The organism is Pseudomonas sp. GL93 (assembly GCF_003408955.1).
GTDB lineage: Bacteria > Pseudomonadota > Gammaproteobacteria > Pseudomonadales > Pseudomonadaceae > Aquipseudomonas > Aquipseudomonas paracarnis.
Window position 1 is genome coordinate 56,258 of the sequence record NZ_NKRF01000081.1, and the last position, 48,645, is coordinate 104,902.

Annotated in this window: 40 protein-coding genes and 1 riboswitch (1 of these 41 running past the window's edge); of the genes, 17 read left to right on the forward strand and 23 right to left on the reverse strand. The window is 60.0% G+C overall.

Going from position 1 to position 48,645, the window contains the following annotated elements:
• Together CER19_RS17760 and CER19_RS17765 are read right to left on the reverse strand one after the other, a co-directional pair.
• Positions 1-384 carry the 5' portion of a hypothetical protein gene (locus CER19_RS17760; protein ID WP_116667355.1) on the reverse strand. 3 nt of this gene lie to the left of the window's left edge, so the window shows 384 of its 387 coding nt (coding positions 1-384); the start codon lies at positions 382-384; its stop codon lies off the left edge, out of view.
• Positions 381-5,126, reverse strand: a complete 4,746-nt coding sequence (locus CER19_RS17765) for an RHS repeat-associated core domain-containing protein (RefSeq protein ID WP_256660476.1) — start codon at positions 5,124-5,126, stop codon at positions 381-383. Before CER19_RS17765 ends, CER19_RS17760 begins: the two co-directional genes overlap by 4 nt.
• A gap of 273 nt (positions 5,127-5,399) precedes the next feature.
• Between CER19_RS17765 and CER19_RS17770 the strand changes: the two genes are divergently transcribed.
• Entirely contained in the window at positions 5,400-6,485 is a 1,086-nt protein-coding gene (locus tag CER19_RS17770; RefSeq protein WP_116667357.1) for a DUF1615 domain-containing protein, read from the forward strand.
• Here the strand turns inward: CER19_RS17770 and CER19_RS17775 are convergent, their stop codons facing one another.
• The gene (locus tag CER19_RS17775) at positions 6,486-7,280 is read right to left on the reverse strand and encodes a DUF4349 domain-containing protein (protein ID WP_116667358.1); all 795 of its coding nucleotides are present in this window, start codon (positions 7,278-7,280) and stop codon (positions 6,486-6,488) included.
• 156 nt (positions 7,281-7,436) lie between these two features.
• Here CER19_RS17775 and CER19_RS17780 point away from each other — a divergent pair, with 156 nt between their 5' ends.
• Complete coding sequence (locus CER19_RS17780) at positions 7,437-7,859, forward strand: PaaI family thioesterase (protein WP_116667359.1); 423 nt, start codon at positions 7,437-7,439, stop codon at positions 7,857-7,859.
• Positions 7,860-8,009: 150 nt separating this feature from the next.
• Here the strand turns inward: CER19_RS17780 and CER19_RS17785 are convergent, their stop codons facing one another.
• The 3 genes from CER19_RS17785 to CER19_RS17795 are packed head-to-tail and all read right to left on the reverse strand — an operon-like array spanning position 8,010 to position 10,592.
• Positions 8,010-9,191 carry an acetyl-CoA C-acetyltransferase gene (locus tag CER19_RS17785; protein ID WP_116667360.1) on the reverse strand — a complete coding sequence of 394 codons (1,182 nt, stop codon included), beginning with the start codon at positions 9,189-9,191 and terminating at the stop codon, positions 8,010-8,012.
• A gap of 11 nt (positions 9,192-9,202) precedes the next feature.
• A complete protein-coding gene (locus CER19_RS17790) occupies positions 9,203-9,862 on the reverse strand; it encodes a CoA transferase subunit B (RefSeq protein ID WP_005786928.1) in 660 nt (219 codons plus the stop codon).
• A 31-nt stretch (positions 9,863-9,893) separates the two neighbouring features.
• On the reverse strand, positions 9,894-10,592 hold the full coding sequence (locus CER19_RS17795; protein WP_003190329.1) for a CoA transferase subunit A: 699 nt from the start codon (positions 10,590-10,592) through the stop codon (positions 9,894-9,896).
• A gap of 133 nt (positions 10,593-10,725) precedes the next feature.
• On the opposite strand from CER19_RS17795, the gene CER19_RS17800 reads away from it, so the two are divergent.
• Positions 10,726-11,628, forward strand: a complete 903-nt coding sequence (locus CER19_RS17800; protein ID WP_116667361.1) for a LysR family transcriptional regulator — start codon at positions 10,726-10,728, stop codon at positions 11,626-11,628.
• Between the two features lie 58 nt (positions 11,629-11,686).
• Here CER19_RS17800 and CER19_RS17805 read toward each other — a convergent pair whose 3' ends face one another.
• The 6 genes from CER19_RS17805 to CER19_RS17835 form a co-directional block, all read right to left on the reverse strand.
• Entirely contained in the window at positions 11,687-12,016 is a 330-nt protein-coding gene (locus CER19_RS17805) for a hypothetical protein (RefSeq protein ID WP_003190335.1), read from the reverse strand.
• A gap of 543 nt (positions 12,017-12,559) precedes the next feature.
• A complete protein-coding gene (locus tag CER19_RS17810; protein ID WP_116667362.1) occupies positions 12,560-13,405 on the reverse strand; it encodes an NAD-dependent protein deacetylase in 846 nt (281 codons plus the stop codon).
• A 9-nt stretch (positions 13,406-13,414) separates the two neighbouring features.
• A complete protein-coding gene (locus tag CER19_RS17815; RefSeq protein WP_003190337.1) occupies positions 13,415-13,855 on the reverse strand; it encodes a CBS domain-containing protein in 441 nt (146 codons plus the stop codon).
• Between the two features lie 129 nt (positions 13,856-13,984).
• Positions 13,985-15,934 carry a DNA topoisomerase III gene (locus tag CER19_RS17820; protein ID WP_116667388.1) on the reverse strand — a complete coding sequence of 650 codons (1,950 nt, stop codon included), beginning with the start codon at positions 15,932-15,934 and terminating at the stop codon, positions 13,985-13,987.
• 221 nt (positions 15,935-16,155) lie between these two features.
• Positions 16,156-17,778 carry an MFS transporter gene (locus CER19_RS17830; protein ID WP_116667364.1) on the reverse strand — a complete coding sequence of 541 codons (1,623 nt, stop codon included), beginning with the start codon at positions 17,776-17,778 and terminating at the stop codon, positions 16,156-16,158.
• Positions 17,779-17,869: 91 nt separating this feature from the next.
• A complete protein-coding gene (locus CER19_RS17835; RefSeq protein ID WP_116667365.1) occupies positions 17,870-19,537 on the reverse strand; it encodes a GMC family oxidoreductase in 1,668 nt (555 codons plus the stop codon).
• A 128-nt stretch (positions 19,538-19,665) separates the two neighbouring features.
• On the opposite strand from CER19_RS17835, the gene CER19_RS17840 reads away from it, so the two are divergent.
• Complete coding sequence (locus tag CER19_RS17840) at positions 19,666-20,559, forward strand: LysR family transcriptional regulator (RefSeq protein WP_116667366.1); 894 nt, start codon at positions 19,666-19,668, stop codon at positions 20,557-20,559.
• 132 nt (positions 20,560-20,691) lie between these two features.
• Here the strand turns inward: CER19_RS17840 and CER19_RS17845 are convergent, their stop codons facing one another.
• The 3 genes from CER19_RS17845 to CER19_RS17855 all read right to left on the reverse strand — a co-directional run bounded on the left by CER19_RS17845 (position 20,692) and on the right by CER19_RS17855 (position 24,646).
• Entirely contained in the window at positions 20,692-22,551 is a 1,860-nt protein-coding gene (locus tag CER19_RS17845) for a DUF3857 domain-containing transglutaminase family protein (RefSeq protein WP_116667367.1), read from the reverse strand.
• 179 nt (positions 22,552-22,730) lie between these two features.
• Positions 22,731-24,077, reverse strand: coding sequence for a glutamine synthetase family protein (locus tag CER19_RS17850; RefSeq protein ID WP_116667368.1), 1,347 nt, complete (start codon positions 24,075-24,077; stop codon positions 22,731-22,733).
• A gap of 11 nt (positions 24,078-24,088) precedes the next feature.
• A complete protein-coding gene (locus tag CER19_RS17855; RefSeq protein WP_116667369.1) occupies positions 24,089-24,646 on the reverse strand; it encodes a helix-turn-helix domain-containing protein in 558 nt (185 codons plus the stop codon).
• 142 nt (positions 24,647-24,788) lie between these two features.
• On the opposite strand from CER19_RS17855, the gene CER19_RS17860 reads away from it, so the two are divergent.
• Together CER19_RS17860 and CER19_RS17865 are read left to right on the forward strand one after the other, a co-directional pair.
• A complete protein-coding gene (locus CER19_RS17860) occupies positions 24,789-25,097 on the forward strand; it encodes an RcnB family protein (RefSeq protein ID WP_116667370.1) in 309 nt (102 codons plus the stop codon).
• 88 nt (positions 25,098-25,185) lie between these two features.
• Complete coding sequence (locus CER19_RS17865) at positions 25,186-26,379, forward strand: MFS transporter (protein ID WP_116667371.1); 1,194 nt, start codon at positions 25,186-25,188, stop codon at positions 26,377-26,379.
• Here CER19_RS17865 and CER19_RS17870 read toward each other — a convergent pair.
• Together CER19_RS17870 and CER19_RS17875 are read right to left on the reverse strand one after the other, a co-directional pair.
• Positions 26,342-26,614 carry a DUF1652 domain-containing protein gene (locus CER19_RS17870; protein ID WP_116667372.1) on the reverse strand — a complete coding sequence of 91 codons (273 nt, stop codon included), beginning with the start codon at positions 26,612-26,614 and terminating at the stop codon, positions 26,342-26,344. The two genes, CER19_RS17865 and CER19_RS17870, sit on opposite strands and share 38 nt — an antisense overlap.
• A gap of 102 nt (positions 26,615-26,716) precedes the next feature.
• A complete protein-coding gene (locus tag CER19_RS17875; protein WP_116667373.1) occupies positions 26,717-28,213 on the reverse strand; it encodes a PAS domain S-box protein in 1,497 nt (498 codons plus the stop codon).
• 203 nt (positions 28,214-28,416) lie between these two features.
• On the opposite strand from CER19_RS17875, the gene CER19_RS17880 reads away from it, so the two are divergent.
• The 4 genes from CER19_RS17880 to CER19_RS17895 all read left to right on the forward strand — a co-directional run bounded on the left by CER19_RS17880 (position 28,417) and on the right by CER19_RS17895 (position 31,273).
• Complete coding sequence (locus CER19_RS17880) at positions 28,417-29,385, forward strand: hypothetical protein (RefSeq protein WP_116667374.1); 969 nt, start codon at positions 28,417-28,419, stop codon at positions 29,383-29,385.
• Between the two features lie 78 nt (positions 29,386-29,463).
• Positions 29,464-30,084, forward strand: coding sequence for a hypothetical protein (locus tag CER19_RS17885; RefSeq protein WP_116667375.1), 621 nt, complete (start codon positions 29,464-29,466; stop codon positions 30,082-30,084).
• 233 nt (positions 30,085-30,317) lie between these two features.
• Positions 30,318-30,662, forward strand: coding sequence for an FKBP-type peptidyl-prolyl cis-trans isomerase (locus CER19_RS17890; RefSeq protein WP_116667376.1), 345 nt, complete (start codon positions 30,318-30,320; stop codon positions 30,660-30,662).
• An 11-nt stretch (positions 30,663-30,673) separates the two neighbouring features.
• Positions 30,674-31,273 carry a GNAT family N-acetyltransferase gene (locus tag CER19_RS17895; protein ID WP_116667377.1) on the forward strand — a complete coding sequence of 200 codons (600 nt, stop codon included), beginning with the start codon at positions 30,674-30,676 and terminating at the stop codon, positions 31,271-31,273.
• 12 nt (positions 31,274-31,285) lie between these two features.
• Here the strand turns inward: CER19_RS17895 and CER19_RS17900 are convergent, their stop codons facing one another.
• Positions 31,286-32,023, reverse strand: coding sequence for a helix-turn-helix transcriptional regulator (locus tag CER19_RS17900; protein WP_116667378.1), 738 nt, complete (start codon positions 32,021-32,023; stop codon positions 31,286-31,288).
• A 74-nt stretch (positions 32,024-32,097) separates the two neighbouring features.
• On the opposite strand from CER19_RS17900, the gene CER19_RS17905 reads away from it, so the two are divergent.
• The 7 genes from CER19_RS17905 to CER19_RS17940 all read left to right on the forward strand — a co-directional run bounded on the left by CER19_RS17905 (position 32,098) and on the right by CER19_RS17940 (position 42,840).
• Positions 32,098-33,258: a cytochrome P450 gene (locus CER19_RS17905; protein ID WP_116667379.1), complete on the forward strand. Its 1,161-nt coding sequence runs from the start codon at positions 32,098-32,100 to the stop codon at positions 33,256-33,258.
• Positions 33,255-33,599, forward strand: coding sequence for an antibiotic biosynthesis monooxygenase (locus tag CER19_RS17910; RefSeq protein WP_116667380.1), 345 nt, complete (start codon positions 33,255-33,257; stop codon positions 33,597-33,599). The genes CER19_RS17905 and CER19_RS17910 overlap by 4 nt, the downstream gene beginning before the upstream one ends.
• A 560-nt stretch (positions 33,600-34,159) precedes the next feature.
• Positions 34,160-36,865, forward strand: a complete 2,706-nt coding sequence (mgtA, locus tag CER19_RS17920) for a magnesium-translocating P-type ATPase (RefSeq protein ID WP_116667382.1) — start codon at positions 34,160-34,162, stop codon at positions 36,863-36,865.
• 166 nt (positions 36,866-37,031) lie between these two features.
• Entirely contained in the window at positions 37,032-37,748 is a 717-nt protein-coding gene (locus CER19_RS17925; RefSeq protein WP_003190369.1) for an MgtC/SapB family protein, read from the forward strand.
• A 287-nt stretch (positions 37,749-38,035) separates the two neighbouring features.
• A complete protein-coding gene (locus CER19_RS17930; RefSeq protein ID WP_034127079.1) occupies positions 38,036-38,662 on the forward strand; it encodes a response regulator transcription factor in 627 nt (208 codons plus the stop codon).
• Positions 38,663-38,710: 48 nt separating this feature from the next.
• Positions 38,711-42,283: a transporter substrate-binding domain-containing protein gene (locus CER19_RS17935; RefSeq protein WP_165861643.1), complete on the forward strand. Its 3,573-nt coding sequence runs from the start codon at positions 38,711-38,713 to the stop codon at positions 42,281-42,283.
• A gap of 134 nt (positions 42,284-42,417) precedes the next feature.
• The gene (locus CER19_RS17940; RefSeq protein ID WP_116667389.1) at positions 42,418-42,840 is read left to right on the forward strand and encodes a chemotaxis protein CheY; all 423 of its coding nucleotides are present in this window, start codon (positions 42,418-42,420) and stop codon (positions 42,838-42,840) included.
• Between the two features lie 142 nt (positions 42,841-42,982).
• On the opposite strand, the gene CER19_RS17945 is transcribed toward CER19_RS17940, so the two are convergent.
• The 5 genes from CER19_RS17945 to CER19_RS17965 all read right to left on the reverse strand — a co-directional run.
• Entirely contained in the window at positions 42,983-43,900 is a 918-nt protein-coding gene (locus tag CER19_RS17945; protein ID WP_116667384.1) for an ABC transporter substrate-binding protein, read from the reverse strand.
• A complete protein-coding gene (locus tag CER19_RS17950; RefSeq protein WP_003190374.1) occupies positions 43,897-44,256 on the reverse strand; it encodes a ferredoxin in 360 nt (119 codons plus the stop codon). The genes CER19_RS17945 and CER19_RS17950 overlap by 4 nt, the downstream gene beginning before the upstream one ends.
• Positions 44,256-46,178: a TonB-dependent siderophore receptor gene (locus CER19_RS17955; protein ID WP_116667385.1), complete on the reverse strand. Its 1,923-nt coding sequence runs from the start codon at positions 46,176-46,178 to the stop codon at positions 44,256-44,258. The genes CER19_RS17950 and CER19_RS17955 overlap by 1 nt, the downstream gene beginning before the upstream one ends.
• Positions 46,179-46,268: 90 nt before the next feature.
• Positions 46,269-46,475: riboswitch (cobalamin riboswitch) on the reverse strand.
• Between the two features lie 61 nt (positions 46,476-46,536).
• Positions 46,537-47,616, reverse strand: coding sequence for a 3-deoxy-7-phosphoheptulonate synthase (locus CER19_RS17960; protein ID WP_116667386.1), 1,080 nt, complete (start codon positions 47,614-47,616; stop codon positions 46,537-46,539).
• 809 nt (positions 47,617-48,425) lie between these two features.
• On the reverse strand, positions 48,426-48,645 hold a 220-nt coding region (locus CER19_RS17965; protein ID WP_165861612.1), incomplete at its 5' end, for an IS3 family transposase.

A 48,645-nucleotide genomic window follows, 5' to 3' on the forward strand; every position in this document is an offset into this window, starting at 1 on the left:
GACCTGCGCCGATTCAGCCCATCGCTGGCAGAAATCATGCTGCTGTTGTATATCACTGGTGAGATCGTTTTCCTCGTGAGCGAATATATGTACAACTTCCCCATCTGGTCGCCCCAGTGTTAGCTCGTAAGCAATAAGACCATTCGACATATGTGAGGACATACCTGATGTATGAACGTTAATTTTTGCGCCTTTGCAAAGAAAAACGGTGTCTTTCATATCCGCTCTCAATACACCGAAGCAGTCGTATAAATCCATCGCTGTATAGGTTTTTTTTGTCCCATTGCTTAGCGAAAGATAAAGGGTGGGCTTGCCTCCTTCGTATTCGATCACTGCGCTGTCACGTATACCGTTTTTAATGATGGTGATTTCACGCGATTTCATGGGTATTTCCTATTAGGGTTCAATATCGTGTATCCCTTGAAGGTACCGTCTTCGTTGACTGGCGATGCACCTAAAATATCCTTGGTATCTATTCGTCCAGGGATTGCGATTTCTACCTCGTTTCTATGTTTGGAACGTGTGCCCAACGCTTTATTTACGTCTATTCCAGGGATTTTTCTTAGGGTGTAAAGAAAGCCTTCCTCGAAGCCAAAATTTGAAGCGAATACCAAGGCTTGTTTCCTTGAGGTCGAAGTAGGGACGAAATTGCTGGGAGGGCTGGCATTATTCAACGTGTGCAGGAAAAGGTCTGTGCTGGCTCCTCTACTTTCAAAACCGCTTTCAAAAATTTCATCTGGCTCTCTTAAATCCCCGCGAAATAGATATTCTCTTTTTTTATCTGAGCTGGGGAGCGAGGGAGCCCCCTCATCTACCTTTGCCTGGCCGTGGGAGGTTTCAGTATGTTGATGTGGCTTACATCCATCTGCACCTGGACACGTACTTAAGCCTAGCTGATCCACCCACCCCGTAGGGTTGGGTACATACCGGTACCCATTGATCCCACCCGCCAACTTCACCGGGTCCGGTGTCAGATAACGACCAATATCCGGATTATAGTAGCGATGGCGGTTGTAGTGCAGCCCGCTTTCCGCATCGAAATACTGACCCTGAAAGCGCAGCGGGTTGTCGATGTTGCTCACGTCGAGACGGGCGATCTGGCCGTAGGCGCGGTAGTGGGCGGACCAGACGATTTCGCCTTCGGTGTCGGTCAGTTCTTGCGGAGTGCCGAGGTGGTCGAGTTGGTAGTGGTAGGGCTTGGTTTCTTTTGGGCCGAAACCTTCCAACAGTGCCAGTGGGCGGAAGCTGTCCGGTTCATAAATGTAACTGCGGTGACGTTCCGCGTGATGCTCGGCAACCAGCTTGTCGCCTTGCCAGAAAAACTCGGTGGTTTTGCCCTCCACGGTTTTGCTGATGCGCCGCCCAAACGGGTCATAGCGATAACTGGCGGTTTCGCCGTTGGGCGTTGTAACCCCGACCAACCGATGCTGGCAGTCGTAGCGGTACTCAGTGACAAGTTGCTGGCCCTTGCCGCGTCGTTCGCGGATCAGGTTGCCGAAGGCGTCGTAGTCGTAATGGCGGTCGCCCTGGATCATCAGACGATTGGCCGCGACGATGTCCGGGCCGGGGCGGTCTTGCATCAGCAGGTTGCCCGCCGGGTTGTGGGCAAAGCGTTCCTGGACGTCTTGGGAGTGATCGGCGCGGGTCAGACGGGCGAGGGGGTCGTAGTGGTAGCGGTGTTCGCCTTTGCGGGTGTCGAGCAGGCGGGTGAGGTTGCCGGATTTGTCGTAGTCGTATTGGCGTTGGTAAAAATGGTTTTGCTGTTGGGTTACCGCGTGGGCGTGTAGGCGGCTCTGGTCGTCGTAGTGGTAGTGGCTGAGCAGTTGGCCTTGCTGGCGTTGATGCTCTCGGCCGCTCTTGAATAGATGCGAGGTAAGCACTTCACCGTTGAGTTCGACGGTGGCGAGGTGGCCGCCTTTGTCGTGGTTGAAGGTGACGCGGTTGTTGTCCGGCAGGCACAGGTTTTTCAGCTGGCCGCAGGCGTCGTAGCCGTAGCGCAGGGTGCCCCAGCCTTGGTGTTCGGCGGTGAGGCGGTTTTGGCGGTCGTATTCGTAGGCCAACGCCCAGTGGCCGTCTTCGACGCTGAGGAGGTTGCCTTGGCGGTCGTAGGCATAGTCGACAACGCTGGCATCGGGCAGGGTTTTTCGTACGAGGCGCCCGGCGTGGTCGCGCTCGTAGCGGGTGATTAGCTGACTGTTATCGTCGCCGTATTCGGTCTTCTCCAGCAGGTTGCCGTTGAGGTCGTAGGCGTAGGCGGTGCGTTGGCCGTCGAAGTCGGTTTCCTGGCGGATCAGGCCGTTGGGGTTGTAGTCGAGTTGGTAGGTTTCGCCGGCTTCGTTTTCGATCTCGGTGAGCAGCAGCCGGGCGTTGTCGTAGCGGTACTTGACCTGGGTGCCATCGGCGTTGAGACGGCGGCTGATCAGGTGCAGGCCACCTTCGTATTCGTAGCGGGTGACGTGGCCGAGTTCGTCACGTTCGGCGATGATTTTGCCGTAGGGGTTGTAGCTGAATTCCCTACAACCACCGCCTGGCAATACAAGGCGAATCAGCCTACCGACGCTGTCCCATTCATAAACGGTCTGTGCGCCGTGCTCATCCTCTCGGGCGATTTGCCTTTCGAGTTCGTCATAGCGATAGCGCTTGATCCCACCACTGGGCAATTGCTCTTCAAGCAACTGACCACGCTCGTTCCACACCAGCCGATGACAACTGCTGTCGGGATACCAAACCCCAGCCAGTTGCCCGTGCTTGTTGTAGCTGTAGTCAGTCACCTCACCATCGGGATCGGTCCTACGCGTAACATCGCCTTGCTCATTACGCTCGTATTTCCAGACCGCCTCACCACGCCTGACAACCCGTACAAAGCCGTTGTCATGTTCGTAGGATGTCGGCTCATCCTCCCCCGGAAACAGCGCGACCAAGCGTCCGGCGTCGTCATACTGATAGGCCGTCACCGCGCCCATCGGGCCTTGCTCTACCGTCAGCCGCCCCTGGTCATCGTAGGACTTAAAGTGGGTGGCGCCGTCTGGATCGATGCGCTGCACCAGCCGCGCCCGATGATCATGGACATACACCTCCTGGCTACCATCGGCGTTATGCACCGTGACACGCCCGTCATCGCCCCAGGCATAGCGCGTGTCCATCTGCGAAAAACTCGCCCAATGCCGGACGCAGCGCGCCGCCTTGCCTGCGTGTTCCCATTCCCAGAAGAAACTCGCGCCACCGGCCAACTGCCGCTCAAGAATGACGTGCTGATCGTCGTACCGATAACGCTCGCTTTCACCGACGGCATTGGTCGCGCAAACCAGTCGTCCAGCTTCGTCATAGGCGTAGGAAACAACGTTCTGTTCGGTTTCCCAGACGTAGGGCTCACGCCCTGTGGCGCGATGCACCTGATAGTCCACCGCCACGATGCGATCCAGCTCATAACGCAGCAGCAGCGAGCGGCCAGCACCGTTATCCAGCCGCTCGATCCGCCCGGAACGATCGCGGCAAATGCGTAGACGGTTGTCATACGCATCGCTGATGGTTGTCAGCACACCGTCGCGAAAGTGATAGAACCGTGACGCCTGGGCCAGCACTAACTCATCAGGAGCCGAACCCAAGTAGATCGCCGCTTCCGCCAGGCTATTGGTGATCGCCGGCCGAGAATCGTTGGGCAAGGGCAGGGTGGTCGAGCGGTTCTCATGGTCAGTCCACACCACCGAATCGCCCGACACCACCAGCCGATGGGCCAGCGCATGACTCCAGCCAAACCCCAACCCACAATCGACTTCCACCGCGCTGGTGCGGTACAGCCGCGTCCACTCAAACGGCAAGATCCCATCCAGCGCGCCATCGGTGAGGGTCAGCAACTCCTCGCCGGTAACCATCGACACCGGGCAGCCGTTGGTAACGGTCTTGTCCGCTGGCGCCGCCGCATCGCCTTTAGGATTTGAAGCCACAGCCGGCACATCATCGACAGGCTCCTGACGGACCAACGTGGTGCGCTGGGTCTTGCCGCGCACCATCGGCACCGAGTTCGAAACCAGCGTGTCGCCTGCCTTCAACGGCACCACTGGCACCGCCTTGACCGGCGTCGCCGCACTGCTCAGCAACACCGGCTTGGCGGCCTCCACATGGGTCTCCAGCCGAGGGCCCGCCACCTGCTTGGCCAGCAATTCCAACAACGCCCGTGCCCGCCCGGATTTGACGTGACTGAGCACACGAGCCCCCAATCGCACCACCACGCCCATCGCACCCAAGACGCGAATCAGCAGCAGATTGATCAGCACTTCACCGGTAATTTCGCCCCACAGTTCAGCCATCTCCGGTGGCGGGAGCATGCGCATCCAGCTGACCAGCGCCGATAGGTAGACAAACAGCAGCGGCTCATCACTGAGCACCAACAAGCCCTGGGCGATCGCATCACTGCCCAGGGTCAGCAGTTCATCGAGCTCGGCTTGAGAAAGGTATTGCAGCAGCTTTTCGCTGTTGGGCTTGAGGTCTGCCAGCAGCGCAGACAGCTCGCCAATGTTGTCCCACAGGCTGTAAAGCGCCTTGCCCAACCCGCTGGCAAAGGCCGCTTCCAGCAGGCGGCGCCGCTCAAGCGGGCGGGCGTCTGTGTAATTTTTCCACTGGGCTTGTAAGGTGTCGGTCCACTCTTTGCGCAGCCGGTCTTCCAGCGCGGCGATCAACGACTGGTAGGACGCATACAGCGCCTTCAGGTGATCCTGGGAAACGTTGGGGTAAAAGCTCACCCGATATTGCTGGTTGCGATCACACTCGGTGATCTCAAGGATGCCGCTCGGACCGATGGTCTTGTGGATGGGCTCGCCCAACGGGCCGCCGTTTGGATCAACGCGTTGCAGCATCACCGCCGTGTCGCCGATCGGCACGAACCGCGTGCTCTGGAACATATGCACCAGGGTCAACGTACCGTTGGCCTGGCAGGTGGCGACCGTGCGGCTGGGAAACAGGGAGCGATTGATCGGGGCAACGAGCGCTACCTCATCGCCGACCTTGAACACTTGCTCAAGCTCCAGCGCCGAGAAGCTCCAGAAGCTTTTAGCCCAATCGTCAAAGGTGTTCAGGCAATCGCGAAAGTCACGGAAGACGCCTTCGACGTCGACCGCTTTCACGTTCATTGGGGTTAGGGCCAGCCTGCCAATGACCGGGTTCAAGCGCCAACCCCGTCAACCGGGGGCGTAACGAAAACAACCATCTGCAATCCCTCGCACTGTTTGATCAGGCGAGGGACTTTGCAGCGGTTCACAGGGCAGGGGAGTAGAGCTTATCCGGCAGTTATGTGGGATGTTTCAGCTAAGGCCAGGCATCCGCTTCGGCTCACCGACGAACCCCGGTTAGACTTACCTGTCGATATCTGCACTGCCCGGTCTGTCGTTAACCAAGGAAGCCTCATGTATCCAAGTCGTCTGCTCTTTTGCCTCATGCCTTTGCTGGTGCTGGCCGGTTGCTCCACCTCCCGTGGCCCGCAGCAGCCCGAACGCAGTGAGGCCGAGGTGAAGGCGCAGATCGTGCGCCTGCTGCCGGCCAAGGTGTCGGACCGCAACGGTTGGGCCCAGGACATCTACACCGCCTTCGACACCCAGAAAATCTACCCCAGCACCGAAAACATCTGCGCCGTGCTGGCGGTGACCGAGCAGGAGTCCACCTATCAGGTCGACCCGCCTGTGCCGGGCATGGGCAAGATCGCCCAGGACGAAATCCTGCGCCGCGCCGGCAAGGTGCATGTGCCCGCGTTCGTGGTGCGCAGCGCCCTGCAATTGCGTTCGCCCACCGGCAAAACTTACGCCGACCGCTTGAATGCCGCACGCACGGAGAAGGACTTGAGCGCGATCTTCGACGACTTCATCAGCATGGTGCCCCTGGGCAATACCCTGTTTGGCGGGTTCAACCCGGTACACACCGCAGGCCCCATGCAGGTCAGTATCGACTTTGCGCAGAAACAGGCGCGGGGTTATCCCTACACGGTGGACGGTACGATTCGCCGCGAAGTGTTCACCCGTCGCGGCGGCATGTACTTCGGCATCGCCCACTTGCTCGGTTACCCGGTGAGCTACGACCAGCCGCTGTACCGCTTTGCCGATTTCAACGCCGGTTGGTACGCCAGCCGCAATGCCGCGTTCCAGGCCGCAGTCAGCCGTGCTTCAGGCAAAGAGCTGGCGCTGGATGGGGATTTGATCCGCTATGGCTCATTGTTGCCCGGCACCACCGAGCTGGCGGTGCGTTCACTGGGGGCGAAGCTGGACATGCGCAACCCTAGCATCCGCAGCCAGCTGGAGCAGGGCGAGCAGTTGGATTTCGAGGACACCACTTTGTACAAGCGCGTCTTCGCCTTGGCTGACCAGGCGGCCGGCAAGCCGTTGCCACGGGCGATCCTGCCGGGCATTGTGCTCAAGAGCCCGAAGATCACCCGCAACCTGACCACGGCCTGGTTTGCCAAGCGCGTGGACGAGCGCTACCAGCGCTGCATGAAGCGCTGATCAACTGCGGCGCTTGACGAACCGGCGCCACAAGCCCACCCACAACCACACTACCGGGAACGCCAGGATCACGAAGGGCAGCACATAGCTGGCACGTTCCAGGGCGTCTGCGGTGCCGTTCACCAGGTTGTCTCCCAGGTTGCTGAACATCCGGGTGAACCTTGACACCTGGTTGGCGCCGTCGGAGGAGCGGAAGTTCAAGGTCACGCGGTTGGTGTCGAGGCGGCGTTGCTGGCCGGCGGCAACCTGAGCCAGTTCCTGCAGCTCGTTTTCAATGCCGGCTTGCTCTTTGCTCAGGACGATCAGGTCGCTGACGGTGATGTCCTTGCGCTTGGCCAGTTCATCGAGGCGTTGCTGCTGGGCTTGCAGGCGGTCCTGGCGACGGCGCACATCCGCCACGGCATCGGCCAGGTCTTCGGCAGTGGTGATGCGCTGGCCGAGCTTACCGCCTTCGGCCGCCAGGGCGACCATCGGCTCCACACCCGTGGGCGCAATCCGCAGGATGACCTGGCCACCCTGGCCGTCTTCGGTAATGCCAAGGATATTGCAGGCACCAAAGCGCGCCGTTTCACACGCCTCACGAGTGGCCTGCATACGCGGCGCGAGCAGAGCGCCGGGCAGGGCCAGGGTCAAGTCATGCTCATAGGCCAGTTGCGCCCCGGCCTTGCCCTGTTCGCCATTGATGACGGTGGCGCGAGAGTGGTCCTTGGGGGAACAACCGGCCAAGGCCAGGCCGGCCAGCAAGATCAACAGCGGCGCGCGAAGCGGGTGGGAGTTGCCGTCCAGGTGGCGCATGGCGTTTCCTTGAAGTGTGCAGGAGAAATTGGCCGAGATTAAAGCGGGTCTGGCCCATTAACGCAAAGCATTGCCCGGGATTTGTCCGGCTGATGGTGGTGGCTGCCGGGTCGGGGCTGGCGTACACCTCAAGCCTCACACTAGGGAAGCTCCGCCATGAACGCTCAGACTGTCCCCCAAGGCTTTGTCCCATTGCCGCGCAGCAGCCCGTTGCTGGAACTGCTCGGCCCGGCGTATTGCCGTGGCGAAGGTTTGCAATTGGAAGTTGGCCTGCGCGCCGATCATCGTCACGCCAATGGGCGCGGCACGGTGCACGGCGGGGTCTTGGCTACGCTGGCGGATATCGGCATGGGGTACGCCATGGCGTTTTCCAGTGAGCCGCCGTTGCCGTTGATTACCGCCAGCATGACCTTGGATTACTTGGGCGCCGTGCAGGTAGGGGAGTGGATGGTGGTGCGTTTGGAAAGCCACAAGCGCGGACGGCAGATGGCGTTCGCCACGTTGAGTTTGCGGGTGGAGGAGCGCGTGGTGCTGCGGGCGAGCGCGGTGTTCGCGGTGCCGCAAGCTGACAGGCAATGAGATCAAATGTGGGAGTTCATTCAGGGGTATCGATAAAAGAAAAGGCCTGGCTTTTCGTGGAGCCGGGCCTTTTCTGTGTTGCTCTTATTGGCATGGGGCTGCTACGCAGCCCAACGGGAGCAAGCTCCCTCGCCACAATAGCGATCCGATTCAGTTGCGTTCGAGCGCCAGGGCGACACCTTGGCCGCCACCGATGCACAGCGTTGCCAAACCTTTCTTGGCATCGCGCTTGATCATTTCGTGCAGCAGGGTCACCAGTACGCGGCAGCCTGAAGCACCGATCGGGTGGCCGATGGCGATGGCGCCGCCGTTGACGTTGACCTTCTGCGCGTCCCACTCCAGCTCTTTGCCCACTGCCAGGGATTGTGCGGCGAAGGCTTCGTTGGCTTCGATCAGGTCCAGGTCAGCCAACTGCCAACCGGCCTTGTCCAGGCAGCGGCGGGTGGCCGAGACCGGGCCGATGCCCATGATGGCCGGGTCGACGCCCGCGTTGGCGTAGCTGGCGATACGCGCCAGTACGGGCAGGCCGAGAGCCTTGGCTTTGTCGGCGCTCATCAGCAGCACTGCGGCGGCGCCGTCGTTGAGGCTCGAGGCGTTGCCGGCGGTGACGCTGCCGTCTTTCTTGAACGCAGGCTTGAGCTTGGCCAGGGATTCGGCGGTGGGGCCGGCGCGGGGTTGTTCGTCCACCGCAAAGGCCACCGGGTCGCCTTTGCGCTGGGGAATCAGGATCGGTGTGATCTCATCGGCAAAGCGTCCGGCTTCGATAGCGGCGGCAGCTTTCTGCTGGGAGGCGGCGGCAAAGGCGTCCTGGGCTTCGCGGCTGATGCCGTACTTGTCCACCAGGTTCTCGGCGGTGATGCCCATGTGGTAATCGTTGAACGCATCCCACAGGCCGTCGGTGATCATGCTGTCGATCATCTTCGCGTGGCCCATGCGCAAGCCGGTGCGCGCGGCAGGCAATACGTACGGGGCCAGGCTCATGTTCTCCATGCCTCCGGCAATGATCACCTCGGCGTCGCCGCAACGAATGGCCTGGGCGCCCAAGTGCAAAGCCTTGAGGCCCGAACCGCAGACTTTGTTCAGGGTCAGGCTCGGCACGGCGTGGGGCAGGCCGGCAAGGATCGAAGCCTGGCGCGCCGGGTTCTGGCCGCTGCCTGCGGTGAGTACCTGGCCGAGGATCACTTCATCCACTTGCGCTGGGTCCAGGCCGGTCTGCTCCAGCAGGCGACGGATGACGGCGGCGCCCAGTTCCGGGGCCGGAATGTTCGCCAGCGAACCTTGGAAGCTGCCCACGGCGGTGCGGGTGGCAGCAACAATCACGACGTCTTGCATGGAATCTGTCCTCACTGGAAGTGCATTTCTGGAACGTGGTCCGGGACGATCAGTTTACCGGCGGTCTTGCTCACAATCTCTTCAACGCTGACGCCAGGTGCGCGTTCCTTGAGGACAAAAGCGCCATTTTCGATTTCCAGGTACGCCAGGTCCGTGAGCACACGCTTGATGCAGTTGGCACCGGTCAGCGGCAGGCTGCATTGGCTGAGCAACTTGGACTCACCGTCCTTGGATGCGTGGGTCATGATCACAATGATGTTTTCCGCGCCGGCCACCAGGTCCATGGCACCGCCCATGCCCTTGACCAGCTTGCCGGGGATCATCCACGAAGCGATGTTGCCCTGTACGTCCACTTCGAATGCGCCCAGTACGGTGAGGTCGACATGCCCACCGCGAATCATCGCGAACGACTCGGCGGAGGAGAAGATCGAGGCACCGATGCGCGCGGTGACGGTTTGCTTGCCGGCGTTAATCATGTCGGCGTCAATGGTTTCTTCGGTCGGGAACGGGCCCATGCCAAGCAGGCCGTTTTCCGATTGCAGCATCACTTCCATGCCGTCGGGGATGTAGTTGGCCACCAGGGTCGGAATGCCGATACCGAGGTTCACGTAGTAACCGTCCTGCATCTCGCGGGCAACGCGTTGAGCCATTTGTTCGCGGGTAAGCGCCATGATTGTTTCCTCTTATTGTTCTGGACGGGGATTATTTGCGGACGGTGCGCTGTTCAATGCGCTTTTCGAAGGTGCCGCAGATGATCCGGTCGACGTAGATGCCAGGGGTGTGGATCTGCGCCGGGTCCAGCTCGCCCGGTTCGACGATTTCCTCGACTTCGACCACGGTGATCTTGCCGGCGGTGGCGGCCAGCGGGTTGAAGTTCTGGGCGGTGTGACGGTAGATGACGTTACCGAAGTGGTCGGCTTTCCAGCCTTTGACGATGGCAAAGTCGCCGGTGATGGATTCTTCCATCAGATACGGGCGACCCTTGAATTCGCGGGTTTCCTTGCCTTCGGCAACGGGGGTGCCGACGCCGGTGGCGGTGAAGAAGGCCGGGATGCCGGCGCCGCCTGCGCGCATTTTTTCTGCCAGGGTGCCTTGAGGGGTAAGCACCACCTCAATCTCGCCGCTGAGCAGTTGCTTCTCAAACAGCGCGTTTTCACCCACGTAGGAAGCGATCACTTTGCTGATCTGCTTCTGTTCCAGCAGCACGCCCAGGCCGAAGCCATCGACACCACAATTGTTGGAAACCACCGTCAGGTCGCGGGTGCCTTTGCGCTTGATTTCGGCAATGAGGTTTTCCGGAATGCCACACAGGCCAAAACCACCGGAGAGCACGGTCATGCCGTCTTCCAGGCCTGCCAGCGCTTCTTCATAGGACGCCACGCGTTTATCGAAACCTGCCATATGCACCTCTTTTATTGTTTGTGGTCCAGCCAGTGAGTTGAGTGTTGCGCCAGCGGATTGATTTGTTAAGTTGTTTTTTAAGGTTGATTGATTTAGAAAACAGCATAGTTCAATCGTCGTCCGGAGCTGCGTCATGACCGTTAAACAGATGCGTGCCTTTCTCGCTGTTGCGCAGAGTCTGAGTTTTGCCGCTGCCTGCGAGCGTTTGCACCTCTCCCAGTCGGCGTTGAGCTTGACCATCAAGGGCCTGGAAGAAGGCTTGGGCGGGCGCCTGTTCAGCCGTAATACCCGTAACGTCGCGCTGACCCCTGAAGGTGAGTCCCTGTTGCCCCTGGCCCGCCGGTTGATTGCCGACTGGGACAACGCCGAGGACGAACTGCGCCAGCGTTTTACCTTGCAACGGGGGCGTGTCACGGTGGCAGCGATGCCATCGTTTGCTGGCAACCTGCTGCCGCCCATCCTGAAGATATTCCGCGCACGTTACCCCCAGGTGAACGTGACAGTACATGACCTGATCAATGAGCAAGTGCTGGAGATGGTGCGCGACCGTCAGGTGGAGCTGGGGGTGGCGTTCGAGCCGTCTGAGGGCTCGTCATTGGCATTTACCCCGTTGTACCTGGACCGTTTTATCGCCGTGGTACCGGGAGACTCACCTTTGGCACAGCGCGCTGAAATCGACTGGAAAGCCTTGCTTGAACAGCCGTTCATTACCTTGCAGCGGCCTTCCACCGTGCGAGTGATGCTGGAAGAACACCTTGGTGCCTTGCAGATGAAATTGCCCGTTGCCTTGGAAAGCCATCAATTGGCGACGGTGGGCAAGATGGTTGCCAGCGGTTTGGGGGTTAGCGCGGTGCCAGCGTTATGCGCCAGGCAGATGGAGGAGGCGGGAGCCCATTGCATTACCTTGACCGGCCCGGTGATCGAGCGGCCGATTGGGGTGCTGACTAAACCGGGGCATGAGCTGTCAGCGGCGGCGCAGGTGTTGTTTGATATCTTTCGAGATGAAGCGGGGAAGGGCAGGTTTCCAACTTTCTAAACCGGTAAATACAAATGTGGGAGCTGGCAAGCCAACGCCCACATTGATTGAGTACTACTTAGTAGTAACGGTCGATCACTTTAACTTGCGAGCTGTCTTTGAAAGACGCCCAGGCATTGTTAAGTGTGTCGAACACTTGCTCGATAAAGTTGCGATCAGCGGCGGCCTTCTTGCCGACATAACCCTGGCCACGGCGGTACATCTTCAGGCGTGCCGCCAGCTCACGGTTGTTACGGTCAAACTCGGCTTCTTCGGTATGGGGCGCCAGGCAGTCAATTTGCACTTCGCCGGATTTGCCAATCCACAGGATATGGTCGTCGAGTGTGTCTTTCTGCGCTGCGAACATCTCAGCCAATTCATCGATAGTGGGTTGGTTGTTCAGATTCATGTGTAAGCCCCTTGACCAGTTGGCGATCTATCAATTGATTCGTTAATACCAGTAAGTTGTCTCCGGTCACTAAAACCGGGCGTCAGCGACGGGCTGCCGAATACGGGCAGGGTCTTGAAGCTGATGCATGTAGTCTTGCTGATGGGCTGCTACGCAATGCTCTGATCACGAAGACAAGCCGCGTTTGAGCGCCTTGTACCTGTCCCCTTCGGGACCGGTCAGCTTCATCAATCTGCCTTGTGGGCAGTGCACATCCGGAAAAACAGCTCGGCGGTCAGACGAGCCTGTTCAAAACGCTTGTTACCAACGCTCTCGATCCGAGAGACGTCTAGATCATGCAAGGACAAAAAGGTTACGTCAACGATTATGTAGTGATTATTTTTGCTCACTACATAAATTGCCGCGGGGACGGGGGAATGCGGGAAAACGTGACTTGGGCGTCATTTTCTGTGCGGTGGGTCGCACAGCTACGGTGGTCAATTCGCCGCAAGATCCATGTGGGAGCGGGCTTGCTCGCTCCCACAGTTGATCTGTGTTGCTGTGCTATCCGAGTTGAGCAGCCAGCAACGGCAATAACTGCTCGCAGGACGCCTGGATCTTCACCTGCAACAGCTCATCACCCCGAGTCTTGCCCAGGTTGATGGCAATCACCGGCTTACCCTGTTCAACCATCGCCTTGCACAGGCGAAACGCCGAATAGGCCATCAGTGACGACCCCACCACTAACAGTCCTTCGGCATGTTCTACCGCCGTCATCGCCTTGAGCGCCGTCGCCGGTGCGACGTTCTCGCCAAAGAACACCACATCCGGTTTCAGCCTTTCGCCGTTGCAATGTGGGCAGTGGGGTATCTGGAAGCGCTGTTCAAACACCGGATCGAGCAAGGTATCGCCATCTGGCGCTTGCACCGCATGAACCTGTGCCATGTGCGGGTTATCGACCTCCATCTGCCGCTGGATCACGTCGCGCTCGCTACGCAATTGGCAATCCAGGCACAGCACCCGATGCAAGCTGCCATGCAGCTCGATCACATCCCGGCTGCCGGCCTGGTCATGCAGGGTGTCGATGTTCTGCGTAATCAACCCACTGATGCGCCCTCGTTGTTGCAGTGTCGCGAGCGCCAGGTGGGCCTTGTTCGGCTGGGCAATGCGCACCCGTGGCCAACCCAGCATCGCCCGCGCCCAGTAACGGCGCCGCGCCTCGGGGGTGGCGAGGAATTCCTGGTACATCATCGGTGGCTTGCCCCGGCGTACACCTTCACCGTCCCGGTAATCCGGGATACCCGAAGATGTACTGATCCCTGCGCCGGTCAGCACCAGGAAACGCCGGCCGGTCATGGCCCGGTGCAGGGTGTCGAGGTGGTCTTCCTGATGGTCCAGCGTGTCGAGCATGGGTTCCCCCTATTCGCCGCGGATGTACTGTTCCAGCTGCTGGATCAAGGCCGCTTGTTCGGCAATCGCTTCCTTGACCAGGTCACCGATGGACAGCAGGCCCAGCAGTTTGCCGTCTTCGACCACGGGCAGGTGGCGCAGGTGACTGTCGGTCATGATGTTCATGCATTCCTCGACACTCTTGTGAGTATCCACCGTGATCACCGGCGAACTCATCACCTCATGGACCTTGGTGGTGACCGACGAGAGGCCCTTGAGCATGATCTTGCGTGCGTAATCCCGTTCACTGATGATGCCGACCACAACGTCATCCTTGACCACTGGCAAGGCACCGACGTTTTTCTCGGACATCCGCACCAGTGCTTCAAACACGGTGTGGTCCCATTTGATCGTGTGGACGTCCTGGTTTTTCTGGTCCTTGGCTTTCAGCAGTTGTGCAACGGTCTTCATGGCGGCCACTCCGGTGTTGTTGTTGGTAGTCCAGATCCCCTACAGAATCCTAGACCGAACTCGCCGGAGCAAGGGCCAATGCGGCGTTAAACCTGTCGAAAAACGTCATGTGCCGGTTTTTTTCGGTATTTATCCCGCATTTGCCGGCTTTTTCCCTCGTTTGGGGCTGGCGCCGGCCTTGCGCGGGGCGGCCTTGCGTTTCTTTTTCCACTGCGTTGCACCTCGGCCAGCGGGGCTGGCGGGGCCAGTGATGGTCATGCGCATGCCGTTACAGCGTGCCACCTGCTTGCTCATCCACGCCGCTTGCTTGGCGACGAATTCTTCCAGGCTCATTTCGCCGCTTTGCACCATGTCTAGTGCCTGTTCCCAGATGGCGGTGGTGCCGGGGTCGGCGATGGCGCGGGGCACCGCGTCAATGAGGCTGAACGCGGCGGGGGTTGCCGACAGGGCCTTGCCGTTTTTTACCAGGTAGCCGCGGTCCAGCAAGCCCTGGATGATCCCGGCGCGGGTGGCCTCGGTGCCGATGCCAGTGGTGTCCTTGAGTTTTTGCTTGAGCAACGGGTCCTCCACCAGCTTGGCGACGTTTTTCATTGCCTTGATCAGGTCGCCCTCGGTAAAGGGCTTGGGCGGCTGGCTCCACAGGTCCTTGAGGTTGACCTTGGCCACGGCGTAGTCGTGGCCCTGCACCAGCGTCGGCAACGCTTGGGGCGCTGGGGCTTCGCGACCTTTGGCGGGGGCCAGCGCTTCGGGCAAGGCGCGTTTCCAGCCCGGTTCGATGACCACTTTGCCCACTGCGCGCAACGCCTGGCCGGCACAGTCGAAATCGGCCTGGGTGCGGTCGTATTCATGGTTGGGCAGGAACTGCGCCAGGTAGCGCGCTCGAATCAGCGTATAGACCGCACGGTGCTTGCCGGTCAGTTGGCTGATCTCCTTGCCGGCTCCGGTGGGGATGATGCCGTGGTGGGCGCTGACCTTGGCGTCGTTCCAGGCCCGCGAACGGCGCTGGGGGTCGATGTGCGACATCAGCTCGTTCACCGCCGTGTCTGCACGGCCCAGCGCCGCAAGAATCTTCGGCGCTTCACTGTGCTGGCTCAACGGCAGGTAGCCGCAATCGCTGCGCGGGTAGGTGATGGCCTTATGGGTTTCGTAGAGGGATTGGGCGATGTCCAGGGTTTCCTGGGCGCCCAGGCCGAGCTTCTTCGAACAGATCTCCTGCAAGGTGCCGAGGTCGAAGGGCAGGGGCGCCACCTCGCGCATGCGTTCGGTACGCAGCTTCACCAGCCGCGCCGTGGCGGCGTTGAGCATGGCGTCGGCGGCGTCCCGCGCCAGTTGCGGGTTGAGGCAGCGGCCCTGGTCGTCACAGACATCCTCAGGGGCGCGCCATTGGGCGGTGAAGGTCATGTGCTCGTGGCGCAGGTCGACATCAATGGCCCAATAGGCCATCGGCACGAAGTCGGCGATGCTGCGATCACGGTCCACCACCAGGCGCAGGGTCGGGGTTTGTACTCGGCCTACCGGTAGTACGCCTTGGTAACCGGATTGGCGCCCCAGCAGGGTAAACAGGCGGCTCATGTTCATGCCGATCAGCCAGTCGGCACGCGAGCGCCCCAGGGCCGAGTGATACAGGCTGAAGGTTTCTGCACCGGGTTTGAGCGCCGCCAGGGCCTTGCGAATGGAGGCGTCGTCGAGCGCCGACAACCACAGCCGCTGGATCGGCCCGCGGTAGCGGCAGTGTTCCACCAGTTCACGGGCGATCATCTCGCCTTCACGGTCGGCGTCGGTGGCAATCACCAGTTCCTGGGCTTCGCCCAGCAAGCGCTTGACGGTCTTGTATTGGCTGGCGGTCTTGGGCTTGACCAGCATCTTCCACTTTTCCGGGACGATCGGCAGGTCGGCCAGTACCCAGCGTTTATATTTAGCGTCGTAGGCATCGGGCGGGGCGGTTTCCAGCAGGTGGCCGATGCACCAGGTGACCGTGATGCCATTACCCAGCCAGCACCCATCGCCGCGGCGGCTGGCACCGAGCACGGCCGCGATATCCTTGGCCTGGGAGGGTTTTTCACAGAGGTACAGCCGCATGGTCATCACATCAGATCGGGTTGATGCCTTGCAGGATGCTTACTTGAAGGGGTTTGAGCAACCATTATCTGTATGGATGTACAGCAATTTGTGTGGGTGCCATACGCCGTTGTAGGAGCGAGCTTGCTCGCGAAGGTCGTTAACGATGACGCGGGGCGCCTGGTGCCCCGCGTTGCTCTCAGGTTCTTCGCGAGCGAGCTCGCTCCTACAGGGGAGAGGTATCAGTTGTTTTCGATATCCACATGCCGGGTTTCCTTAAGGCAGAACAGGCCGACGATCAGGCTCACGCCCGTCACCACCACCGGGTACCACAAGCCATAGAAGATATCGCCGGTATACACCACCAAGGCAAACGATACGGTCGGCAGGAACCCGCCAAACCAGCCGTTACCGATGTGGTAGGGCAGGGACATCGAGGTGTAGCGGATGCGCGTCGGAAACAGCTCCACCATCAGCGCCGCCAACGGCCCGTAGCACATGGCGGCGATGAAGATCAGCACCACGATCAGCACCACCACCATCAGCTTGTTGACCTGGGCCGCATCCGCCGATGACGGATAACCGGCCAGGGCCACGGCGCCACGCAGGGCCGCTTCATCAAAACCGTCGATGCGCACATCGCCGACGCTCACTTGCACCGGGCTGCCCGCAGGGGCGGCGACGCTGCTGTAGGGCAGTCCCTGTTTGACCAGGAAGGTCTTGACCTTGTCGCAGGGGCTGTCAAAACGGGCCTTGCCCACTGGGTCGAACTGGAAGGTGCAGGTGGCCGGGTCGGCCAGTACGGTGATCGGCGCCTGTTGGCTGGCCTGGTCCATTGCGGGGTTGGTGTAGTGCGCAAGGCCCTTGAAGATCGGGAAGTACAGCGCGGTCGCCAGCAGCAGGCCGAGCATCAGCACCGGCTTGCGCCCGACCTTGTCCGATAGCCAGCCAAACAGGATAAAGAACGGCGCGCCAATCACCACGCTGATAATCAACAGCATATTGGCCAGGGCCGGGTCCATGCGCAGGAACTGGGTGAGGAAGAACAGCACATAAAACTGCGCCGCGTAGAAGGTCACAGCTTGCCCGCCGTTGATGCTGAACAGGGCGATCAGCACCACCTTGAGGTTTTCCCATTTGCCGAAGGACTCGCGAATCGGCGCCTTGCAGGCCTTGCCTTCCTCTTTCATCTTTAAGAAGGCGGGCGATTCGTGCAGGCTCATGCGGATCCAGGTCGAGATGCCCAGCAGCACGATGGAAAACAGGAACGGAATGCGCCAGCCCCACACTTCGAACTGATCGCCGGTGAAGTAACGGCAAGCCAGCACCACCAGCAGCGACAGCAGCAGGCCGAGGGTGGCGGTGGATTGAATCCAGCTGGTGTGCAGCCCGCGCTTGCCCGGTGGCGCATGCTCGGCCACATAGGTGGCAGCGCCACCGTATTCGCCGCCCAGCGCCAGGCCCTGCAGCATGCGCAGCACGATCAGGATAATCGGTGCGGCAATGCCGATGCTGGCGTAGGTCGGCAGCAACCCGACGCAGAAGGTTGCCACGCCCATCAGGATGATGGTCACGAGGAAGGTGTACTTGCGCCCGATCATATCGCCCAGGCGGCCGAACACCAGGGCACCGAATGGCCGCACTACAAACCCTGCGGCGAAGGCCATCAAGGCAAAGATAAACGCCGTGGTGTCGTTGACCCCGGCAAAGAACTGCTTGCTGATCACCGCCGCCAGGGCGCCGTAGAGGAAAAAGTCATACCACTCGAACACCGTCCCCAAGGAGGAGGCGAAGATGACCTTTCTTGATTCGTTGGCGGTACTTGCACTGGCCGCCGAGCCCAGGGGTTGAGCATGTTCTGACATCGGGTGTCCCTCACAGTGATTATTTATTGTTTTTCCACTGTCGGCGCTGACCTCGGCGCCGGTGTTTTTCAACTTCATATAGCGTTAATGATTACGCGGGGTGCCCTGTGGTGCGCGGTGCTGGTGGGTTTTTCGCGAGCAAGCTCGCGCCTACAGTGTTGGGTGACAGGATTAGCTGCGCGGCCTTCTCCGCGATCATCAGCGTGGGTGAGCAGGTATTGCCGGAGGTGATGCGCGGCATGATCGAGGCATCGGCAATGCGCAGGCCGGGAATGCCGTGTACGCGCAGCTGGCTGTCGACCACGGCGTCTTTGTCATCGCCCATGCGGCAGGTGCCCACCGGATGGAAAATCGTGGTGCCGATCCGTGCGGCTGCCTCGTGCAGTTGTTCTTCAGTTTGCAGGGCTTCGCCGGGCAGGTATTCCACCGGTTTGAACTGGCTCAGGGCCGGAGCGGCGACGATGCGCCGGGTCAGGCGAATGGCGTCGGCGGCTATGCGCAAGTCTTCGGGGTGGCTGAGGTAATTGGGTTGTATCAAGGGGGCGTCCGCCGGGTTGGCCGAACGAATATCCACCCGGCCGCGACTTTGCGGGCGCAGGTCGCAGACCGACGCGGTAAATGCCGGGAAGCCGTGCAATGGTTCGCCAAAGCGCTCCAGGGACAATGGCTGCACATGGTATTGCAGGTTGGCCGAGGCTTGCTCCGGGCCGGAGCGGGCAAATGCGCCGAGCTGGCTGGGCGCCATCGACAGCGGGCCGCTGCGGTCGTACAGGTAGCGCAGGCCCATGCCCATCTTGCCCCACAATGTGCCGGCGATCTGGTTCAGGGTACGGGCATTTTCCAGCTTGTAGATCAGGCGCAGTTGCAGGTGATCTTGCAGGTTGCCACCAACGCCTGGCAGCTCGTGCACCACGTCGATACCCAGCGGCTTGAGCACCTGGGAAGGGCCGATCCCTGAGCGTTGCAGAATGCCCGGCGACCCCACGGAGCCCGCGCATAGCACAATCTCCTTGCGCGCCTTCCAACTCATCGGCTGGCCATGTTGACGCCCCAGTACTTGGCAAGCACGCCCGTTCTCCAGTAGCACACGCTCAACCTCTACCTCAGTCAGCACGGTGAGGTTGGGGCGCTGGCGGATCGGCTTGAGAAACGCCTTGGCCGCATTCCAGCGCACACCGGCTTTCTGGTTGACCTGGAAGTAACCGCAGCCCTCGTTATCACCCTGGTTGAAGTCATTGATATTAGCGATGCCACTTTGAGCCGCCGCCTCACGAAACGCATCGAGGATCGGCCACGACAGGCGCTGTTGCTCGACGCGCCACTCACCGCCCTCGCTGTGGAATTCAGAGCCGCCGGCAAAATGGTTTTCGCTCTGTTTGAACAGCGGCAGTACGTCTTTCCAGGCCCAGCCCGCGTTGCCCGCCGCCGCCCAGCCATCGTAATCCTGGGCCTGGCCGCGCATGTAGATCATGCCGTTGATGGACGAGCAGCCGCCCAGCACTTTGCCCCGAGGGTAACTCAAGGCGCGCCCCTGGAGGCCGGCTTGGGGTTGGGTCTTGAAGCACCAATCGGTGCGTGGGTTGCCGATGCAGAACAGGTAGCCGACGGGGATATGGATCCAGGGGTAGTTGTCGCGGCCACCGGCTTCCAGCAGCAGGACACGGTGAGCCGGGTTGGCGGACAGACGATTGGCGAGCAGGCATCCGGCAGGGCCGGCGCCGACGACGATGTAATCGTATTCAGCAGTTGCATTGGGCATCTGGGGTCTCGCTTGTTTTTCTTATTGGGCCCATCCTAGTTGTTAGTTTTCGTCTTAAAAATGTTAGTTTTTACCCACCCGCTGTGCGTTTTTAAACAACGCCGGTTGGCCCAGGCTCTGGAGGCGATATGTTCGACTGGAATGACCTGCGGTTTTTTCTCGAGTTGCAGCGCAGTGGCCGCCTGCTCACCGCCGCCCAACGCCTGAAAACCACGCATGCCACCGTGGCGCGGCATATCGACGCCATCGAGAAAAGCCTCGGCACGGCGCTGTTCGTGCAGCACGCCCAGGGCTATGAACTGACGCCTGCCGGCGAAGCATTGCTCAAGCATGCCGAGGCTATGGAAAATGTGGCACTGCTGGCCGAAGATGAACTCACCCATTCTGCTGCGCCCCTGGGCAAGATCCGCCTCGGCGTGGCCGAAGGCCTGGGCGTGATGTTTCTGGCCGCACGCATGGGCGGGCTATTTGAACGCTACCCAGGGTTGGAGGTGGAGCTGGTCGCGGTGCCGCGCTTTGTCAGCATCCTCAACCGCGAGGCGGAGATCAGCATTCACTTGGAACGCCCCAGCGCCGACCAACTGGTGACGCGCAAACTCACCGACTACCGCCTGGCGCTGTATGCCAGCCGCGCCTATCTGGCGCGCAACCCACCCATCGAAAAACGTGAAGACCTCGCTGCCCATGCCTGGATCGATTATGTCGATGACCTGCTGTTCAGCCAGGAACTGAAGTTCCTCAACAGCTTCTGCCGTAACCCCCGAGTGGTGTTCCACAGCACCAGTGTGATCGCCCAGCACCAGGCGGCGCGTTCGGGGTTGGGCATTGCGGTGTTGCCGTGTTTCATGGCAGCTGGCGATGGGGAGTTGGTGCCGTTGTTGCCGGCGGAGGGCATTCAGCGCAGCTATTGGATCAGCTCGCGCCGGGAGCTGCACAAGTCGGTGCGGTTGCGGGTGTTGTGGGATTATGTGGTGGAGTTATGCGCGCGGGAGCAGGGCTTGTTGCTCGGCGAATCCCGCTGACGCACGCGGATTAAAAGGTGGGAGCTGGCTTGCCTGCGATGGCGGTGTGTCAGTCACTGATGTGCAAGCTGACCGGCCGTCATCGCAGGCAAGCCAGCTCCCACATTTGGATCGTGGTGTGTCAGGGACAGTCTAGAGCTTTACTACCTGATGTACCTGCTCGGCACAGGTCCGAGCCTCGTCAATCATGTTGCCGAACGCATCGCTGGTGACTTCGGCATGGGTCAACCAACGCTTCTTCTGGCTCAGGCGATAGTGATAGCGCAGCGAGCCGTTCTCCAGTTTGCCGTCCAGGTCGAGGTCGTACCAGGGCGAGCGCACCTTGCAGCCGGGGATGGCTTTTTCCATCTTCCCGCCAGCCAGGGTGTAGGTGTAGTCATAGGTTTCAGGATTGCCCAGGTAAAGGTCGGCCTGTTGCCCCTGGCGACGATAGTTGATGTAGCCCTCCCAGCGGTCTTTCAAGGATGGGTCGGTGTAGACATAGTCATTGGCCAGCTTTTCCAGGGCACGCTGATCGTTCATGTGGGCAGTGACGCTGTAGCCGTCATGCACCACAAAACGGGTGGGTTCGCGGGTGATCTGGCAGTCGCTGATGTCGTTGCCGAAGTTGGCGCAGATGTTCTGGTCGGTGGCGGTGGTGCCTTGCTGGCGGTCGGCGACGCTCAGTTGCATCAGCGGCAGGCGGCTGAAGGGAATAGTCGCCTTCACCGCGCCATCTCCCTCTTTGCCGTATTGCACCTGTTTGTCCAGGCGTATCGAGACTTCGGGGCGCTCCAGTGGGATGTGTTCTTCGCGCACCTGGCCCTGGGCGTCGTTGACCAAAACCCAGCGGTCCTGAATATCGGGCATGGTCTGGCCAGGGGCGAAGACCGGGTTGGTCGGGTCAAGCCACCACACCTGGCCATTTACTTCGGCACGTACGATGGCGTGGTTCGGCGCCTGGGTGCCGGGGATCAGCAAGGCATCGACCACGTCGCCACGGCTGACCCACGCGGTCTCAGCCTTGATGCCACTGGCTTTGAGCATGGCCGTCAGCAGCGTCGCCAGGTCCTTGCAGTCGCCGTAGCCGTGCTGCTCGATTTCCGCGAGGCTGAACGGCACATAGCCGCGCTCGGTCGCCCGCCAGTCACCCAGGTAGCGGTAGTGATCATTGATGTGCTGCATCATTGCCGCGACTTGCTCAGATGGCGCCAGGCTGCGTGCGGCGGCCACGGCGGCGGCGGCTTGCGCCGGCAGGGTGGCGCCGAGGATCTGGTTGTAACGCTGGGCGAAATCACCGAAGTACGCCTGGCGGTCCACGGCGCTCCCCACTTCCAGGCGTGGGACGCGCAGCAGTGCGGCGGCGGAGGATTCATTGATGTAGTTGAGGTAGGTCGGGGCTTTTTGCACCACGTCCAGGGTCTTGCCGTTGCTCGAAGGGGTTACCTTGAAACCGTCGAACAGTTCACTGCGCCATTGCATCGGCCGTTCGGCGGTAAAGCGCGCCTTGAAGCGATCGCGGCGGGCTGAGCTGGGCCCGAACTTGAGCACATAGTGGAACTGGGTCATCAGCGGTTTGGCCGGGTAATGCTGGCGTACCGTGTAGCGGATCTGCGTGCCCACGCGCAGGTTGGGGAAGGCCAGGGAGGTTTGCTTGTCGCGGCTGAAGCCTTGGTCCGGGTTGGGCGCGCTACGGGTATCGATTTGCGTGGCGGCCAGGGCGACCGGCTTGGCGCCAGGCTGGGTGGACTGGGCACTGACCACTTCAAAGGTGTCGGCTTCGGAGTAGTCGAAGTCGATGCGCGAAAGCATTTCGCGGCCGTTGGCCTTGAGGATCGTGTAGCGGTAGGTGGTGGTGCAATCGGTGCTGGCGTCGCGGTTGAAGTGGCAGTGCAGCTCGGTGTCACTGGCCAGCGGGGCTTCGGCTATGGGTTGCAGGGCCGCGCTGACGGAATGGGAAACCAGCCCCAGGCTGATGGCAATCAAAGGGCGGTGAAACGAAAAACGGTACATGGGCGCCTCGGGTGACACATTGAAACAGCTACCCGGCGGGTAGCGAGAAGGCGACGGATGATAATGGATCTCAACGGCAAAGGCCAGGATTGTTCGACAATTTATCGGCCTGAAAGGCCCGTGTTAGAGCCTTTCGTTGATTTATGTCATGGTTTTTATGCCACCAGCGCGGCACGCGATTAGAGGAACCAGCGATATTCCCGCGCCTGGATTTCCTGCTGGAAAGCCAGGTGGTCCTGGCGTTTGTTCTCGCAATACACGTCGACAAATTCCGCGCCCAGCTTGTCGCGCAGTACGGGTTGCTGCTGCATGGCACGCACGGCGTCGAGCATTTCGAGGGGGAAGTCGGCGCCGCTGTTGCGGTCTTCGTTCAGTGGCGCGATGGGTTCGCGCTTGGCCTCAAGCCCATGCTCCAAACCAGCGAGGATCGCCGCCAGCACCAGGTAAGGGTTGGCATCGGCGCTGGCCAGGCGGTGCTCGATCCGCAGGTTGCGTGGGTCGGAGTCGGGGATGCGCACGCAGGCGTCGCGGTCTTCAAAGCCCCAGCTCGCCCGCGTCGCAGCGTTGACCGTGCCGCCCAGGCGGCGGAAGGCGTTGTGATTGGGCGAGAAGATCGGCATGCAGTGCGGTAGCAACTCCAGGCACCCGGCCACGGCGTGGCGCAGCGGTTGCTGCTGATGGGCCGCGAGCAGGTTATTGCCCGCTGCATCGTAAAGGCTGACATGCACATGCATGCCGCTGCCGGGAAATTGCAGGTAGGGCTTGGCCATGAAGCTGGCGCGGTAACCATGTTTGAGCGCGACGCCACGAGTGCTGCGGCAGAACAGGGCGGCCCAGTCGGCGGCGCGCAGGCCGTCATCGCAGTGGCCGAAGTTGATCTCGAACTGGCCGGGGCCGATTTCGGCGGTGATCACCGTAATGTCGAGGCCTTGGTCCTTGGCGGTTTGCGCCATATCGTCGAGCACGTCGTTGAAACGCGACAGCCGTTCGATATGCAGGTTGGGCTGGTCGTCGGCATCTCCACTGAGCGGGTCGCGGGCAAATTGCGGCAAGCCGTTGTCCAGTTGTTTATCGAACAGGTAGAACTCCAGCTCAAACGCCACCACCGGGTGAATGCCCTGGTGCTGCAAGCGTTCCAGCACCTTGGCCAGGACTTCGCGGGGTTCGAATTCGATTGGCGCTTGGGTGCCGTCCGAGGTGATGAGCATTTGCCCCAATGGCTGCGACTCCCAGGTGACTGGTTTGAGCGTGCCGGGCACCAATCGGCGATTGGCGTCCGGGTCGCCATCGTTGAAGCAGTAATCGCCAATCTTGAACAGCCCACCCTGGGCCCCCAGCAGCACCGCATTCTGCGGCAGCTTCAGCGGGCTGCCGGCGGCGACTTTCTCAAGCATCTCCACCGGGTAGCGCTTGCCGTAGAAATGCCCGGGAATGTCCAGGGCGATCAGGTCGACATAGCGTACGTCGGGGTGGTTCTGGCGAAAGCTCCTTACTTCGGCCAGCAACGTGGAGGAATGGCTTTTCACGGGTGCAGCTCCTAGTTGTAAACCCACAGGACGCGGGCGGGCAGGTCGGTCAGGTTGGCGTAGCGGCAGTGGGCGAAACTGGCGAGATGGAAACTGTCGCCGGGGCTCAGGGTGACTGGCTCGGCTTCGTCATCCACCCACAGGGTCAACTCGCCTTCGAGCACAAATCCGGCCTGTTCGGCGCGGTCGCTTATGCTCTGTTCGCCGCTGTTGGCACCGGGGGCCAACAAACTGTCGAGCATCGAGAACGCGCCGTTCATGCTCGGCGACACCAGGATGTCGGTGATGCCATTGGCGTAATACACCGTGCGCCGCTCGTTGGGACGGGTGACCCAGTCCACCGCCTTGGGTTTGGGCAGGCTGTAGAAATAGGTGGTGGGCACGTCGAGGGCGTGACTGATGGCGGTTAAATCGGCCACGGTCGGGCGCGACAGGCCACGTTCGACCTGGGACAGAAACCCCACCGACCGTTCGATTTTTTGCGCAAGTTGGGCCAGGGTGAGCTTCTTGTGCTTGCGCAGGTCGTGGATCAGTGCCGCGAGGGTGGCGAGTTCTTCTTGTGGGTTCATGAAATTTATATCGAATAATTTCATGAAAAATTACACGATAAATTTCACGAAGGCAATCTCTGGCCACAGGGAAACCCGGCTGAATGATTGCGCGCCGCCGCGGTCGGAACCTGGGTATGCACCATTAATTGAAGGAGCACCCATGAAGTCGAAAACCTTAGCCGCTTGCCTGCTGGTCGCTGCCAGCTTTTCCACCGTCAGCGCTGTAGTGCAGGCCGGCGATACCCCTCAGGAAACCGTGCAACCTTCAAACATCAACGCGCGCAACTTGAAAGAGGGCGACCGTGCGCCGGATATCCTGATGCGCAAGGAGTCGGCCATCAGCGATTGGAAAAAGCGCGGCCTCAAACAGCCCGAAGAAGAAAGCCAATGGGCGCGCGTAGGCGACAAGTACGTCCTGCTCAAGACCACCAACGGCACCATCCTCGAGATTACTCCAGTCAAGAAATAATCCCGCCGGGGCACCTGCTCGTTTCATGTTTCTTGCGTTAAGGTAACCGACCCCAATGGTCGCGTTACCTTTGAAGAACGAGAGCAGGATGCTTGCCACCATAAGAAACTACCCGCGTACCGTGAACCTGTTGCTGTGCGCCACGTTGCTGCTGACGCTGGCCAAGGCCATCACCTTTCCTTATCTCGTGATCTACCTCACCAGCCATTTCGCCTTGGACATTACCCAGGTCGGCCTGGTGATCGGCAGTTCGTTGATCGTCGGCTCGCTGCTGAGCGTATACGGCGGTTTTCTGGTCGACCGCATCAATAGTTATCGCCTGCTGCTCGGGTTGAGCCTGGTGTTTGTGCTGGGGTTTATCGGCACGGTGCTGGCGCAGAATATCTGGGCGTTCTATGGCTGTCTGATCCTGATCAACCTGTCCTACGCCGTCATCGATATTGCGGTGAAAGCCGGCTTCGCCAGCCTGCTGCCTGAAGAAGCGCGCAGCGAAGTGTTTTCCATCAAGTACACGCTTACCAATATCGGCTATGCCGTAGGGCCGTTCTTTGGCGCGATGGTGGCCAAGCTGGATATCAGCCTGCCGTTTATTCTGTCGGCACTGTTGGGGCTGGGTTTTTTTCTGCTGTATGGGCGCTGGGGTGACCGTAACTTGGCCACTGTGGACACCACGCAAAAGCCGGTGCCGTTCCTTGCCGTCGCCCGCGTTTTGCTGCAGGACCGTCGCCTGGTGTGCTTCACCCTCGGCGGTTTACTCAGCGCGGTGGTGTTCGGCCAGTTCACGGCCTACCTGTCGCAGTACCTGGTGACCACCACGACCGCCGAATACACCTACACCGTGATCAGCGCGGTGCTGACCACCAACGCCGTGCTAGTGATCGCCTTGCAGTACTTGATTGGCCGGCGCATCTCGCACCGTTACCTGAGCCAGTGGCTGATCGCTGGCTTGAGCATGTTCATGCTGGGGTTGATCGGCTTCGGGCTGTCCACCAGCGTGATGGGCTGGGTGCTGGCGATGGCGGTGTTCACCGTCGGGGAGATCATCGTGTTCCCGGCCGAATACATGTTTATCGACCGAATTGCCCCGGACCACCTGCGGGGCATGTATTACGGGGCGCAAAACCTGTCCAACCTCGGTGCCGCGCTGGGGCCGGTGCTGTGTGGGCTGGTGTTGGCCAGCCTGCCGGCCCATTACATGTTCTACATGCTGGGGGCGTTTATCGTTGCCGGCGGGGGGTTTTATTTCATGGGGGCGGCGATAAAGGCAAATCATCCAGCGTGAGCTTGCCGACGTTGTTGCTTTGCAGCTCGTAGCGCAACTCATCCACCATTTTTGCCACTTCCTGCGAGGTCTGCAGGCGGTTGGTGCTGATGCCGGTAACCACCAGGTCGACACGGCCGGTCTCTGCGTCGTAGACCTTGAGGGTCAAGGACGCATCCCGGCACAGGGTGAATTCGCACGTCAGCGGTGACAGGCCTTCTTCGATGCAGTTGCGCAGTTGAGAGAGGGTAAACATGCGGGTTCCTTCAAGGCATAAATACGATCCCTTGAAGGTTATTGCTTGCACCGCCTCTCAATAAGGCGAATTCGCACTAGGCGCACTAGTGCATTTGCAGGGTCAGGGCTTGTTTTTCAGGCGCAAATCACCGGCAAACAGCCCGCGTTCACGGGCCCAGACGATCGCTGCACTACGGCTGTGCACCCCCAGCTTGGAATACACGGTGGCCACATGGTTACGCACGGTGTTGGGCGCCAGTTTCAGGCGCGAGGCAATCTCTTTGTCCGCCAGGCCCTCGCAGATCAGGCCCAATACATCGCGCTCGCGGGCGGTGAGGTCGGTGAAGGAAACATTCGGCAGGTTGGGGCTGTTGACGCTCTTGGCGTTGGCCAGCTTCTCGATCAGGGTCTGGCTGAACCAGGACGCGTCTTGCATGACTTCCTCGATGGCCGCCACCAGTTCCAGCTCCGAGCGTTTGCGCTCGGTGATGTTCATCAGCACCATCAGGTAGCAGGGCACGTCCTGGATAATCACGGTGTCGGCGGACACCACGCAGTCGATCACCTCGTTGCCTTTCTTGCGCACCTTGAGGTCCTGGCCTTCAAGGTTGCCGGCTTTTTCCAGGGTGGCGAACAACTGCGCGCCGGCCTGCGGGCTGTCGATAAAGTTGATGTCTTCGATGGATTTGCCGATCAACTCCTCGCTGATGTAGCCGGTGATGCTCATGAAGGCTTCGTTGATGTCTACCACCTGGCGGTTGTCGGCACTGCACACCAGGGTCGGCACGGGCGTCAGGCGAAAGGATTTGGCGAACCGCTCTTCGCTCTGGCGCAGGGCGATCTCGGCTTTGCGCCGTGGCTCAAGGTCTGTGAAGGAAAACAGCATGCAGTCTTCCTCGTTCATGTCCAACGGTTGGCCGGCGACGATCACCAGTTTGCTGCCACCTTCGGGCAGCCTCAGTTCGGCCTGCATCTGCGGGATGGTCGCGCCTTCGCCCAGGCGCTGGATCGCCAGGTCCTTGCGCTCGGCCTGTTCCAGCACATCCAACTCATAGACCGATTTGCCGATGACCTGGTCGCGGTTGTAGCCGGTCATCTCCAGGAAACCCTGGTTGACCTTGATGTAGCGCAGGTCGCTGAGGCGACAGATCACGGCGGGCGCCGGGTTGGCGTTGAAGGTTTTCTCGAAGCGTTGTTCGGCGCTGGCCCATTCGGTGGCGTCGCTGAGGATCAGCACCAGCAACTCCGGCTCACCCTGGGCATCGGTCAGCACCAGGCTGCGCAGGCGATGCACCCAACTGCGATGTTCGTCGTCGGCGGGCGTGACTTCCACCACCACATCGCTGAACTCTTCACCTGCAGCCACGCGGCTGAGGGGGTAGCTGTCCAGTGGCAAGGGATGGTTGTTGCGATAGCGCAGGGCAAAGCGCTTGGCGTACGCCTCGGTATTGGCGCCCAGTTCCTTGACCTCGCTGACCCCATGCATGGTCAACGCCGCTTCATTGGCCCACAGAATGGTCTGGTCGACCTCAGCCAGGATCACACCGTCGGACAGTCCCGAGATGATGGTTTGCAGTTGGCGGCGGTTGGGTTCTTTGGCGAGAACATCCTGGGTCATAACGTCTCCGATTAGGGCAGGGCAAGGCACATTGGGTTACGACATCCTGGCTTGAGGATAGTGCAGAGTAATTGCCCACGGGGCAGTGCGAATGCACCAGAGCGCCTGGTGCATATGGGCCAGGACTGAACGTATGTCGTTTCGCCACACTCACACCCATCAAGGCGCATTGCCTTGCTCCTCAATTTGAAAAGGACCTTTGTATGACCACTGTCTATGAAACCAATCGATCGCTGTTTCGAGTGTCGTGGAGCTCGGTATTGGCCGGTAGTGCAATCGCACTGGTCACCTACCTGGTCTTGAGTGTATTGGGCACCGCCATTGGCGCCAGTGCCGTTGACCCGATGGAAGCGGGTAACCCGTTGAGCGGTTTTGGCACGGGTGCGGGTATCTGGTTGTTTGTATCGACTCTGGTTTCCATTGCATTGGGCGCATTCGTGGCCGGTCGTACGGCGCCGGATCGCGGCGGCTTGCACGGGGTGCTGACCTGGACCCTGACCACTTTGCTCACCACTTGGCTGCTGGCAGGCCTGGCCGCAAGCGTCGTCGGCACTGCCGGCAACGTCGTGGGCAAAGGTTTGTCCGCAGCCGGCAGTGGCATTGCTGCCGCAGCGCCGGGGATTGGCAATAGCATCAAGCAACAGTTGAACGAGCAGGGCATCGAGCTGGACTGGAACAGCCTGCAAGGCCAACTGGATACTTTGCTCAAGCAGAGCGGCAAAGCTGAGCTGGACCCTGCCAATGTTGAGCAAAAAGCCGATCAGGCAGCTGCCGATGGCAAGCAGTCGGCTACCGATGCAGCGACCAACCCTGCCCAGGCCGGTGATGAGCTCAAGCAGTGGTTCGAACGTGTGAAAGCGTCCGGCGAGCCAGCACTGAATGCAGCGGATAAAGAGGCGCTGGTCAACATCGTCGCGGCCCGCACTGGCAAGAGCAAAGAAGAAGCCACCCAGATTGTCGACAACTATGCCCAGGCTTATCAGCAAGCCGTGCAAAAGGTCGATGAGCTGAAAAAACAGGCTGAACAGAAAGCCCGTGAAGCCGGTGAAGTCGCTGCCAAGCAACTGTCCCGCGCGGCCTGGAGCACCTTGGCCATGCTGCTGTTGGGCGCAGCCTTGAGCTTCTTTATCGGTCGTATCGCGCTGACTACCCGTCGCGTGCCCTTGGCTTAAAAATGTCTGCGGCAAGGACGCCGCCTGTGTGAAGGGGTAAAATGCTGGCATTTTACCCTTATCTCACAAAGGTGCCCCTTGAGCGCAGGCAAAGCCGTCGGACTGTTAGTACTCACTTCCCTGTTGGCGGCGTGCGGCACCTCGCCGCCACGCACGCCCAACGACCTCTGCGGTATCTTGCGCGAAAAAGATGACTGGTACGACGCCGCCAAGGTCACGCAAAAGCGCTGGGGCGTACCGATCCAGGTGCCGTTCGCCATCATGTATCAGGAGTCGGGCTTTCGCCACGACGCCAAAACTCCGCGCAAATACCTGCTGTGGATCATCCCATGGGGCCGCGTCTCCACGGCTTCCGGCTATGCCCAGGCCAAGGATGAAGTGTGGAACGACTACCGCAAAGCCACCGGCCGCAGTGGCGCTGATCGCGAAGACTTCGACGACGCCATCGACTTTATCGGCTGGTACATGGACAAGACCTACACCATCAACGGCGTCTACAAATACGATGCCTATGGCCAGTACCTTAACTACCACGAAGGCTGGGGCGGCTATCGCCAGCGCACCTACGCCAGCAAAGCCTGGCTGCCGCCGGTAGCGAGCAAGGTACAGGCGCGTTCGCAGATGTATGCGCGCCAATATGCCGGGTGCAAGGATGAGTTGGGGCGCGGGTTCTGGAGCCGGTTCTGGCATTGGTTATAAAAAGCTTTTGAATGCGCGCAGATCCAATTGTGGGAGCTGGCTTGCCTGCGATAGCGGTAGTGCAGACACAGATGCAGTGACTGACACACCGCCTTCGCGGGCAAGCCCGCTCCCACATTGGATCTGTATGCATTCCAGCGAGCGGTCCACCATGTGGGCCATTCCCCTGCACTTGCCAAACCCATCCGATTCTGGGAAAACCCCAGCCTTTTCACGCCTTCAATGAGAACCCCATGAGCAACGATGAACTGCAGGTCACCGACATCCGCCTGGGCGACGGCAAAGCCGTGGTCAAGGGCGCGCTGATCACCACCCAATACACCGGCACCCTGGAAGATGGCACGGTGTTCGACTCCTCTTGGGAGCGGGGCAAACCGTTCCAGTGCGTGATCGGCACTGGCCGCGTGATCAAGGGTTGGGACCAGGGCTTGATGGGCATGCAGGTTGGCGGCGTGCGCACCTTGTATGTACCGGCGCACCTGGCCTATGGCGAGCGCTCGATGGGCGCGTATATCAAGCCCAACAGTAACCTGCGTTTCGAGATTGAATTGCTGGAAGTGCTGACGCGGGATGATTGAAGAGGTTGAACATGGACGTTGATCCACAGGTGTTACCTGGCTGCTCCCTCGAAGGCATTCGGGTGGTTGAGCTGCTTGGCTGCGATGAGGCTGAGCTACAGCAGTTTTTTGAACAGGCGCCGGCTTACTTCATCGCGGTGAATGGCGAGCCGGCTACCCCGAGCGAAGCACGGGAAGAATTACACGGTCAGTTACCCGCCGGCTGGCAGTGCAGCCGCATGTACTGGCTGGGCTACCGCGATACGCAAGACCAACTGGTCGCCGTGGTGAATATCGCCTTGGATTTGCTCGCCGCCGGGGTGTGGCACATCGGGTTGTTGCTGGTGCATACGCGCTGGCACGGCAGCGGGCTGGCGCAGCGCTTGCACGCGGACCTTGAGGCATGGGCGGTGGCTAAGGGCGCGCAGTGGCTACGGTTGACGGTGGTGGTGGGCAATATCAGGGCGGAGCGCTTTTGGCCCAGGCTTGGGTATGTACAGGTGCGAACTCGTGAGGGCATCAGGATGGGACGTCAGGTGAACAGGGTGTCCATCCAGATCAAACCTCTCGGCAACAAGACCATTGCGGGCTACCTGGCGCTGGTTGAACGGGACCGCCCCATCACCCTGTAGCACGTACCGCGCTCATGGGCGCGCGGTGCCTGATTTCTCCAGCTCCTTGCTGTCAACCGTGATCCCAAATCTGCCGTACAGCTCCTTTCGCCCCTTGGGCGTCAAGGCCAATGCTCGACTATCAAGGTCCTGGATGACCCAGTTTCGGCTTATAACGGCCTGTAGAACAGCGGCCCCCAGTGCGCCGGCGAGGTGAGGGCGGCGCATGCTCCAATCCAGGCATGAGCAAGCGAAACGACGTCGCTGTGCCCTTACGGTTTCTATTTTGACACCGAGCCCCGTCATCGCTTTTTCGCCCTCCACGCTGAGCTGATACGTACCGTCACCAGCGACCGGCATGCTCAACCAGCCGGCGTCGATGAAATAGTCGTGCAGTTGTACAGCCAGGGATCCTGCCATGTGGTCATAACAGGTCCGCGCCAACTGCAATCGACTGGGGGCCGTCGAAACGAACTGGGTCTGCGCGTTTCGGCTGATCACCATGAGAGCTTCGATAGCTTGGGCCACGTGCGCGTCTGCCAGGCTGAAGTAGCGGTGCCTGCCCTGCGTGTGCAGTTTTATCAGACCGTCCTCTTTGAGCCTTGCCAAGTGCGCGCTCGCCGTGGATGCACTGACGTCGGCGATGACAGCCAATTCGGTGCTGGTACGGGCGTGACCGTCCATCAGCGAACAAAGCATTTTCGTCCTCGCGGGCTCCGCAATGGCGCCTGCGACACGGGAAATAGCTGTGTCATTGCTTTGGGAATCCATATTTCGTTCCTGAGCGAATCGTGAGGGTGACGATTGCTCGATATTAGCCGTTCTTTGTGAAAAGGACTGCCAAAATGACGCCGTTTGAAGCCGCTACTCATGTCGATCCCTACGTTTATTACTCATGCCTCAGGCAGCAAAGGGAACTGTTATTCGATGCAGATCTTGGGGTATGGATTGCCAGTGGCGCCGGCGTTGTCGAGGCCATTCTGGAACATCCCGACTGCCTTGTACGTCCACTGCACGAGCCGATTCCAGCTGCCCTTGCGCAAGGCGCCGCAGGCGATATTTTCGGTCGTTTGATGCGCATGAACGAGGGGACGCAACACCAGTGCCCGCGCAGGGTTATCGAGCCCACAGTGGCCTTGATGGGCACGCAAAACATCGCAGGCCTCGTGGCGCAGGTCGTCGAGACATTTGATATCTCGGGCGATAACCCGAATGAGTGGATGTTCACGTTACCGGTTTCGGTCATTGCGACCTTGATAGGTTTCACATCCATCCAGCTACAGGAGGTCGCGCAGCTGACACGGGATTTTGTTGCCTGTCTGTCGCCGTTAAGTGACGAGGCTCAACTCGGTAAAGCCCATTGCGCGGCTGCACGGCTGAGCCAGATGTTCCAGGCGCTGCTGAATAACGATGATAAAGGTAGTGGTGTATTGGGCCGTCTTTATAGCGATTACGACGCTTCAGCCTGGGAAGATGATGATGCATTGATAGCGAATCTGATCGGGCTATTGTCACAGACCTGCGAAGCCACCGCCGGACTGATCGGCAACACCCTCATAGCGCTCCAACGTAATCCTGAGCTGTTTGAAGGCATGCAAGCCACACCCACGCTTGTCGCTGAGTGGGTGGCAGAGGTAGCGCGCCACGATTCACCGGTACAAAACACTCGGCGGTTTGTTGCCAGGCGATGCACGATTGGCGATAGCGTTTTAGAGGCGGGCGATACCATTCTATTATTGCTCGCTGCTGCCAACCGAGACCCTTGCGCCAACGCAGACCCCGACAGCTTCTTGCTCAAACGAGCGCTACGACGAACCTTCAGCTTCGGCTCAGGAAGACATCAATGTCCAGGCCAGCCATTAGCATTGGCTATTGCTTCAGAGGTGATTTCGGCATTCTTGCATCGACAGCCCAACGCATCTGCCCGTGATTATCGCTGGCGTTATTTGCCTTCCCTGAATGGCCGTATCCCGCGGTTCTACCGTGATGAGGAGACTCAACAATGATCGCTGTTATTTTTGAAGCCTGGCCGCACGAGGAGCACTACCAGCGTTATCTCGACCTCGCTGCCGAACTCAAGCCCCTGCTTGCTCAAATCGATGGTTTCATTTCAGTTGAGCGTTTCCAGAGCCTGAGTGAATCTGGAAAGCTGCTCTCGCTATCATTCTGGCGTGATGAGGAAGCAATCCAGCAGTGGCGCAGCCTTGAGCTACATCGAGCAGCTCAATCAGCAGGCCGTCGGCAGGTTTTTGCTGACTACCACCTGCGTATTGCTCAGGTAGTGCGCGATTACAGTCTCGAGGATCGTGTTCAAGCGCCGGCCGATAGCAGGCAAGCTCATGAATGAAAGCACTGCACCTGGCCCCTGGCTGGGGCTTGCCTGCGAATGCGGTGTGTCAGGCAGTGAATGCGTAGCTGATACACCGTCTTCGGGAGCAAGCCCCCTCCCACATTTGCTGGCAGGTGGGGTTGAGAAAGGCGTTCCTGAACCCATCCTGAAGAAATTTCGTATTCTCTACGCGGGCACTTTCCTACAGTTTACTCCGCCAACATCGGGGCGTAAGCTTCGCGCGTTTTCATCAATAGCGGAGACCCTCAGTGGGTACTTGTTCGAGTGACAGTCGTCGGCCGGTTTCGGTAACCGGCCTCTTGGCAAGGTAACGCGCATTTTCCAGATGCCGTTGTCTCGCCTCATAAAGCGAGAAGCGGCATCTCGGCGGTGGCCAGCCCTGGCACCTGCCTGATCCTCTCTCATCGACGCTGACCAGCACCTGGGTAACGCCTGGATGCTACGGACGCGCCTGCCTGTTACGGCGGGCGGGCCAGGTTCGGCTGTGCCTGTGTGACGGGCGCGGTGTGGACGGGCAGTACCTGCACGACGGTTTTTCCTCGCGCAGGAGTTACACCATGAATCTCACTTTGCTCAAAGAGTTCTTCGCCGGTTTCCTGCGGACCCGGCATATCGCCCGGCATTTTCGCCGCCTGGCGATGCTGGAGACCGTGACCGATGCCAGCGTCAGCCGCGAAGTACCGCCCAGCCTGGCGCAGACACTGGTGGCGTGTGCCAACCGCAGCACTGTGCAATTGCTGGGCGTGCTGGGCAGCCACGCCGAAGGCCTGAGCACCCAGGAAGCCGACGCCCTGCGCGTGCAATACGGCCTCAATGAAGTCGAGCATGAGCAGCCGCTGCCGTGGTGGGTGCACCTGTGGCATTGCTACAAGAACCCATTCAACCTGCTGTTGACCCTGCTGGCGGTGATCTCCTGGCTGACCGAAGACATGAAGGCCGCCACGGTGATTTTTTCCATGGTGGTGCTCTCGACCCTGTTGCGCTTCTGGCAGGAGGCCAAGTCGAACAAGGCCGCCGACGCCTTGAAGGCCATGGTAAGCAATACCGCGACGGTGCTGCGCCGCGATGCTGCCAAGCGCATTGAACTGCCGATCAAGCAACTGGTGCCAGGCGATCTGATTGTATTGTCGGCCGGCGACATGATCCCCGCTGACTGCCGCGTGCTCAGCGCCAAGGACTTGTTCGTCAGCCAGGCGGCGATGACCGGTGAATCCATGCCGGTGGAGAAGTTCGCCCACCAGCAGGACGCCCACACGCGCAACCCGCTGGAGCTGGAGAATATTCTGTTCATGGGCACTAACGTGGTATCTGGCGCCGCTACGGCGGTGATCCTGGCCACCGGCAACAGCACGTATTTTGGTGCCTTGGCGCAACGCGTCACGGCGACGGACCGGGCGACTACCTCGTTCCAGCAGGGGGTCAACAAGGTCAGTTGGTTGCTGATTCGCTTTATGTTCGTGATGGCGCCGCTGGTGCTGTTCATCAACGGTTTCACCAAGGGTGACTGGACCGAAGCGTTGCTGTTCGCGCTGTCGATTGCGGTGGGCCTGACCCCGGAAATGCTGCCCATGATCGTCACCTCGACCCTGGCCAAGGGCGCGGTGTTTCTGTCGCGCAAGAAGGTGATCATCAAGCGCCTGGACGCGATCCAGAACTTCGGCGCCATGGACGTACTGTGCACCGACAAGACCGGCACGCTCACCCAGGACAAGATTTTCCTGGCGCGCCATGTGGACGTGTGGGGCCAGGAGTCGGACGACGTGCTGGAAATGGCCTACCTCAACAGCTACTACCAGACCGGCTTGAAAAACCTGTTGGATGTGGCCGTGCTCGAGCATGTGGACATCCATCGCGCGCTGAAAGTCGGCACCGCGTTCCACAAGGTTGACGAGATTCCCTTCGACTTCAACCGCCGCCGCATGTCGGTGGTGGTGGCCGAGCAGCACCAACCGCACCTGTTGATCTGCAAAGGGGCGGTGGAAGAAATTTTGTCGGTGTGCAACCGCGTGCGCCATGGCGACGTCGATGAAGCGCTGACCGACGAACTGCTGGCGCGCATTCGCCAGGTGACGGCGGCCTTTAACGAAGAAGGGCTGCGGGTGGTGGCGGTAGCGGCGCAGCCGATGCCGGCGGGGCGCGACACCTACACCCTGGCCGATGAAAACAACCTGACGCTGATCGGCTATGTGGCATTTCTCGACCCGCCCAAGGAAAGCACCGCGCCCGCCCTCAAGGCCCTGAAGGCCCATGGCGTGGCGGTGAAAGTGTTGACCGGCGACAACGAACTGGTCACGGCGAAGATCTGCCGTGAAGTGGGTCTTGCGCAACAAGGCTTGCTGATGGGCAACGATATCGAGGCGATGAGCGACGCCGAACTGGCCCTGGCCGTGGAAACCACCAATGTGTTTGCCAAGCTCACCCCCAGCCACAAGGAACGCATCGTGCGTCTGCTCAAGGCCAACGGACATGTGGTGGGCTTTATGGGCGATGGCATCAACGACGCTCCGGCGTTGCGCACGGCGGATATCGGGATTTCGGTGGACAGTGCGGTGGACATCGCCAAGGAAGCGGCTGACATCATCCTGCTGGAGAAGAGCCTGATGATCCTGGAGGAGGGCGTGCTGGAAGGCCGGCGTACCTTCGCCAACATGCTCAAGTACATCAAGATGACCGCCAGTTCCAACTTCGGCAACGTGTTTTCGGTGTTGGTAGCCAGTGCCTTCATTCCGTTTCTGCCGATGCTGCCGATGCCCCTGCTGGTGCAAAACCTGCTGTATGACATCTCGCAAATTGCGATTCCGTTCGACAACGTCGATGACGAGATGCTTGCCACGCCGCAACGCTGGCAGCCGGGGGAAGTGGGACGCTTCATGTTGTTCTTCGGGCCGATCAGTTCGATCTTCGACATCACCACGTTCGCACTCATGTGGTATGTGTTCGATGCCAACACTCCAGACCACCAGACGCTGTTCCAGTCCGGCTGGTTCGTGGTGGGGCTGCTGACCCAGACCCTGATCGTGCACATGATCCGCACGCCGAAAATCCCGTTCCTGCAAAGCCGTGCAGCGCTGCCGTTGATGCTGATGACCGGCGTGATCATGGCCGTGGGGATATTCCTGCCGATGGGGCCTTTGGCGCACTACTTCAAATTGCAGGCGCTGCCGTCGCTGTACTTCGTGTTCCTGCCGGTGATCTTGCTGGCGTACATGGCGCTGACTCAGGCGGTGAAGGGCTACTACATCCGCAGGTTTGGCTGGCAGTAACAGGTTCCATACAACACCGCAGGTTCCTGTGGGAGCCGGGCTTGCCCGCGATGACGGTGTATCAGTCGCCAGATTCATTGGTCGGTGTACCGCTATCGCAGGCAAGCCAGCTCCCACAGGAACCTGCGGTGTTTTCCAATTTGTCGCTGCAATCATGGAGATTTTTATGCAGGCAATCAACAACATCAACCTCAACTCCCTGGTCGACACCGTGGTCAGCCTCAGCGCTGCGTTTATTCTCGGTGGCCTGATCGGGTTCGAGCGCCAGTACCGCCAGCGCACCGCCGGCTTACGTACCAATGTGCTAGTGGCGGTAGGCGCGGCGATCTTTGTCGACATGGCCAACCGCCTGGGCGGTGCGGAAGGCGCGGTGCGCGTGGTCGCTTACGTGGTGTCGGGCATCGGCTTTTTGGGGGCGGGTGTGATCATGCGGGAGGAGGGCAATGTACGCGGGCTTAACACTGCCGCCACCCTCTGGGCTTCGGCGGCGGTAGGCGCCTGCGCCGGGGCCGACCTGATCCTCGAGGCCTTGCTGGGTACGCTGTTTGTGCTGGCGGCCAACACCTTGCTGCGGCCGATCGTCAATAACATCAACCGCCAACCCTTGGACGTGGTGTCGGCAGAGGTCACCAATATTCTCTATGTCATTGCGCGCCGCAGTCAGCAACAGGCCGTGATGGTGTTACTGGAAGCCGAGCTGGCACGCTGCAACTACCCGGCCAGCGATGTCGACGTGCGGCCGTTCGGCAGCGACGAAGTGGAAATCGAGGCCATCCTGGCCGCTACGTCGGTGGATGGCGACGAGTTGGATGCACTGGTGGCGCGTCTCTCAACATCAACCCTGGTGGTACAGGCTTTCTGGAGCCCGAGTACCACCGATTGACCCTATGGGCTGGCCAGGATTGGCTAAGCTTGCTTGTGGAAAAATCCTACACCTAGTCCGGATTATCCCTTCAGTTGAAACATCATTGCGTTGCTAAGGTTGGGCACTTGCGGCTGTTGGGCCATTGAGGTCCGGCGTCCGTGGTTATGCTGAGTTAATTGAAGGGGCCAGACACCGCCTCGTTACCGTCCTGAAAGGGCAGTGCCGCTTGTCGGAACTGTCAGTTCTCACAGGTACCCGGGTGCGGTGTGATGTGTAAGGGTATTTTGTCCACATAGGGAAGTTTTATGAGCAAAGCATTAATTGTGGATGACCATCCGTTTATCCGGGCGACGGTCAAACACCTCCTGCAATTGGAGGGGTTTGATGAGATTTTTCAGGCAGGGGATGGCGCGGATGCCATGCAGCTGGCGAGGGAGCAACGTCCCGAGCTGATTATCCTTGACCTGGCGATGCCTAAATTAGGCGGGTTGGAGGTCATCAGCCGCATCAAGGCGTTGGGCTTGCCATGCAAGATTCTGGTGCTGACCTCCTACCTGGCGGTGTTTTTTTCTACCCGCTGCATGCGTTCCGGCGCCATGGGGTTCGTCGCCAAGACCGGTGAACTGGATGAGCTGCAAAAGGCTATCAAAGCCATCATGTCGGGCTACAGTTGCTTCCCCAGTTTGCCGACCAGTTCGGTGCGTCGCGACGATCTGCAAGAAACGGAACGGCAGATGATCGAGTGCTTGTCTGACCGTGAACTCACCGTGTTGCAAATGTTGGCCCTGGGGCTGGGCAACAAGGAAATCGCCGAGCAGATGCTGTTGAGCCACAAGACCATCAGTACCTACAAGACTCGGCTCAAGGAGAAGTTGCGTATGTCCTCGGTAGTGCACTTATCCAAGTTTGCCCAGCGCAACCATCTGATCTGAACTGAAATGATCACCACCGCGTTAATGAGGTTCGCCACGATCCTTTGGATGAGCCTGTTACCCCTGATCGCGGTGGCCCTTGAAAAGCCTCACGTTTTACGGCTGTTGGGGCACTCTCATATCGAAATCCCGCACGTGGCGCTGGACGAGGCCGATTGGCGTTGGCTGCGTGAGCGGCGCTCATTGCTGATGGGTGTTTCGGCGCCCGATTACGCACCTTTTGACTTGACCAATAACAATGACGAACTCGAAGGTATCACGGCCGATTTTGCCGCATTGGCCGGCCAGGCCCTGCATATCTCCATCGAGGTTCGGCGTTACGACACCCGCGACGAAGTGATCGAGGCCCTGAAACAGGGGGCGGTGGATTTCCTAGGTTCCGCCAATGGCTATGAAGCGGCCGACCCGCAACTGCTGTTGTCTCGCTCTTATGCCAACGATCAACCGACCCTGGTAACCCGCAGCGGTGACAGCCAGGGGTTAAATGACGACCTGGCCGGCAAGCGCGTGGCGATGCTGTATCACTATATGCAGCCCGACGCCGTACGGGCGTTTTACCCCCAGGCTCAGTTGGAACTGTTTGCCTCGACCTTCGAAGCCATTGGTGCCGTGGCGTTTGGTCGTGCCGACGTTTACCTGGGGGATGCCATCAGTAGCAACTACCTGATCAATCGCAACCACCTCAACAATGTGCGCATGGCGGATTTTTCCGGCCTGGAAGTCAATCCGTTTGCGTTTGCCGTCACCCGGGAAAATACGCGTTTACTGCCCATCCTCAATGCTGCGCTGGGGGCGATTCCCGCCAGCGAGCAGATGGAAATCCTACGCCGCTGGAGTGGGGGTAACCTGGGCATAATCGGCGTTGACCGGCTGCACTTGAGCGCCAGTGAACAACGCTGGGTGCAGAAAAATCCACGGGTCAGGGTCGCGGTGCTCAATGATTTCCTTCCCTTATCGTTTATCGGCGATCAAGGCCAATTCGAAGGGCTGAGTGCCGAGGTGCTGTCGCGCATCAGCTTGCGTACCGGCTTGAAGTTCGATGTGGTGCCAGGCAGTTCGTTGCCGCGCCAGATCAACATTGTCAGCGCGGGCACGGCGGACATGCTGGCGGTCGTCACGCCTAGCGTGGAGCGGGCTGAAAAAGTGCGCTTTACCCGGCCCTACTTGACCAACCCCTTTGTGCTGGTTACCCGCGACAGTCCGCACAGCCTGCTCACGCTGGAGGACATGGTCGGCAAACGCCTGGCCATGGTGGTTGGCAATGGGCTGCACGATGAGATAGCGCAGAATTTTCCAGGCGTGATGTTTGTCGACGTGGAGACCCCCCAGCAAGCCATGGCGCTGGTGGCCAAGGGTGACGCCGATGGCGCGGTCAACTCATTGATCAGCGCACGTTATCTGATCAACCGGTATTACCGCGACCGCTTGCGTGTCACCAGTACGGTCGGCACTGAGCCTGCACGCGTGACCTTTGGGGTCAACCGCAGTCAATTGGAGTTGTATTCGATCCTCGACAAGGCACTGCTGAGTATCACCCCGCAGGAAATGGACGAGTTGATTGGCCAGTGGCGCAGCGAGGTCATCATCGAGGACAGTTACTGGTTGCGCTATCGCAACGTGATTCTTCAGGGCTTTGGGTTGGCGGCGCTGTTGTTGGCCGTCACGCTGGGGTGGGCCATTTACCTGCGCAGCCTGATTCGTAAGCGCCTGCAAGCCGAGCGGGCGCTGAGCGATCAGATGCGGTTCATGAGCGTATTGATTGATGGCACGCCGCACCCGATTTACGTGCGTGATCGCCAAGGGCGCCTGATGGCCTGCAATAACGCCTACCTTGACGTGTTTGGCTACAAACTTGAAGACGTGATCGGCAGGACGGTGGTGGAAACCGACGTCGAAAACCCGCCACAGGCCCAGTCATTTCATGAGGATTACCTGCGCTTAATGGCTGGGGGCGAGCCGCAGATTCATGATCGAATACTCAAGGTGCCCAATGGCGATGTGCTGACCATTTACCAGTGGATGCTGCCGTACCGTGACGGCGACGACAAGGTGGTGGGCATGATTGCCGGTTGGGTCGACGTGAGCGAGCGGCACCGGTTGCTCGGCCAGCTACAGGAAGCCAAGGACGATGCCGACGCCGCCAATCGCGCCAAGACGACCTTCCTGGCGACCATGAGCCACGAGATCCGCACGCCCATGAACGCCGTGATCGGCATGATTGAGCTGGCGTTGAAAAATGCCGAACAGGGGCGGGTCGACCGCGACGCCCTGGAGGTGGCCTCGGTGGCTTCGCGGGGGATGCTGGAGTTGATCGGCGATATTCTCGATATCGCACGGATCGAGTCCGGGCACTTGTCGCTGACCCTGGAGCCCGCCAACCTGCATGAGTTGTTGGCGTCGGTCGCGCGCGTGTTCGAGGGGCTGGCCCGAGCCAAGGGGCTGGCGCTGCAGGTTGAGCTGGACCCGTTGATTGACCAGGCGGTGCTGGTCGACCCGCTGCGATTCAAGCAAGTGGTGTCGAACCTGCTGAGCAATGCCATCAAGTTCACTCCCCATGGGCAGGTCAGCCTGGTCGCGCAGGCGGTGGTCGAGGACGATCGCTTGGCCGTGCAGTTATGGGTGCAAGACACTGGCATTGGAATCAGCGTCGCCGACCAGCAGCGGTTGTTCAGCGTGTTTATCCAGGGCAGCAACAATCAGCAGTCGGCACGCAGCGGGTCTGGGCTGGGGTTGGTGATCAGCCGCAGCCTGTGCGAAATGATGGGCGGCCAATTGCACTTGAGTAGCGTGCTGGGGCACGGCACTCGGGTGGACGTGACGTTGGCCCTGGCCATCAGCGCCACGCTGCCGGCCCCGATTGAGCCTGTGCAAGAGGCGGCGCCTGAGGGCCGTGCGCTGAACATTCTGGTGGTGGACGACTACCCGGCCAACCGCTTGCTGCTGGCTCGACAGTTGAGCTTTCTGGGCCACCGTATCGTCACTGCCGAAGACGGTGTCCAAGGGCTGGAGCAGTGGCGAGCGGGGCAGTTCGATGGCGTCATTACCGATTGCAACATGCCCTTCAAGAATGGCTATCAGCTGGCACAGGACATTCGCGCGCAAGAGCGTGAACAGGGTCTTGAGCCCTGCCTGTTGCTGGGGTTCACCGCCAACGCCCAGCCGGAGGAAGCTGAGCGCTGCCGGCAGGCGGGCATGGATGGGTGCCTGTTCAAGCCAACCGGGCTTGACGACTTGCGGTCGGCGCTGGCCTCGCGTTTGGCCGACGCGGGCCCGCAGCCGGTGACGACATTCGACTTGAGCACACTGGTCGCGCTGACCGGCGATGATCACGCTGCGCTTGTCGAATTGTTGGCGCCGTTGCTTGAAAGCCTGGAGGCGGACCGTGCCCTGCTGCCACGTCTGGCAAGCCAGGCCGACTTTGCCAAGCTGCACGACCTTGCGCACCGTGCCAAGGGCGGCGCGCGGATGGTCAAGGCAGACCCATTGATCCGGGGGTGTGAAGCGTTGGAGGCAGCGTGTGAACAGCGCGACCGTCAAGCATTGGCGGCAGCGGCCGAGGGCGTGGGTGAAGCGATCGATGTTTTGCATCGTGGCTTGAGCGCTTATTGCAATCAGCCCTGACTGTGGTTGATCGCCATTCGGGAAATTTGGGAAAACTCTTACGCGAACCGGGAACATGCCTGATTTTGTCGTCGGCATATGTCTGGAGAATGGACGACGCTCACTGCCGAGCACTGCCTGCCCAGGGGTTTGCCATGCCGAACAAAGCACTGACCATCCTGATTGCCGATGAACAGCATCTGCAACGCTTGTACATCGAGAAAATGCTCAACCAGTTGGGTTATTACCGGATCGTGCCGGTGCAAACATTCGAAGAGGTGCGGATTCTCACCGCCATTCCTGCCGAACCCTTCGACGTGCTGATAATCAATGCGGGGCTGATGGCCCATGCTCATGAGCCTCAGCCCCAGGTGCGTCATGTGCTCGTCTACGAGCATCTGGACCTGGGCGCCCCTTGCGGCGTAACGCCGGCCGTGCGAGTGCGATTGCCGGGCGTGCCGGACCACGTCAACCTCGAACACTTCATGGACATGGTCGACCCCTGCGAGACTGCCCACGGCCTGCGGGTGTTGCCGTGGCTGCGGGAGCTGTCCCGCATGCCGGTGGCCCGGGCCTAGTCCACAGTCATTGCTTGTAGGAGCGAGCTTGCTCGCGAAAAACTCGCAGGCGCTGCGTTTATTCAGGAAGCACGCGTTATCGTTGACGTTTTTCGCGAGCAAGCTCGCTCCTACAGGAAAGCGACTCAAGGGAGCATCGTGTTTACCGTATGCCACGAAATTTACGGGCCAGTTCAATCGCCACCTTGCCGCTGCCGACGCCGGGTACTAAATGGGTAAACGGAATATCGATCATCCGGTTCTCACGCACTGCTCGCAGCGTCGACAGCACCGGGTCGGTGGTCAGCAATTGGCGCTTGCGGCTGCTGGGGGACCACAGGGCGTCGGCCAATAAAATGATGTCAGGGTCCTTCATCAGCAAGGTTTCACTGTTCACGGTCACTCGTGAAAGGGGGATGTCAGCCAGCACATTGCGAGCACCCGATGCGGCCAGCAGCGCTGTGACAAACCCCCGTTGGCCTTCACTGGCGAGGCCGTTGACCTCACTGTCCAGGTAAAACACCGACACAGGGCGGGCGTTGTCCGCCAATGCCTGGGCACGTTGCAGATCGGCGTCCAGTGCGTCGCTCAGGGCCTGGGCGCGTTGCGATTTGTGCAGCAGGGCGCCAAGGGTGAGCAGGTCCTGGCGGATGTGCGCGAAGTAATCCAGGTTGTGCCCGGCGCACGCGGACTCCAGCAGGTAGGACGCCACGCCGTTATCGGCCAGGCCAGTGCGTGAGCTCACGCCCTTGCCGAACGCGCTGGCGAACCCGCCCACCACCAAGTCGGGGCGCTGTGCATAGAGCACCTCGCTGGAGGGATATTGGGCGGCAATCACCGGCACTTCGAAATACCGCCCCTGTCGATGCGCGTTGTCGCTGTCATCCAGATAGGCCACGCCCACTATTGAAGGCCTGGCATCCAGCGCCAGCAAGAGGTCGGCCGCGTGTTGATTGAGGGCGACGATGCGCGAGGGTGGCGCGTGTGGCAGTGCCCAGGCCTGGGCGCAATTGGTGTAATTGTCTGCCAGCACCGGTGTTGCGCAGAGCAGGGCAATCAAACATACGCACCACGTTTTCATGCGCGCTCCTTGAGCAGTAGATCGTCAACCACTTCACCGCCTGCCAGGTGCATATCCACCAGGCGTATCACATCCGCCTTGCTGTGCACGCCGTACCAGCAGCGCTGCGGGTAAACCGTGAGTACCGGCCCGAGGTTGCAGGGGAACTGGCAATGGGTGCGGGTCAGCAGCACGCCGTCGGGCACTTCGATGCGTTGCAGCTCCAGCAACCGGCGGCGCAGGGTTTTCCACAGTTGCAAGGCTCCACGCTGGGTGCAGCGCGGGCCGGTGCACAGGAACACATGGTGGCTGTGGTCAGGAATTCGCGACCAGTCGGGGTGGGTGTCGACCCCGTCGATTGGCGTGATGTCAGCCATCAGAAGCGATACCTGTAACGCACCTCTGCGGTGAGCGGTCGGCCCAAGTTGTCGACGTTGTTGGCGCGACTGGTGACGTAGTCGCGGTCGAAGAGGTTTTCCACCAGCAGGCTCAAACGATGCCGGTGGGCACTGTCCAGATAGCGATAGGCGTCGGCGTCCACCACAGAATAATGACCGTACTCGACCTGCTTGGCGCTGACGACGTCGCGGATATAACGCAGGGCCGCGCCTGCCCCCCATAGTCGGTTTTGCGATTCAAAACCGATACGTGAGCGGGCGAAAAAGCTTGGTATATCGTTGAGGGTAACGCCGGCGCGGGATTCGGTAAGGTTGCGGGTCATGTCGGCCTGCACGCTCCATTGGTCGTTGAGCGCCAACCTGGCGTCGGCCTCGAAACCGCGCATTTGGATCTGGCCCTGACCATTGACCCACTGCACATCGTCCAGAGTGATCAGGTCGGTGATCTTGCGTTTAAACAAGGTGACGCTGGCGCTGAAATTGCGTTCTGCAAGTTGCCCTGTGTAATCAAGGCCCAGCTCGGCGTTGCGGCTTTTCTCCGGCTTGAGGTGGCGGTTGCCCTGTTCGTCCGCTTCGTTGACGAACAGCTGTTCGGCATTGGGCAGCTTGTAGGCGGTGCCGTATTGGCCGCGCAAGGCCCAGTGATCGTTGAGGTTATAGAGGGAGGTGAGCATACCGACGGTGGCACTGTCACCGCCGCTCATGGCCTCGTGGCGTACGCCGAGGCTGGGATGCCAGTCGGGCAGGGCGTCGATCTGCGGGCGCAGTTGGCTATACAGCGCGTGGGCCTGGGCTTTGTTGTCGTCGATCACCAGCACATCGTCCTGGCCCTTGAACCATTGGTTGTCGCTGCCGACGATCACTACATGGCCGCCCGGCAACTCGGCTTTGCCTTCGGCTTGCACGCCCCAGTCGGTGAAGCCCCAGTAGTCGTTATGATTGATGACCTGGGTACCACCACCGTCTAGGTTGTTGATGCGGGTATAGCGGGTATCCCAATCGTTGATGTGGCCCTTGACGAAATAACTCAGGCGTTCGTCGAGGCTCTGCTCGAACGTGGCTGTGGCGATTTGCTGTACACGGTCGTTGGTAGTTTTGTGGGAGGCTACCGGACGGGCGAAATCCAGGTTGGCGTCGGCGTATTGGTAGAACAGTTCCAGGCGCGAATCATCGCCAAAAGATTGAACGGCCTTGGTACCGAAGGTAGTGACTTCGTAAGAGCGTTTCTTGTCCGTGACATTTTTCATATCGCGATTGCGAAACGGCTGGTAGCCCTCGGACGCATTGCGGCTGACGTAGGCCAACACGCCCAGGTCGCCCCAGCCGTTGCTGAAAATCTTCTCGACCCGTGCGTCACCCGTGGTGCCGCCGAAGGTGTCGAGGCCCATATTCACTTCGCCGGCAGCCGCCCGCGTCTGTGGGCTGCGGGTCACGATGTTGATCACGCCCGATACCGCCTGGGTACCGAACAGCAGGCTCTGGCCGCCCTTGAGCACTTCGATGCGTTCAATGGCATTGGCCGGCAGGGTGTCGAGGTACAGGCCACCGTACAGGCGGTTGTTCAAGCGCACGCCATCGAGCAGGATCAGGGTGTCATCATTGCGCCCGCCGAGCAGGGAATAGGTGCCATAGTCGAACGGACCGTTCTTCGGCGCCACATACAGCCCGGGAATGAACATTTGCATCACCCGCGACACGTCGGCTGAAGGGCCGGCCCGCTCAATCTGTTCGCGGCTGACCACGTTGACGTTGCTGCCGTACTGGGCCATGGCCGCAACAGTGCCGGACTCCACTGAGGGCGCCGAGACGATTTGCGGGTCGAGCACCAGGGGAGTGTTGTCGGCCAGCAGCAACGGGCTGAACAGGCAACTGATCAAGGGAGTGAATGAATGTCGGATCATAGTCTTCTCGAAAGTATCTTCGCAGAAGCACGCAAGAGAAGGCATCGAGCACACGCCAATACCGGCCCATGCCCGCCCACCGCAGGAGTTTGCCAAACAGAAATTCCAGGCCGGTCTCCGGGCTCATGCGTATGGATACCTTCACCTTCCCATGGCGCGAGGGCCACAGTGGTGTGTCGAAGGGATCACGCATATACCGTTGCGGGGGCAGCACCGGACTTGCTCAACATGAGCGTACCGGTTTCCCGTTTCACCCCAAGCACGGCGGCAGGGGGCACCTGAAACAGGCGGGCATCTGAACACTCGCACGAGTGCTCGTCAACTTTCCCGCCTCTCCCAGATGTATGTTTTTCACCGATCAGTCGGCTTTGCCGTGTTCCCGCAACTGCTCAGCGGCACTGCGTAACAACTGCTCGGTCCCGTCCCAACCCAGGCAACCATCGGTCACCGAAACGCCGTATTTCATCGACGCGCTCAGCGGCTGGCAGCCTTCGAATAGGTGACTCTCAAGCATCATGCCGACCAGCGAGGTATCACCTTGCAAGCGCTGCTCCAGCACGTCATTGAATACCGCCGGTTGGCGCAGCGGGTTCTTGCCGCTGTTGGCATGGCTGCAATCGACCATGATCCTTGCCGCCACCTTGGACTTGGCCAGGTCATGCTTTACGTCGGCCACGCTTTGCGCATCGTAGTTGGGCCCACGGTGGCCGCCGCGCAGCACCAAATGAGTGTCGGGGTTGCCGGGCGTCTGGATGATCGCCGGGTGGCCCTGGCTGTCGACGCCGAAATGACGATGCGGGTGAGAGGCTGAGCGCATTGCATCGCAGGCAATGGCGACGCCACCGTCGGTGCCGTTCTTGAAGCCCACGGGCATGCCCAGGCCGCTGGCCATTTCGCGGTGAATCTGCGACTCGGTCGTGCGTGCGCCAATGGCGACCCACGTGAGCAAATCATCGAAGTAGCCGGCGGCCATGGGTTGCAGCAACTCGGTGGCCACCGGCAGGCCCAGGCGCAGCATTTCACGCATCAGTTCGCGGGACAGGGTCAGGCCGGCGGCCATGTCATCGCTGCCGTCCAAGTGCGGATCGTAGGCCAAGCCTTTCCAGCCCACAGTGGTGCGCGGTTTCTCGACGTAGGCACGGATCACCAGCAGCATCTGGTCGCTGACTTCAAGCGAAAGCTTCTTCAGATTGCGCGCGTATTCCATGGCCGATTCCGGGTCGTGGATCGAGCACGGGCCGACAATCACCAGCAAGCGTGAATCTTCGCCATTGAGGATGGCGCGCACGGCTTGGCGATGGGCGTGGACTTGTTCGTTGAGGAACGGGCTGAGCGGGAGTTGGTGCTTGAGTTCAAGAGCGCTGGGCAAACGCTGGGTCAGGGCTTCATTGGCGCTATTGAGGGCAGAGACGGGCAAAGCGGCGACGGAGGAGTTCATATTCAAGGCTTCCTGGGCAAGCGGCGGGCGATTCCCGCACGCTTGGCCTACTGGGGTGTTCGACAATTGGCCGTATCGGCTACGTGTGTTGGCTTGCCACCACGGGGTGACCGGTCGGAGGCGGCAGGCTGTCCCGAACGGAGCTGGCTAAATCGCCATGCAGTGCAAGTGTCGTAGCGGTAATAGGTGGCGTAGTTCATGGTGTGATTCCTTTAAGTAAGCGTGAAAAACAAGTTGTCAGGCGCTGAAAAAACAAAACCCCCGGTCGGGGAGCCGACCGGGGGTTTAGATTTCTCTGGTAGGCGACCCCTTGAGTAGTGGGCGCCGATTTCAGGTATCAGGCGCGCCAGTGGCTAAACCAATACCCAAAATAAAAGCCAGCCAGTGCGCTCGAACCGTTCACACGGGTAGCCGACACCGAGCGCAAGGCGCTGGCAGCAGGGCAAACCTGAGTGTGGGTGAGTGGCAACATGGGGCTCTCCAAATGATGGGGGGAGCTTACTAGAGGCGTGCGGGTGGATTCAATCAGTAATTTCTATCGTGTGGCAGTCCTTACCGCTATGGGCATAGGTATCTACACAACTTTGGGGCGACGCTGGACCTGTGGCGAGGGAGCTTGCTCCCGTGACGGCCTGACAGCCGACGCATCTCTACCTGACACCCAGGCTCCAAATGTGGGAGCTGGCTTGCCTGCGATGACGGCCTTCCAGCCGACACAGCTATACCGAGTACATATCCATTCCTGCGGTAACGGCCACTTAGGGTTCCGCCCTGACGTGAACTGCCCCCCAAAAGTTGGACAGGAGACGCTATTGATTTAGTGCCTGGGTCCGAAACTGTACCGGACTCAAGCCATTCAGTCTGAGGCTTATGCGGTCTTGGTTGTAGTAGGTGATGTAATCCTCTAAGCCTGATGCCAGTTGCTCCACACTCTCAAATGATTCCAGATAGAAAAACTCGCTCTTGAGCGTGCCGAAAAAGCTCTCCATGGCGGCATTGTCCAAGCAATTACCCTTGCGCGACATGCTC

What these genes read in the sequence shown, in the direction of transcription:
- CER19_RS17765 (WP_256660476.1), bottom strand. Translation starts at nt 5,126, where the DNA reads ATGAACGTGAAAGCGGTCGACGTCGAAGGCGTCTTCCGTGACTTTCGC.
- CER19_RS17770 (WP_116667357.1), top strand. Translation starts at nt 5,400, where the DNA reads ATGTATCCAAGTCGTCTGCTCTTTTGCCTCATGCCTTTGCTGGTGCTG.
- CER19_RS17775 (WP_116667358.1), bottom strand. Translation starts at nt 7,280, where the DNA reads ATGCGCCACCTGGACGGCAACTCCCACCCGCTTCGCGCGCCGCTGTTG.
- CER19_RS17780 (WP_116667359.1), top strand. Translation starts at nt 7,437, where the DNA reads ATGAACGCTCAGACTGTCCCCCAAGGCTTTGTCCCATTGCCGCGCAGC.
- CER19_RS17785 (WP_116667360.1), bottom strand. Translation starts at nt 9,191, where the DNA reads ATGCAAGACGTCGTGATTGTTGCTGCCACCCGCACCGCCGTGGGCAGC.
- CER19_RS17790 (WP_005786928.1), bottom strand. Translation starts at nt 9,862, where the DNA reads ATGGCGCTTACCCGCGAACAAATGGCTCAACGCGTTGCCCGCGAGATG.
- CER19_RS17795 (WP_003190329.1), bottom strand. Translation starts at nt 10,592, where the DNA reads ATGGCAGGTTTCGATAAACGCGTGGCGTCCTATGAAGAAGCGCTGGCA.
- CER19_RS17800 (WP_116667361.1), top strand. Translation starts at nt 10,726, where the DNA reads ATGACCGTTAAACAGATGCGTGCCTTTCTCGCTGTTGCGCAGAGTCTG.
- CER19_RS17805 (WP_003190335.1), bottom strand. Translation starts at nt 12,016, where the DNA reads ATGAATCTGAACAACCAACCCACTATCGATGAATTGGCTGAGATGTTC.
- CER19_RS17810 (WP_116667362.1), bottom strand. Translation starts at nt 13,405, where the DNA reads ATGCTCGACACGCTGGACCATCAGGAAGACCACCTCGACACCCTGCAC.
- CER19_RS17815 (WP_003190337.1), bottom strand. Translation starts at nt 13,855, where the DNA reads ATGAAGACCGTTGCACAACTGCTGAAAGCCAAGGACCAGAAAAACCAG.
- CER19_RS17820 (WP_116667388.1), bottom strand. Translation starts at nt 15,934, where the DNA reads ATGCGGCTGTACCTCTGTGAAAAACCCTCCCAGGCCAAGGATATCGCG.
- CER19_RS17830 (WP_116667364.1), bottom strand. Translation starts at nt 17,778, where the DNA reads ATGTCAGAACATGCTCAACCCCTGGGCTCGGCGGCCAGTGCAAGTACC.
- CER19_RS17835 (WP_116667365.1), bottom strand. Translation starts at nt 19,537, where the DNA reads ATGCCCAATGCAACTGCTGAATACGATTACATCGTCGTCGGCGCCGGC.
- CER19_RS17840 (WP_116667366.1), top strand. Translation starts at nt 19,666, where the DNA reads ATGTTCGACTGGAATGACCTGCGGTTTTTTCTCGAGTTGCAGCGCAGT.
- CER19_RS17845 (WP_116667367.1), bottom strand. Translation starts at nt 22,551, where the DNA reads ATGTACCGTTTTTCGTTTCACCGCCCTTTGATTGCCATCAGCCTGGGG.
- CER19_RS17855 (WP_116667369.1), bottom strand. Translation starts at nt 24,646, where the DNA reads ATGAACCCACAAGAAGAACTCGCCACCCTCGCGGCACTGATCCACGAC.
- CER19_RS17860 (WP_116667370.1), top strand. Translation starts at nt 24,789, where the DNA reads ATGAAGTCGAAAACCTTAGCCGCTTGCCTGCTGGTCGCTGCCAGCTTT.
- CER19_RS17865 (WP_116667371.1), top strand. Translation starts at nt 25,186, where the DNA reads ATGCTTGCCACCATAAGAAACTACCCGCGTACCGTGAACCTGTTGCTG.
- CER19_RS17870 (WP_116667372.1), bottom strand. Translation starts at nt 26,614, where the DNA reads ATGTTTACCCTCTCTCAACTGCGCAACTGCATCGAAGAAGGCCTGTCA.
- CER19_RS17875 (WP_116667373.1), bottom strand. Translation starts at nt 28,213, where the DNA reads ATGACCCAGGATGTTCTCGCCAAAGAACCCAACCGCCGCCAACTGCAA.
- CER19_RS17880 (WP_116667374.1), top strand. Translation starts at nt 28,417, where the DNA reads ATGACCACTGTCTATGAAACCAATCGATCGCTGTTTCGAGTGTCGTGG.
- CER19_RS17890 (WP_116667376.1), top strand. Translation starts at nt 30,318, where the DNA reads ATGAGCAACGATGAACTGCAGGTCACCGACATCCGCCTGGGCGACGGC.
- CER19_RS17895 (WP_116667377.1), top strand. Translation starts at nt 30,674, where the DNA reads ATGGACGTTGATCCACAGGTGTTACCTGGCTGCTCCCTCGAAGGCATT.
- CER19_RS17900 (WP_116667378.1), bottom strand. Translation starts at nt 32,023, where the DNA reads ATGGATTCCCAAAGCAATGACACAGCTATTTCCCGTGTCGCAGGCGCC.
- CER19_RS17905 (WP_116667379.1), top strand. Translation starts at nt 32,098, where the DNA reads ATGACGCCGTTTGAAGCCGCTACTCATGTCGATCCCTACGTTTATTAC.
- CER19_RS17910 (WP_116667380.1), top strand. Translation starts at nt 33,255, where the DNA reads ATGATCGCTGTTATTTTTGAAGCCTGGCCGCACGAGGAGCACTACCAG.
- mgtA (WP_116667382.1), top strand. Translation starts at nt 34,160, where the DNA reads ATGAATCTCACTTTGCTCAAAGAGTTCTTCGCCGGTTTCCTGCGGACC.
- CER19_RS17925 (WP_003190369.1), top strand. Translation starts at nt 37,032, where the DNA reads ATGCAGGCAATCAACAACATCAACCTCAACTCCCTGGTCGACACCGTG.
- CER19_RS17930 (WP_034127079.1), top strand. Translation starts at nt 38,036, where the DNA reads ATGAGCAAAGCATTAATTGTGGATGACCATCCGTTTATCCGGGCGACG.
- CER19_RS17935 (WP_165861643.1), top strand. Translation starts at nt 38,711, where the DNA reads ATGAGCCTGTTACCCCTGATCGCGGTGGCCCTTGAAAAGCCTCACGTT.
- CER19_RS17940 (WP_116667389.1), top strand. Translation starts at nt 42,418, where the DNA reads ATGCCGAACAAAGCACTGACCATCCTGATTGCCGATGAACAGCATCTG.
- CER19_RS17945 (WP_116667384.1), bottom strand. Translation starts at nt 43,900, where the DNA reads ATGAAAACGTGGTGCGTATGTTTGATTGCCCTGCTCTGCGCAACACCG.
- CER19_RS17950 (WP_003190374.1), bottom strand. Translation starts at nt 44,256, where the DNA reads ATGGCTGACATCACGCCAATCGACGGGGTCGACACCCACCCCGACTGG.
- CER19_RS17955 (WP_116667385.1), bottom strand. Translation starts at nt 46,178, where the DNA reads ATGATCCGACATTCATTCACTCCCTTGATCAGTTGCCTGTTCAGCCCG.
- CER19_RS17960 (WP_116667386.1), bottom strand. Translation starts at nt 47,616, where the DNA reads ATGAACTCCTCCGTCGCCGCTTTGCCCGTCTCTGCCCTCAATAGCGCC.